This is a genomic window from Streptomyces sp. NPDC002403 (genome assembly GCF_053593015.1).
Genome location: NZ_JBSFBQ010000008.1, coordinates 1 through 57,671 on the forward strand (window position 1 = coordinate 1; position 57,671 = coordinate 57,671).

The window sequence follows — 57,671 nt, forward strand, 5'->3', positions numbered from 1 at the left end:
GCGCGACCGGCTCGCCCGCCAGGAGCCGCAGGAAGTGCGACTTCCCCGAACCGTTCGAGCCGAGCACGGCGACCCGTTCCCCGTAGACCTCGCCGTACGTGAGGACCCGTCAGTCCCGGTCGCCGAGCATCGACTCGACGCCGGCCCGGATCTCGTCCGTCGCCAGCCCCCGGATCGTCAGGGTGGTACGGCGGCGCAGCACGTCGTCCGCCGTCTCGGCCCACTCGTGGTCCCGGGCGTAGGCGACCTGCGCCCAGATCTCCGGCGCGTCCGGGTGGATGCGCTCGGCCAGGGCCGGGTTCTCGTTCGCCATCCGGGCGATGTCGAAGGAGAGCGAGCCGTAGTGGGTGGCGAGGTGCCGGGCGGTGTCGGCCGCCATCCGCGGGCCGGGCGTGCCGCCGTCCACCAGCAGCCGGTGCGCCACCGCGTTCGGGTTGGCGATGCCGGGCAGCGGGAGCTTCTTCGGCAGGTGCGCGATCGGCTCCATGTCCTCGGCGAGCGGGTGCCCGGGGAGCGCGGCCAGCTTGTTCATCACCGTACGGCCGATGTGGCGGAACGTCGTCCACTTGCCGCCCGCGACCGACAGCATCCCGCCGCGGCCCTCGGTCACGACCGTCTCGCGCTTGGCCTTGGAAGTGTCGCCGGGGCCGCCGGGCAGCACCCGCAGACCGGCGAAGGAGTAGGTGATCAGATCGCGCGACAGCTGCTGGTCCCGGATGGAGAACGCCGCCTCGTCGAGGATCTGCGCGGTGTCCTTCTCGTTGACCGCGACGTCCGCGGGATCGCCCTCGTACTCCTCGTCCGTCGTGCCGAGCAGCAGCATGTCCTCCCACGGCAGGGCGAAGGTGATGCGGTACTTGTCGATCGGGGTGGCGAGCGCCGCCTTCCAGGGGCGGGTGCGCTTCAGGACGAGGTGCGCGCCCTTGGACAGACGTATGGACGGCGCCGCGTTCGGGTCCTCCATCTTCCGCAGGTGGTCGACCCACGGTCCGGTGGCGTTCAGCACGAGCCGGGCGGTGACGCCGAACTCCGTGCCGTCCGTGCGGTCCTCCAGCTCGGCGCCGGTCACCCGGCCCTTGGTGAACCGCAGACCGGTCACCGCCGCGTGGTTGAGGACGACCGCGCCCGCGTCGACGGCCGCGCGGACCGTCATCAGTGCCATCCGGGCGTCGTTCATCTGGTCGTCGCCGTACACCGCGACGGCCTTCAGATTGTCCGTACGCAGCTCGGGCACATCGCGCCGTGCCTTCGCCGGGCTGATCACATGGCCGACGCCGTCACCGAACGCGGACAGCGCCGAGTACGCGAACACACCCGCGCCCAGCTTGGCCGCGCCGTGCGGCCCGCCCTTGTAGACGGGCAGGTAGAAGGTGAGCGGGTTGGCGAGGTGCGGGGCCACCTGACGGGACACCGCACGTCGCTCGAAGTGGTTCTCCGCGACCAGCTTCACCGCTCCGGTCTGCAGGTAGCGCAGGCCGCCGTGGAGCAGCTTGGAGGAGGCGGAGGAGGTGGCGCCGGCGAAGTCGCCGGCGTCCACCAGGGCCACCCGCAGCCCGGACTGCGCGGCGTGCCAGGCGGTGGAGATGCCCAGGATGCCGCCACCGATCACCAGGAGGTCGTACGTCGCCTTGGAGAGCTGCTCCCGAGTCTCGGCGCGGCTCGGAAGGGAGCCGGAGGCCGGGTGCGTCCCGAGGGCCGGGACGCTCTGCAGGGTGGTCATGTCGATTACTCCTCGTCTTCGATCCAGCCCATGGTCCGTTCCACGGCCTTGAGCCAGCTCTTGTACTCGCGGTCGCGGGTGTCCGCGTCCATGCGGGGGGTCCACTCGGCGGCCCGGCGCCAGTTGGCGCGCAGCGCGTCGGTGTCCGGCCAGAAACCGACGGCGAGACCGGCGGCGTAGGCGGCGCCGAGGCAGGTCGTCTCGGCGACCATCGGCCGCACCACGGGTGCGTCCAGGAAGTCGGCGAGCGTCTGCATCAGCAGGTTGTTGGAGGTCATGCCGCCGTCGACCTTGAGGGCGGTCAGCTCGACCCCCGAGTCCTTGGTCATGGCGTCGGTGATCTCGCGGGTCTGCCAGGCGGTGGCCTCCAGGACGGCACGGGCGATGTGCGCCTTGGTGACGTACCGGGTCAGACCGGCGATGACGCCGCGGGCGTCGGAGCGCCAGTACGGGGCGAACAGGCCGGAGAACGCGGGCACGAAGTACGCGCCGCCGTTGTCCTCGACCGACAGGGCCAGGGTCTCGATCTCGGCCGCCGACTTGATCAGGCCCATCTGGTCACGCATCCACTGCACCAGCGAACCGGTGACGGCGATGGAGCCCTCCAGGGCGTAGACCGGCTTCTGGTCGCCGATCCGGTACCCGACGGTCGTCAGCAGTCCGTTGTACGAGTTGACGGGCGTCTCACCGGTGTTCATCAGCATGAAGGTGCCGGTGCCGTACGTGGACTTGGCCTCGCCCTCGGAGAAGCAGGTCTGGCCGAAGAGGGCCGCCTGCTGGTCACCGAGCGCGGACGCCACGGGGACCCCGTCGAGCACGCCGCCCTTGGCGGTCCCGTACACCTCGGCGGAGGAACGGATCTCGGGGAGCACGGCGGCCGGGATCTCCATCGACTGGAGGATCCGCTCGTCCCACTGCATCTCGTGCAGGTTCATCAGGAGCGTGCGCGAGGCGTTGGTGACGTCGGTGACATGGACGCCGCCGTCGGTGCCGCCGGTCAGGTTCCAGATGACCCAGGAGTCCATGGTGCCGAAGAGGATGTCGCCGCGCTCGGCGCGCTCGCGCAGCCCCTCGACGTTGTCGAGCAGCCAGCGGACCTTGGGGCCGGCGAAGTACGAGGCGAGCGGCAGACCGGTCTCGCGGCGGAAGCGGTCCTGGCCGACGTTGCGGCCGAGCTCCTTGCAGAGCGCGTCCGTCCGGGTGTCCTGCCAGACGAGGGCGTTGTGGACGGGCTCACCGGTGTTCTTGTCCCAGAGCAGTGTGGTCTCGCGCTGGTTGGTGATGCCGATCGCCTTCACGTCGGCGGCGGTGATGCCGGCCTTGACGATGGCGCCGGCCACGACCTCCTGGACGTTCTCCCAGATCTCGGTCGCGTCGTGCTCGACCCAGCCCGGCTTCGGGAAGATCTGTTCGTGCTCCTTCTGGTCGACGGAGACGATCCGGCCGTCCTTGTCGAAGACGATGCAGCGGCTGGAGGTGGTGCCCTGGTCGATGGCCGCGATGAACGGGCCGGTGGTGTGTGCGTCGGTCACGGTGTGCTCCCGGAGGTCTGTGTGGTCGTGAGGGTTACGGCTCTGGGCGCCGCGGCTCAGGCGAAGGCGACGTTGTAGAGCCCGCCCGCGATCGCGCCGCCGATGAGCGGTCCGGCGACCGGGATCCAGGCGTAGCCCCAGTCGGAACCGCCCTTGTTCGGCAACGGCAGCAGCGCGTGCACGATACGCGGGCCGAGGTCGCGGACCGGGTTGATCGCGTAGCCCGTCGGACCGCCGAGCGAGAGACCGATACCGACGACCACCAGAGCGGTGACCAGCGCGCCGAGCGTGCCCAGGCCGTTGCCCTCGTTGTTGAGGCCCTGGGTGAGGATCGCGAGGACGAGCACGACGGTGGCGATGATCTCCGTGACCAGGTTCTGCACGGCGTGGCGGATCTCGGGGCCGGTGGAGAAGATGCCCAGCACCGGGCCGGCCTTCGGGGCGGACGCCTCGTCGACCATGCCCTCGTCACCCGTGTGGGCGGCCAGGATCTCCGGATCGGTGAGATGCGCCCGGAACTGTCCGTAGTAGGTCAGCCAGACCAGCACCGCGCCGATCATCGCGCCGAACAGCTGGGAAACGAGGTACAGCGGTACGTCGCTCCACTTGGTGCCGCCCTCGATCGCGAGGCCGATCGTGACCGCCGGATTGAGATGCGCGCCCGAAACGCCGCCGGCCAGATACGCGCCGGTCAGCACGGCGAAACCCCACCCGAAGGTGATGGCCAGCCAGCCGGCGTTCTGCGCCTTGGAGCGCTTGAGAGTGACGGCGGCACAGACACCGCCGCCGAGCAGGATGAGTACGGCGGTACCTATGGTCTCGCCGATGAAGATGTCGGAGCTGGACACCCGCGACTCCTTTGTCCTTCGTCCAGGGAAGCCGAACCCCGGGTCACTCCGGTGGTCCGCGCCCTCGTGCGAGGGCGTTTCCGGCCCTTGACGCTGTCACACCCTAACGCTTGTTTCCGTTTGGTGTTCGACAATGCCGACCGATGAACGGCAATGCTTCCCCCAGGTGAATCAGGCGTCAAGGGTTGTGTGGCCTATAACTCGATCGTTACCGGCACCGGTCCGCCGCGGCGGTCAGAACCGTCCGGCGCCCAGGTCCCTGGAGACCGCCCGGGCGCAGTCGCGCACCGCGGCGATCAGCTCGGGGCGCAGCTCCCCGTCCGCGCAGACCCGCTCCACGGCGCCGGTCACGGCCACCGCGCCGACCGGCATCCGCCGCCGGTCGTGGATCGGGGCGGCCACCGCGGCCACGCCCTCCCAGGTCTCCTCCACGTCGGCCGCCCAGCCGCGCGCCCGGATCAGGTCGAGCATCGTCTCGAACTCCTCCGCGTCGGTGACGGTGCGCGGGGTGAAGGGCTGCCGCTCGGCCTCCATGGCCTCGGTGTGCGCCACCGGGTCGTACGCCGAGAGCACCTTGCCCAGGGCCGTGGAGTGCAGCGGCTGCATGGCCCCGACCTCCAGGACCTGGCGGCTGTCGTCGGGGCGGAAGACGTGGTGGACGATGAGGACGCCCTGCTGGTGCAGCACGCCGAGATGGGTGCTCTCGCCGCTGGAGCGGGCCAGGTCGTCCGTCCAGACCAGCGCGCGGGCCCGCAGCTCGTGGACGTCCAGATAGCTGTTGCCCAGGCGGAGCAGCTCGGCGCCCAGCTGATAGCGGCCGGACGCGGCGTCCTGCTCGACGAAACCCTCGTGCTGGAGCGTGCGCAGGATGCCGTGTGCGGTGCCCTTGGCCAGGCCCAGTGAAGAGGCGATGTCGGACAGTCCCAGCCGACGCTCGCCACCTGCCAGCAGACGCAGCATCGCCGCCGCCCGCTCCAGCGACTGGATGTTCTTGGCCATCGCGCCGTACTCCTCCACCTCGGTTCGACAATGCTGAACACTATCGGTCGATGCCGACCCCCGCTCGATCGCGCGGCAAAACCGCGACACCGCTGCGAACCGGACATCCCCCCGCACAGCATGCAGTCCGCTCCGTGGGACGGAGTGACGGCCCCGGGCGTCGCCCGGCTAGGCTGGCCTGGTGCGCCTTCCACCGAAGACGCAAAGCCGACAGCCGTCGCATCCCAGGGAGTACATCCATGGCCTCGTCGCCGACCCCTTCCGCCGACAGCCGGAACCGAGCCGAAGCCCTCCGCGAGGCGCTCGCCACCCGGGTGGTGGTGGCCGACGGTGCCATGGGCACCATGCTCCAGGCGCAGGACCCGAGCCTCGAGGACTTCCAGGACCTCGAGGGCTGCAACGAGATCCTGAACGTCACCCGCCCCGACATCGTGCGCTCGGTGCACGAGGAGTACTTCGCCGTCGGCGTGGACTGCGTCGAGACGAACACCTTCGGCGCCAACCTGGCGGCCCTGGGCGAGTACGACATTCCCGAGCGGGTCTTCGAGCTCTCCGAGTCCGGCGCGCGCATCGCCCGCGAGGTCGCCGACGAGTTCACCGCCTCCACCGGACAGCAGCGCTGGGTGCTCGGCTCGATGGGCCCGGGCACGAAGCTGCCGACGCTGGGCCACGCCCCGTACACCAAGCTCCGCGACGCCTACCAGCAGAACGCCGAGGGCATGATCGCCGGCGGCGCCGACGCCCTCCTGGTCGAGACCACCCAGGACCTGCTCCAGACCAAGGCCTCCGTCATCGGCGCCCGCCGCGCCCTGGAGGCCACCGGGGCCAACCTCCCGGTGATCTGCTCCGTCACCGTCGAGACGACCGGCACCATGCTGCTCGGCTCCGAGATCGGCGCGGCGCTCACCGCCCTGGAGCCCCTGGGCATCGACCTCATCGGCCTGAACTGTGCCACCGGCCCGGCCGAGATGAGCGAGCACCTGCGCTACCTCGCCCGGCACTCCCGCATCCCGCTCTCCTGCATGCCCAACGCCGGCCTCCCCGTGCTCGGCAAGGACGGCGCGCACTACCCGCTGTCCCCGGCCGAGCTCGCCGACGCCCAGGAGACCTTCGTCCAGGAGTACGGCCTCTCGCTGGTCGGCGGCTGCTGCGGCACGACCCCGGAGCACCTGCGCCAGGTCGTCGAGCGGGTCCGCGGCGCGGCCGTCACCCCCCGTACCCCGCGCCCCGAGCCGGGTGCCGCCTCCCTCTACCAGACCGTCCCGTTCCGCCAGGACACCTCGTACCTCGCGATCGGTGAGCGTACGAACGCCAACGGGTCCAAGAAGTTCCGCGAGGCCATGCTCGAAGCCCGCTGGGACGACTGCGTGGAGATGGCCCGCGACCAGATCCGCGAGGGCGCGCACATGCTCGACCTCTGCGTCGACTACGTGGGCCGCGACGGCGTGGCGGACATGGAGGAGCTGGCCGGCCGGTTCGCCACCGCGTCCACCCTGCCCATCGTGCTGGACTCGACGGAGCTGCCCGTACTGCGGGCCGGTCTGGAGAAGCTGGGCGGCCGTGCCGTCCTGAACTCGGTCAACTACGAGGACGGCGACGGTCCCGAGTCCCGGTTCGCCAAGGTCACCGCGCTGGCCGTGGAGCACGGCGCCGCGCTGATCGCGCTGACCATCGACGAGGAGGGCCAGGCCCGTACCGTCGAACACAAGGTCGCCGTGGCCGAGCGGCTGATCGCGGACCTGACCGGCAACTGGGGCATCCAGGAGTCGGACATCCTCATCGACACCCTGACCTTCACCATCTGCACCGGCCAGGAGGAGTCCCGGGGCGACGGCATCGCCACCATCGAGGCGATCCGCGAGCTGAAGAAGCGCCACCCCGAGGTGCAGACCACGCTCGGCCTGTCCAACATCTCCTTCGGCCTCAACCCGGCCGCCCGTGTCGTGCTGAACTCCGTCTTCCTCGACGAGTGCGTCAAGGCCGGCCTCGACTCCGCGATCGTGCACGCCTCCAAGATCCTGCCGATCGCCCGCCTGGAGGAGGAGCAGGTCAAGGTCGCCCTCGACCTGATCCACGACCGCCGCGCCGAGGGCTACGACCCGCTCCAGAAGCTCATGGAGCTCTTCGAGGGCGTCAGCACGAAGTCCATGAAGGCGGGCAAGGCCGAGGAACTCCTCGCGCTGCCCCTCGAGGAGCGACTCCGGCGCCGCATCATCGACGGTGAGAAGAACGGCCTGGAGAACGACCTCGACGAGGCACTGCGGACCCGCCCGGCCCTCGACATCGTCAACGACACCCTCCTGGAGGGCATGAAGGTCGTCGGCGAGCTCTTCGGCTCCGGCCAGATGCAGCTGCCCTTCGTCCTCCAGTCCGCCGAGGTCATGAAGACCGCGGTGGCGTACCTCGAACCGCACATGGAGAAGTCCGACGCCGAGGGCAAGGGCACCATCGTCCTGGCCACGGTCCGCGGCGACGTCCACGACATCGGCAAGAACCTCGTCGACATCATCCTGTCCAACAACGGCTACAACGTCGTCAACCTCGGCATCAAGCAGCCCGTCTCCGCCATCCTGGAGGCCGCCGAGGAACACCGGGCCGACGTCATCGGGATGTCCGGACTCCTGGTCAAGTCCACCGTGATCATGAAGGAGAACCTGGAGGAGCTGAACCAGCGCAAGCTGGCCGCCGACTTCCCCGTCATCCTCGGCGGCGCCGCCCTCACCCGGGCCTACGTCGAGCAGGACCTCCACGAGATCTACGAGGGCGAGGTCCGCTACGCCCGCGACGCGTTCGAGGGGCTGCGCCTGATGGACGCGCTGATCGCGGTCAAGCGCGGTGTCCCGGGTGCGGTCCTGCCCGAGCTGAAGCAGCGCCGGGTGCCCAAGCGGGACACCGCGGTCCTGGAGGTCGACGAGCCGCAGGAGGGCGTCCGCTCCGACGTCGCCGTCGACAACCCGGTCCCCGAGCCGCCCTTCTGGGGCACCCGGGTCGTCAAGGGCATCCAGCTCAAGGAGTACGCGTCCTGGCTCGACGAGGGCGCCCTCTTCAAGGGCCAGTGGGGGCTGAAGCAGGCCCGCGCCGGCGACGGACCGACGTACGAGGAGCTGGTGGAGACCGAGGGCCGCCCGCACCTGCGCGGCTGGCTCGACAAGCTCCACACCGAGAACCTCCTGGAAGCCGCCGTCGTCTACGGCTACTTCCCGTGCGTGTCCAAGGGCGACGACCTGATCCTGCTCCACGAGGACGGCTCCGAGCGGACCCGCTTCACCTTCCCGCGCCAGCGCCGCGGCCGCCGTCTCTGCCTCGCGGACTTCTTCCGCCCCGAGGAGTCCGGCGAGAAGGACGTGATCGGTCTCCAGGTCGTCACCGTCGGCTCGAAGATCGGCGGCGAGACCGCGAAGCTCTTCGAGGCCAACTCCTACCGCGACTACCTGGAGCTGCACGGCCTGTCCGTACAGCTGGCCGAGGCCCTCGCCGAGTACTGGCACGCCCGGGTCCGCTCGGAGCTGGGATTCGGCGGCGAGGACCCGGCCGATGTCGAGGACATGTTCGCGCTGAAGTACCGGGGGGCGCGGTTCTCCCTCGGCTACGGCGCCTGCCCCGACCTGGAGGACCGGGCGAAGATCGCCGAGCTGCTCCAGCCGGAGCGGATCGGGGTGCACCTCTCGGAGGAATTCCAGCTGCACCCGGAGCAGTCCACCGACGCGATCGTCATCCACCACCCGGAGGCGAAGTACTTCAACGCGCGGTAAGACGCCGTTCAACGCGTGGTAGCAGCACAAGTCGTACACTTGTCGGTCCAGTGCAGGCCGGTCGCCCCTTCCCACGGGAATTGGCGGCCGGCCTTCTCGTCCCTTACGGAAGGTGTGCCGGATGACCAGCACGGTATCCGCGTCCTTGACCCGCACGGCCGAAGGCGCCGCGCTCCAGGCCGTCCTGCTCGACATGGACGGCACCCTCGTCGACACCGAGGGCTTCTGGTGGGACGCGGAGGTGGAGGTCTTCGCCGAGCTCGGGCACCGGCTCGACGAGGCATGGCGGGACGTGGTGGTCGGCGGGCCGATGACCCGCAGCGCGGGCTACCTGATGGACGTCACCGGCGCGGACATCACCCTCGACGAACTCACCGTCCTGCTCAACGACCGCTTCGAGAAGCGCATCGGCCGCGGTGTACCGCTGATGCCGGGCGCGGAACGGCTGCTGGCCGAGCTGGCCAGGCACGAGATTCCCACGGCCCTGGTCTCCGCCTCGCACCGGCGGATCATCGACCGGGTGCTGGACTCGGTGGGCCGTCACCACTTCGCCCTCACCGTCGCGGGCGACGAGGTCACCCGCACGAAGCCGCACCCGGAGCCCTATCTCACCGCCGCCTCCGGCTTCGGCGCGGCCCCCGAGTGCTGCGCGGTGATCGAGGACACCGCGACCGGTGTCGCGGCCGCGGAGGCGGCGGGCTGCCGGGTGGTCGCCGTACCGTCCGTCGCCCCCATCGCCCCCGCGTCCGGCCGGGTGGTCGTGCGTTCCCTCGAAGAAGTCGATCTCGCCTTTCTCCGGCGCCTGGTCACGGGAAAGCGGTGATCCGGGTACCGAGAGTGTTTCTGTGAATAAACAGAAAAGCTCCCGGTGGTGGATGGTGTATTTCCTGTCGCGCGCACGTGTGGGCGGGTCGGGTGAGAGGTAAAGGATTCGAACAGGCCGTTGCGTGAGCTTTCTCACCCGAATGTGCCTCGGATTGCTTTCGAGATCGCCCGACATGTCCGTTCCAAGGTGTCGATGCGTCCTGTTTCATGTGGATATCGGCGAATCCCTTTCGGCGGGTGAAAACGGCGCGCCGCTCATTCCGATCACCATCCGATTACGCACCGGAAGTTCTTCGGTCCGGCATTCCCTGCGGCGCCCACTAATGTCGCTTTCTCCATGCCCGGATGAGGGAGAGCGTTCAGGATGAACCGCAAGACTCTGGTGCTGCCGGCCGTCGTCGGCCTGCTCGCACCCGTACTCGCCGCCTGCGGCGCGTCGGGTGACGGGAGCGATGGCCGGGCCGCCATCGTTGTCGGCACCACGGACCAGTTCGTCGCCTCGAAGGGCAACCCCGCGCCGCTCGATCCCGCCATCGGCTACGAAGCCGGTGTGTGGAACGTCCTCCGGCAGACCGTACAGACCCTGGTGCACGTACCGCGCGGCGGCGGCGAGCCGGTTCCCGAGGCCGCCGAGAGCTGCACCTTCACGGACACGCAGAACGAGAGCTACCGCTGCAAGCTGCGCAGCGGTCTGAAGTTCTCCGACGGCAAGGCCGTCACCGCCGACGACGTGAAGTACTCCATCGACCGCGTCATCCGCATCCATGCCCCCAACGGGCCCGTCGCCCTGCTCGACAACATCGACACGGTCGAGACACAGGGCGAGAGGGAGATCATCTTCCATCTGCGCGCGCCGGACGCCACGTTCCCGTACAAGCTCGCCACCCCGGTCGCCGGGATCGTGCCGCGGAGCCGGTACGCGGCGAAGTCCGCGCGTACCGGATTCCAGGTGGACGGCTCCGGCCCGTACACCATGAAGCCGGAGGTCGAGCACGACCAGGTCGTCAAGGTGGTCTTCACCAGGAACCCTCATTACAAGGGGGATCTCAAGGTGCGGAACGAGAAGGTCGAGCTGGACGTCTTCCCGGACCCGAAGGCCATGGGCAAGGCCCTCGACAGCCAGAGGATCGACATGATGACCCGCAGCATGTCGCCCGAGCAGTCCCAGCAGATGCTCGAACATCCCGAGGACGGGATCAAGCTCACCGAGATGCCCGGCCTCGCCATCCACTTCCTGGGCTTCAATACCGACGACCCGGCCGTCAAGAACAAGGCCGTCCGCCAGGCCATGGCCCAGATCATCGACCGCGGCGAAATCGCGAGCAAGGTGTACGGCACCACCGCCGAGCCGCTGTACTCACTGATCCCGTCCGGAATCACCGCGCACGCCAACTCGTTCTACAACAAGTACAGCGAACCCAGCGCCAGGAAGGCCGCGGCGATCCTGGACGCCGCGGGCGTCGACACCCCGGTGAGACTCACACTCCACTACCCGACCGACCGCGTAGGCGCCGGCACCGCCGCCGAGTTCAATACCCTCAAGAAGCAGTTCGACGACACCGGACTGTTCGACGTCTCCGTCCAGGGGACCCCGTGGGCCGAATACCGCCCGGCACAGCTGCGCGGCGACTACGCCGTCTACGGCATGGGCTGGTTCCCCGACTTCCCGGACCCCGACAACTTCATGGCGCCGTTCCTCGACCGGAACAACTTCCTCAACTCGCCCTACACGTCGGCCCCGGCGCAGAAGACACTCATCCCGCAGTCCCGCCGCGAGACCGATCGCAGCGCCGCGGCCAAGACCTTCCAGCGGCTCCAGGACATCGTCGCCACGGACGTGCCCGTACTGCCGATCTGGCAGGGCAAGCAGTACGCCGCCTCGCGCGACGGCCTCACCGGCGTCGAATGGGCGGTCAACTCCTCCGCCGACCTCCACCTGTGGGAGCTGGCGAAGGACGCCCGCTGAGCCCGGACGGCACCCGGGTACGGGCGAGGAACCCCCGCCCGTACCGAGCCGGGTCACTGGGCGCCGGGGCGCACCAGGCCGCTCTCGTACGCGTAGACGGCGGCCTGCACGCGGTCGCGCAGACCGAGCTTGGTCAGCACATGGCCGACATGCGTCTTGACCGTCGTCTCGCTGACGAACAGATCCGCGGCGATCTCTGCGTTCGACAGACCGCGGGCCACCAGCTTCAGCACCTCGACCTCGCGGTCGGTCAGCGTGTGCAGGGTGTCGGGCACCGGCTCCTCGCCGGACGGCAGATGGTCCGCGTACTTGTCGAGCAGCCTGCGGGTGATGCTCGGCGCGAGCATCGCCTCGCCCGCCGCGACCACCCGGATGGCCTGCACCAGCTCATTGGCCGGAGCGTCCTTCAGCAGGAAGCCGCTGGCACCGGCGCGCAAGGCCTCCACCACGTACTCGTCGAGGTCGAACGTGGTCAGCACCAGCACCTTCGCGGGGCCGTCGCGGCCCGGCCCGGTGATCTGGCGCGTCGCCTCGACGCCGTCCATCCGCGGCATGCGGATGTCCATCAGCACCACATCGGGCTGCAGCGCCCGTACCTGGTCGAGAGCCTGGAGACCGTCACCGGCCTCGCCCACCACCGCCAGGTCGCCCTCCGCCTCCAGAATCATCCGGAAGCCGGTGCGCAGCAGCGGTTGGTCGTCGACCAGTAGGACGCGGATAGCCACAGGGTCTCCTTCACGGTCCTTCGGGGGCCACAGGCCGGCCGGCCTCAGCATGGACCGGATCCATTCTGCCCTGCGCATCCTGCCCCGGATCCGCCGGGCGGACCGTCAACGGATAGACCGGGGGAGTACCACCGAATTCGGGACAGACCGACTGGTGGTCGCACCAGCCGCAGAGCTTCGTCGGCCGGGGCCGCCACTCGCCCGTCTCCGTGGCCAGCCGGATCGCGTCCCACAGCGCCAGCAGCTTGCGCTCGACCCGCTCCAGGTCCGCCACCACCGGGTCGTACGTCAGGATGTCCCCGCTGCCGAGGTAGACCAGCTGGAGCCGGCGCGGCACCACGCCCTTCAGCCGCCAGATCACCAGGGCGTAGAACTTCATCTGGAAGAGCGCGCCCTCCGCGTACTCCGGGCGCGGTGCCTTCCCCGTCTTGTAGTCGACGATCCGGACCTCGCCCGTCGGCGCCACGTCGATCCGGTCGATCACCCCGCGCAGGCGCAGCCCCGACTCCAGCTCCGTCTCGACGAAGAGCTCCCGCTCCGCGGGTTCGAGGCGCGTCGGATCCTCCAGCGAGAACCACCGCTCCACCAGGCCCGCCGCCTCCGAGAGCCAGCGCGCGAGCCGCTCGCCCCCGGCATCCTCGGCGAACAGCTCCGACAGCTCCGGCTTCGACTCCAGCAGCCGGTCCCACTGGGCGGGGACCAGCGCCGTGGCCCGGCCCGCCGTGCGCTCCACCGCGGGGTTGTCGAAGAGCCGCTCCAGCACCGCATGCACCAGCGTGCCCCGGGTAGCCGCCTCACTGGGCTTCTCCGGCAGTCTGTCGATGACCCGGAAGCGGTACAGCAGCGGACACTGCATGAAATCGCTCGCCCGCGACGGCGACAGGGACGAAGGCGGCTGAGCGGGCCGCGGCAGGGTGGTCATGTCGAAGACCCTACGGCCCGCCACCGACAGCGGGCGGCATACCATCGACCACACAGCCTCGAACACTGCATGATCGTGCCGTACGGCACCGACCGAAGGGACCCCGTGGACGAGAGCGGCGACAGCGGGCGGCCGCAGCCGGGCGCAGGGGGAACGCCCCCCGGCACCGGCCCCGGCAAGGGCGAACCGCAGCGCCCCGAAGAGCCCGGAGGCGGCCTTCTCATGGGCCGTCCGTTCGGTGTGCCTGTGTATGTCGCGCCCAGCTGGTTCCTGGTGGCCGCGCTGATCACCTGGGTCTTCGGCGGCCAGCTCAACCAAGTGCTGCCCGAGCTCGGCACGGCGCGCTATCTGGTCTCCCTCTTCTTCGCGATCGCCTTCTACGCCTCCGTGCTCGTCCACGAACTCGCCCACACCGTCGTGGCGCTGCGCTACAAGCTGCCGGTGCGCCGCATCCAGCTCCAGTTCTTCGGCGGCGTCTCCGAGATCGAGAAGGAGTCCGAGACCCCGGGCCGCGAATTCATGCTCGCGTTCGTGGGACCGCTGCTCTCCCTGGTGCTCGCGGGCGTGTTCTACGTCGGGATGAAGTTCGTCGCCCCCGGCACCGTGCCCGGTGTCCTGCTCGCCGGACTGATGATCTCCAACCTGCTGGTGGCCGCCTTCAACCTCCTCCCCGGCCTCCCGCTGGACGGCGGGCGGATGCTCCGCGCCGTCGTCTGGAAGATCACCGGGCGCCCGATGAGCGGCACCGTCGCCGCCGCCTGGGTCGGCCGCGCCCTCGCCGTCATCACCCTGATCGGTCTGCCGCTGCTCACCCACACCGGGACCTTCGGCAACGACCCCGGCGAGCTCAGCGGCATGGACACCATCACCGACGCGCTGCTCGCCGCCATCCTCGCCGCGATCATCTGGACCGGAGCGGGCAACAGCCTGCGCATGGCCCGCCTGCGCGAACACCTCCCCGAGCTGCGCGCCCGCACCCTCACCCGGCGCGCCGTCCCGGTGGAGTCCGCCACCCCCCTCTCCGAGGCCCTGCGCCGGGCCAACGAGGCGGGGGCCCGCGCCCTCGTCGTCGTCGACGGACACGGCGAGCCCAAGGGCATCGTCCGGGAGGCGGCCATCGTCGGGGTGCCGGAGCACCGCCGCCCCTGGGTGGCCGTCAGCGGCCTCGCCCAGGACCTCACCGAGGGCATGAAGGTCTCCGCCGAGCTGTCCGGCGAGGCGCTCCTGGACCGGCTCAAGGCCAGCCCGGCCACCGAGTACCTCGTCCTGGAGGAGACCGGCGAGATCTACGGCGTCCTCTCCACCGCCGACGTCGAACGGGCGTTCGTCGCCGCCCTGGCCAGGCCGGCCGCCTGACCGCCGGGGCCCGCCCAGGGCTCGCGGTCGGCGCCCCGGGAATCACCGGTACGCTGGTCACATGTCTGAACCGACCGGTGCCGCCCGCCGACGCGGGCCCTTCAAGGTCGGGGACCAGGTCCAGCTCACCGATCCCAAGGGACGCCACTACACCTTCACGCTCGAAGCCGGAAAGAACTTCCACACCCACAAGGGTTCTTTCCCGCACGACGAGCTGATCGGTGCTCCCGAGGGCAGTGTTGTCCGGACCACGGGAAACGTCGCCTATCTCGCGCTGCGCCCGCTGCTCCCCGACTATGTCCTGTCCATGCCCCGCGGCGCCGCCGTGGTCTACCCCAAGGACGCGGGGCAGATCCTGGCCTTCGCCGACATCTTCCCCGGCGCCCGCGTCGTGGAGGCCGGTGTCGGCTCCGGCTCGCTCTCCACCTTCCTGCTGCGCGCCATCGGCGACCAGGGCATGCTGCACTCCTACGAGCGCCGCGAGGACTTCGCCGAGATCGCCCAGCAGAACGTGGAGCGCTACTTCGGCGAGCCGCACCCGGCCTGGCAGCTCACCGTCGGCGACCTCCAGGACAACCTCTCGGACACCGACGTCGACCGCGTCATCCTGGACATGCTCGCCCCCTGGGAGTGCCTGGAGGCCGTCTCCAAGGCCCTGGTGCCCGGCGGCATCCTCTGCGCGTACGTCGCCACCACCACCCAGCTCGCCCGGACCGTCGAGTCCATCCGCGAGATCGGCTGCTTCGCCGAGCCGCAGCCCTGGGAATCGATGATCCGCAACTGGCACGTCGAGGGCCTGGCCGTCCGCCCGGATCACCGCATGATCGGCCACACCGGCTTCCTCGTGACCGCCCGCCGCCTGGCCGACGGTGTGGAACCCCCGCTGCGCCGCCGCCGCCCCGCCAAGGGCGCCTACGGCGAGGACTACGACGGTCCCGGCAGCCAGAGCGGCTCCTCCCGCGGCTGACCCGCGCAACGCACCGGCGCCGCCGTGGAGTTCCCGGACCGACCCGGGAACTCCACGGCGGCGCCCTTTCGTTGCCGGTACGAGGACACCGTCCCCACCGGCCGGGTCATCCGTTCCCACCCCACCGTTCCGCTGTTCCGTGAGGTGTGGCACGATGCTGGCCACCCCGCGCCACCGCAGCGGTCCCACCGGCGCCGCCGCCCATCCCGGCATCCTCGAACCACAGGAACCACAGGAGACATCCCGCGTGCAGACCTCCGAGCTTCCGGACCTCGCGCACACCGACACCAAGCCGCTGCACTGGCTCGCCACCGCGACCGCCATGGCCGCCGTCGTCGCGGCGGCCGGCCTGCTCCAGCCGGACCCCGCGGCCTCGGCCTCCGCCCCCCGTCGCACCACGGCGCAGCACGGCACCACGGCCGTCACCGCCCCCGACCCGGCACGGGCGGACTTCCCCCTGGAGTGCGGCGGATTCGGGACCACCGTGGCCAAGCGGGCCACCGGTGACCTGGACGGCGACGACCGCCCCGAGACCGTCGCGGTGGTCCACTGCGCGGCCGGCTCGGGTTCCCCGCCCAGCGGTGTCTACGTCCTCACACACGGAAGCGGGGCCGCACCGCGGGTCGTGGCGACCCTGGTGGACCCCGCCCAGCAGATGAGCATCGGCGATTTCACGGTGCGTGACGGAATTATTTCGGCCACTCTGTTCGGCTACTCCTCGGACACCGTGGCACGGTGCTGCCCCGACCAGCAGGAGCAGGTCACCTGGGAGTGGAAGGGCGGCGCATTCGTCCGCGCCACCCACGCCGCCCCACGTAGCGCCTGAGCGGTCACCGGGCGTGAGCGGAGGCCCGCGACCGCCGGATCAGGCGGCCTCGGGCCCGTAGACCTCGACACTGTCCGACACGCGGCGTACATGGATGCAGTCGCCCGGGCACTCCTTGGCCGAATCGACGACATCCTGGAGCAGGGGCAGCGGAACGGGCGTGGTCGCGCCCTTGTCCTGCAGGAGTTCGTCGTCCGCGCTCTTCACGTACGCCAGGCCGTCGATGTCCAGCTCGAACACCTCGGGGGCGTACTGGACGCAGATGCCGTCCCCCGTGCAGAGGTCCTGGTCGATCCAGACCTCCAGCTCCTGCGCGTCGCCACCGTTGGGAGCGTCCTGCTGCACGGTCATTTCTCCTGCCGTTCCCTGCGTATCCGAACCAAAAGAAGCCAGCCCTGACGGGTGTTGAACGGTTCGACGATACAACCGGCCGCTTTCCGATGTTGAAGGGTGGGTATTCCCCTGTCACGAGGGGGAACGCAAGGGTGAAGATCGGACACGCCCCGCAGTCTTTGTGATCTAGGGGTTTCAATCATCACCCACCCAGGTAGGGTCAGGAAGCGTCCAGCTCCCCTTGGAGGAGGTGAGGACCGTGGCAGCCCACGACGACGACATCAACCGCGGCATCCGGCCCGGGCGGGGGTCCGATGACCCAGCCGGCCAGGTCGCCTATCTCGAGCAGGAAATCGCCGTCCTGCGACGTAAGCTCGCCGACTCTCCGCGCCATACGAGGATTCTCGAAGAGCGGATCGTCGAGTTGCAGACCAACTTGGCAGGCGTGTCCGCACAGAATGAGCGGCTCGCCAACACATTGCGCGAGGCCCGGGACCAGATCGTGGCCCTCAAGGAAGAAGTCGACCGGCTCGCGCAGCCGCCGGCCGGTTTCGGTGTGTTTCTGCAGGGCAATGAGGACGGCACCTGCGACATCTTCACCGGGGGCCGGAAGCTCCGGGTGAACGTCAGTCCCAGTGTCGAGCTCGACGACCTCCGGCGCGGCCAGGAAGTCATGCTCAACGAAGCGCTCAACGTGGTCGACGCCATGGAATTCGAGCGGGCCGGGGACATCGTCACCCTCAAGGAAATCCTTGAGGACGGCGAGCGGGCCCTGGTCATCGGGCACACCGACGAGGAACGGGTGGTGCGGCTCGCCGAGCCGCTGCTGAACATCGCCATCCGCCCCGGCGACGCCCTCCTGCTCGAACCCAGGTCCGGCTACGTCTACGAAGTGGTGCCCAAGAGCGAGGTCGAGGAGCTCGTCCTCGAAGAGGTACCGGACATCGACTACGACAAGATCGGCGGCCTGGGCGACCAGATCGAGCTGATCCGGGACGCGGTCGAGCTCCCCTACCTCCACCCCGATCTCTTCAAGGAACACGAGCTGCGTCCGCCGAAGGGCATCCTGCTCTACGGTCCGCCCGGCTGCGGCAAGACACTCATCGCCAAGGCCGTCGCCAACTCCCTTGCCAAGAAGGTCGCCGAGGTCACCGGCCAGCCGGCGGGCAAGAGCTACTTCCTCAACATCAAGGGTCCGGAGCTTCTCAACAAGTACGTCGGCGAGACCGAGCGGCACATCCGCCTGGTCTTCCAGCGCGCCCGTGAGAAGGCCGGCGAGGGCACCCCCGTCATCGTCTTCTTCGACGAGATGGAGTCCCTCTTCCGTACCCGGGGATCCGGCGTCAGCTCGGACGTGGAGAACACCATCGTCCCGCAGCTGCTCGCCGAGATCGACGGTGTCGAGGGCCTGGAGAACGTCATCGTCATCGGCGCCTCCAACCGCGAGGACATGATCGACCCCGCGATCCTGCGACCCGGCCGCCTCGATGTGAAGATCAAGATCGAGCGTCCGGACGCGGAGGCCGCGAAGGACATCTTCGCGAAGTACCTCACGCCTTCGCTGCCGCTGCACTCGGACGACCTCGCGGAGCACACCGGCTCCAAGGAAGCCGCGGCGCACGCCATGATCCAGTCCGTCGTCGAGCGGATGTACACCGAGTCCGAGGAGAACCGCTTCCTCGAAGTCACGTACGCCAACGGGGACAAGGAAGTCCTGTACTTCAAGGACTTCAACTCCGGAGCGATGATCCAGAACATCGTCGACCGGGCCAAGAAGATGGCCATCAAGGCCTTCCTCGACCAGGGCCAGAAGGGCCTTCGCGTCTCCCACCTCCTCCAGGCCTGCGTGGACGAGTTCAAGGAGAACGAGGACCTGCCGAACACCACCAACCCGGACGACTGGGCCAGGATCTCCGGCAAGAAGGGCGAGCGGATCGTCTTCATCCGCACGCTCGTCACCGGAAAGCAGGGCGCGGACACCGGCCGCTCCATCGACACGGTGGCGAACACCGGGCAGTACCTGTAGAACACGGACAGGCTGCGGATGCCCGGCCGGGCATCCGCAGCCGATTGCTTTCGGTCCAGCTCACGCGACACCGCAGCAATGACGTAATTGATCTCCCCACCAGCACAGAGGCGCTCTAGGCTCTTGCGTACCGCCCGGTCGCGCAGTGCGTGGACGGGCAGTGCACGCGCACCGACAAGCAGCGGTACTTGAGCGCCGCCCCTCAAGGGAGCGCCGCCGGGCAAGGAGGGCCGCATGACCGTACGGCGAGTAATGGGCATCGAGACGGAGTACGGGATCTCCGTCCCCGGCCACCCCAACGCCAATGCCATGCTCACCTCGTCCCAGATCGTCAACGCCTACGCAGCGGCGATGCACCGGGCGCGCCGCGCCCGCTGGGACTTCGAGGAGGAGAACCCGCTGCGGGACGCGCGAGGTTTCGACCTCGCCCGCGAGACCGCGGACTCCAGCCAGCTCACCGACGAGGACATCGGCCTCGCCAATGTCATCCTCACCAATGGGGCCCGCCTCTACGTCGACCACGCACACCCGGAGTACAGCTCCCCGGAGGTCACCAATCCGCGGGACGCGGTCCTCTGGGACAAGGCCGGTGAACGCATCATGGCCGAGGCCGCCGAGCGCGCGGCCCAGCTTCCCGGTGCCCAGCCGATCCACCTCTACAAGAACAACACCGACAACAAGGGCGCCTCGTACGGCACGCACGAGAACTACCTGATGAAGCGGGACACCCCGTTCTCCGACATCGTGCGCCATCTGACCCCGTTCTTCGTCTCACGCCAGGTGGTCACCGGGGCGGGGCGCGTGGGAATCGGCCAGGACGGCCACGAGCACGGCTTCCAGATCAGCCAGCGCGCCGATTACTTCGAGGTCGAGGTCGGGCTGGAGACCACGCTCAAGCGCCCCATCATCAACACCCGCGACGAGCCCCACTCCGACGCGGAGAAGTACCGCCGGCTCCATGTGATCATCGGGGACGCGAACCTCTCGGAGATCTCCACCTATCTCAAGCTCGGCACCACCGCCCTGGTCCTGTCCATGATCGAGGACGGCTTCATCAACGTCGATCTCGCGGTCGACCAGCCGGTGCGCACCCTGCACCACGTCTCCCACGACCCGACCCTGAAGCACCTCGTCACGCTGCGCAGCGGCCGCACCCTCACCGCCGTACAACTGCAGATGGAGTACTTCGAGCTGGGCCGCAAGTACGTCGAGGAGCGGTACGGGGCCGATGCCGACGAGCAGACCAAGGACATCCTGATCCGCTGGGAGGACACCCTCAACCGGCTGGAGAACGATCCGATGAGCCTGTCCGGCGAGCTCGACTGGATTGCCAAGCGGGAGCTCATGGAAGGCTACCGCCGCCGCGACAGCCTGGACTGGGACGCGGCACGGCTGCACCTGGTGGATCTCCAGTACGCCGACGTACGGGCCGAGAAGGGCCTGTACAACCGTCTGGCGGCCCGCGGGAAGATGAAGCGGCTGCTGGACGAGGGCGAGGTCGAGCGGGCCCGTACGGGGCCTCCGGAGGACACCAGGGCCTATTTCCGCGGCCGCTGCCTGGAGCAGTACGCCGACGACGTGGCGGCGGCCTCCTGGGACTCGGTCATCTTCGACCTGCCGGGTCATGACTCGCTGCAACGGGTACCCACCCTGGAACCGCTGCGTGGCACCCGCGACCACGTCAAGGAGCTCCTGGACCGCTGCCGCACGGCGGAGGAGCTGGTCCAGGTCCTGTCGGGCGGCTGAAAGGGCGGGGATCGGGGAATCATCGGGATGTCCCCCGGACGTTGAGGGAAGTACCGGGCCGATGTCGGAGCCCGTGGGTAGGGTCTGATCAAGTGCTTCGAACCGAGCGGGGTGAGCTAGATGGCGACCAAGGACACCGGCGGCGGACAGCAGAAGGCGACGCGTTCCACCGAGGAGGTCGAGGAGCAGGCGCAGGACGCCCAGGTCTCCGAGGACCTCAAGGACCGCCAGGAGAAGCTGAGCGACGACGTCGACTCGGTTCTGGACGAGATCGATGACGTGCTGGAAGAGAACGCGGAGGACTTCGTGCGGTCCTTCGTCCAAAAGGGCGGACAGTAGTTCACAGGTGTGAACGCGGGGGAGCGGAGAGCGGTGCGCGCGGTACGGGCCGGGTCGGCCCGTACCGCGCGGGCACAAGCGGCACCGCGAGCCGTGCAGCTGCCCCCGCCGTTCATGTGGATCACCGCCGCTGGACGGGTAGGGTCCGTGGCGTAACCGCATCTGCAATTCGGCCATCGGCAGGTTGGGAGACGATCCTGACGCCTTGCTCAGGGCCGTCGTTTACCTGGAGGGAAACGCGTGGAAGCCAACACTCGTAGCACCGGGCGTCTACCAGCTGCCTTCCTGACGCCGGGATCCTCTTCGTTCATGGATTTCCTGTCCGACCACTCGCCCGGGATGCTTCCGGGCAACCGGAACCTGCCTCCGCTCCAGGGGGCCGTCGAGGCACCGCACGGGACGACCATCGTCGCGGCGACGTTCGACGGCGGCGTGGTCCTGGCCGGTGACCGGCGCGCGACCATGGGCAATGTGATCGCACAGCGCGACATCGAGAAGGTCTTCCCGGCCGACGAGTACTCGGCGGTGGGCATCGCCGGCACGGCCGGGCTGGCCGTGGAGATGGTCAAGCTCTTCCAGCTGGAGCTGGAGCACTTCGAGAAGGTCGAGGGAGCGCAGCTCTCCCTGGAGGGCAAGGCGAACCGGCTCTCCACGATGATCCGCAGCAATCTGGGCATGGCGATGCAGGGCCTCGCGGTCGTGCCGCTCTTCGCCGGTTTCGACATCGACCGCGAGAAGGGCCGCATCTTCTCGTACGACGTCACCGGCGGCCGTTCCGAGGAGCACGGCTACGCGGCCACCGGTTCCGGGTCGGTCTTCGCCCGCAGTTCGATGAAGAAGCTCTACCGCCAGGACCTGACGGAGCAGGAGGCGCTCACCCTGGTCGTCCAGGCGCTGTACGACGCCGCGGACGACGATTCGGCGACCGGCGGCCCGGATGTGGCCCGGCGGATCTACCCGATCGTCACCGTCATCACCGACGAGGGCTTCCGGAAGCTGGACGAGGCGGAATCCTCCGAGATCGCCCGCTCCATCCTGGAACGCCGGCTGGAGCAGCCCGACGGCCCGCGCGCCGCGCTGCTCTGACCTCCGTTCCGCTGCTTCTCCGATGCTCTCGTCACTGACAGAAAGGGACGGATAACCGGTGTCGACGCCGTTCTATGTCTCACCTCAGCAGGCCATGGCCGACCGGGCGGAATACGCCCGGAAAGGCATCGCCCGTGGTCGCAGCCTGGTTGTGCTGCAGTATGCCGACGGCATTGTGTTCGTCGGCGAGAACCCGTCCCGTGCGCTGCACAAGTTCAGCGAGATCTACGACCGGATCGGCTTCGCCGCCGCCGGCAAGTACAACGAGTACGAGAATCTCCGCATCGGCGGCGTGCGCTACGCCGATCTGCGTGGATACACCTACGACCGTGACGACGTGACGGCCCGTGGGCTGGCCAACGTCTACGCCCAGACGCTGGGCACCATCTTCTCCAGTGCGGCCGAGAAGCCGTACGAGGTGGAGCTGGTGGTCGCAGAGGTGGGCACCGAGCCCGAGGGCGACCAGATCTACCGGCTGCCGCACGACGGCTCGATCGTCGACGAGCACGGCTCGGTCGCGGTGGGCGGCAACGCCGAGCAGATCAGCACCTTCCTGGACCAGCGGCACCGCGACGGGATGACGCTCGCCGAGGCGCTGAAGCTGGCGGTGCAGGCGCTGTCGCGCGATCCCAACGGCAGCGAGCGGGAGATCCCCGCGGAGCGGCTGGAGGTCGCGGTCCTGGACCGTACGCGGCCGCAGCAGCGGAAGTTCAAGCGGATCGTCGGCAGGCAGCTGGCGCGGCTGCTGGAGGCGGACGGCGGTTCCGCGCCGACGGACGCCCCCTCCGACACCGAAGAGGCCGAGGGCGGCGAGTCCGCCGCCGCGGCGGAGGCCCCCAAGTCCACCGACTCCGGCGGGGACGTGGAGTAGTCCTGCGGGGGACGGCCCGTCGCCGTTCCCGTGCCCCGGTCCGCCGCGATCGGCGGGCCGGGGCACTGTCATGCGCGCGGGGCGTCCGCGGGCGGGGCCGCCGACGATCCCCGGGCCACCAGATGCACGGGAAGGCTGCCGGGCTCGGCCGGCCGGTCGTCCAGGACCGCCAGCAGCGCCGACATGCCGCGCTCCCCGACCTGCTCGGCGGGCAGTTGCACGGTGGTGAGCTCCGGCTCGACGGCCGTGGCCAGGGCCAGATCGTCGAAGCCGGTGACGGACAGGTCGTCGGGCACGCGGAGACCGAGCCTGCGGGCGGCCTTGCAGGCACCCGCGGCGAGGATGTCGTCGTCGCAGACGATGGCGGTGGGCCGGGGGCCCGGGGCGGCGAGCGCGTGCTCCGCCGCGATGCGGCCCGCGTGGACGTCGAGCGCCGCCGGAACGGTCCGTACAAAGGTGCCGGGAACCGCCCGCAGGGCGTCCCGGAGCGCCCGGCCGCGCACCGCGAAGGTCCAGGAGTCGACCGCCGAGGCCAGGTGGACGAAGCGGCGGTGGCCGAGCGCCAGCAGATGGTCCGCCACCTGCCGCATTCCGTCGGCGATGTCCAGATTGACGCGGGCCGCGACCCCGGTGTCCGCCGGGTCGCTGTCGAGCATGACCAGCGGCAGGCCCGCGCCGCGCAGCTCGTCGAGCGCGCCGGCGGCCATGGAGGAGGCGATCACGCCGTCCAGGGAGGCGCTCGCCGAGTCGAAGGGGTCCCGGGCCGGGCCGGTGCCGTCGGGCGACGGGTAGAGGACGACGCCGAAGCCGTGCTCGGCGGCGACCGCCGCGGCGCCGGTGTAGACGCGTGCGAAGAACTCGTTGGTGAGCGCCGGGACGACCAGCAGCGCGGTCCTGGTGCGGCCCAGGCGCAGATTGCGGGCGGCGAGATTGGGCCGGTATCCGAGCTCGTGGGCGGCACCGCGCACGCGCTCGGCGGTGGCCTCGGAGACCCGGCCGCGCCATTTGCCGCCGAGCACGAGGGAGACGCTGGCCTGCGAGACACCCGCGGCCCGGGCGACGTCGCGGCTGGTGGGCCGGGTCGGGACGGGCTGTGCTGCGCTGGTCACTCGGACCTCCGGGCCGGTCGGGGCAGGCGCTGTGAGGTGGACCTGCGGACTGGGCACATGGTACGTATGAGCCTCGACGTTATACGTAAAACCTCGGGGTCGTCGGACCGTCGGGGGAGAGGGGCTACGGGACATGGCCGCGGGATATCTGGACATCCTCCGGGCGCGGCACGCCGCCCGGCTGCTGGCGGGAACCCTGGTGGGCCGCCTGCCGAACGGCACCGCCCCCGTCGCGATCGTGCTGTTCACCCGCGCCGAGGGCGGCAGCTACGCCCTCGCCGGAGCGCTCGCGGCCGTGTACGGGCTGGCCACCGCGGTCGGCCAGCCGCTGCTGGGCCGTGCCGTGGACCTGTACGGCCAGCCACGCGTCCAGCTCCCGGCCGCCGTGGTGTCGGCGCTCGGCATGGCCCTGCTGGCCCTGACGGGCCTGGGATCGCTGCCGCTGGCCTACGCGGCGGTGACGGTGGCCGGCGTCTTCACGCCGCCGCTGGAGGGCGGCCTGCGGGCCCTGTGGCCGAGTGTCCTGGGCGGTGAGGACCGGGTGCACCGGGCGTACGCCCTGGACGCCGTCGCCCAGGAGGTCATGTTCACCGTGGGCCCGCTGCTGGTGACGGTGCTGGTCTCCCTCTGGTCGCCCGCCGCGGCCCTGCTCGTCATCAACGCGACGGGAGTCCTGGGGGCCCTCTCCGTTGTCCTCTCCGAGCCCTCCCGGGCCTGGCGCTCCGCACCCCGCGAGGCGCACTGGCTGGGCGCGCTGCGCTCGCCGGGGCTGCTGGCGCTGCTCGGGTCGTTCTTCTTCGTCGGCCTCGCGCTGGGCTCGATCACGGTGGCCGGTGTGGCCTACGCCGACGACCACGGCCGGGAGTCGGTGTACGGCTGGCTGATGGCCGCGCTCGGGCTGGGCGCGCTGATCGGCGGCGCGGTCTACGGGGCGCGGCAGTGGGCCGGGGCGCCGGAGCGCCGGCTGCGGGTGATCGTCGCGCTGCTGGCACTGGGCTATCTGCCGCTGATGCTGACCCCCGGAGTGGTCGCCATGACCGCACTGGCGGCAGTGGCCGGAGTCTTTCTTGCACCCGCCATCGCGTGCTCCTTCATCGTGGTCGACCGGCATGCCCCGCGGGGCACCGTGACCGAGGCGTTCTCCTGGCTGGTGACGACCTTCGGGGTCGGTGCGGCGGTGGGAACGGCCGTGGCGGGCCCGGCCGTCGAGCTGGGAGGCACCTCGTGGAGTTTCGCCGTGGCGGCCGCCGGTGGGGTGGCGGCCCTGCTCGTCCTGCTGGCGACGGGAAAGGTACTGGCAGTTCCCGGGCGTACGGCCGTTGCCGTGCGGGGATCGGAAAATGATCGAAACGGTGCTGTCGAACCCGGTTTCAGCTCAGGCCATCAGGCGTAATGTTCAGTCATGGACCGCCGCATTTTCGGGCTGGAGAACGAGTACGGCGTCACGTGCACGTTCAGGGGACAGCGCCGACTGTCCCCTGATGAAGTGGCGCGCTACCTCTTCCGCCGTGTTGTGTCATGGGGCCGCAGCAGCAATGTCTTTCTGCGGAACGGCGCCCGCCTCTACCTCGACGTGGGATCGCATCCGGAATATGCAACCCCCGAATGCGACAACCTGACCGAACTGGTCACCCACGACAAGGCCGGCGAGCGCATTCTCGAAGGCCTGCTCGTCGACGCCGAACGCCGCCTGCACGAGGAGGGAATCGCGGGCGACGTCTATCTCTTCAAGAACAACACCGACTCGGCGGGAAACTCCTACGGATGTCATGAGAACTACCTCGTGGCCCGGCACGGAGAATTCTCCCGGCTCGCGGACATCCTCATTCCCTTCCTCGTCACGAGGCAACTGATCTGCGGTGCGGGCAAGGTGCTGCAGACCCCCCGGGGCGCGGTCTACTGCGTCAGCCAGCGTGCCGAGCACATCTGGGAGGGCGTCAGTTCCGCGACCACGCGTTCCCGCCCGATCATCAATACGCGTGACGAACCGCACGCGGACGCGGAGCGGTACCGCCGCCTCCACGTCATCGTCGGTGACTCCAACATGTCCGAGACGACCATGCTGCTCAAGGTCGGCGCGACCGACCTGGTGCTCCGCATGATCGAGGCGGGCACGGTGATGCGGGACCTGACGCTGGAGAACCCGATCCGGGCGATCCGGGAGGTCAGCCACGACACCACGGGCCAGCGCAAGGTGCGCCTGGCCAGTGGCCGTGAGGCGTCCGCCATCGAGGTGCAGCGCGAGTACTACGAGAAGGCCGTCGACTTCGTCGACCGCCGTGGCATCCGCACCGGAACCGTCGCCCGGGTCCTGGAGCTCTGGGGCCGCACCCTCGACGCGGTCGAGGCCGAGGACCTCGACCGGATCGAGACCGAGATCGACTGGGTGATGAAGTACAAGCTCATCGAGCGGTACCGGGCCAAGCACAACATGACCATGTCGCATCCGCGGGTCGCCCAGATAGACCTCGCGTACCACGACATCCACCGCCGTCGCGGCCTGTACTACCTGCTGGAGCGCAAGGGACAGGCCGCCCGTGTCTGCAACGACCTGAAGATCTTCGAGGGCAAGTCCGTGCCCCCGCAGACGACCAGGGCGCGGCTGCGCGGCGACTTCATCCGCAGGGCGCAGGAACAGCGGCGGGACTTCACCGTCGACTGGGTCCACCTCAAGCTCAACGACCAGGCGCAGCGCACCGTGTTGTGCAAGGACCCGTTCCGTTCGGTCGACGACCGTGTGGAGAAATTGATCGCGGGTATGTGAGCCGGCGCAGGACGATCCCGGCCACCGGCGCGACGCGGGCCCCGTACGTTCCTCGTACGGGGCCCTGCGTACGCCCTAGAGTGTCGGGGACTCAACCAACTGTGCCGTCTGAGATCTGAGGAACAAGTGCGCCGACTTGCCGGCCTTCTCGTCGTCCCCCTGTTGCTGCTGACAGCGGCCTGTGGCGACGAGAAGGGCTCCGATTCCGTTTCCGCTTCCGCTTCCGCCGCGTCGAAGGACGGGTTCCCCGCGATCACCGCGGGCGCGAAATTCGGTGAGAAGCCGACCCTTGCCAAGGGCACGGGGAACCCGCCCAAGGAGCTGAAGACGAGAGTCGTCAGCCAGGGGGACGGCGCCACGCTCAAGAACGGCGACGCGATCCAGGTCAACTACCTCGGACAGTCCTGGGACTCGGACAAGCCCTTCGACAACAGCTTCGACCGCAAGCAGCCGTTCGACCTGACCCTCGGCGCCGGCATGGTCATCCAGGGCTGGGACAAGGGCCTGGTCGGCCAGAAGGTCGGCAGCAGGGTCCAGCTGGTCATTCCGCCGGACCTCGGTTACGGCGCCCAGGGCCAGGGCGACATCAAGCCCAACGCCACGCTCGTCTTCGTCGTCGACGTCCTGAAGGCGACGCAGATCCCGGCCTCGGCCAAGGGCACCGAGGTCGCCCAGGACAACATCGACCTGCCGAAGGTCGGCACCAACACGGACGGCAAGGCGCCCAAGGTCACCATCCCGACCAAGAGCGCCCCGCCGACGAAGCTCGTCTCCAACTACATCCTGGAGTCCAAGGGCGACGTCGTGAAGGACACCGACAGCGTCGTCGTGAACTACGTCGGACTGACGTGGAAGGACGGCAAGACCTTCGACAGCACCTACGCCACGGGCAAGACGCAGACCTTCCCGCTCGCCCAGGTGACCCTGAAGGGGCTGAAGAACGGGCTGGTCGGCAAGAAGATCGGCAGCCGGGTGCTGCTCGTCATCCCGCCGGACCAGGGCTTCGGCGACAAGGCGCAGCAGACCATCCCCGCCAAGTCCACGCTGGTCTTCGCCGTGGACCTCCTGGCGAAGATGTAAGACTGTCCCGGTTGCCCAGCAGTTCATCAGTAAGAGGAGCAAGTCAGTGAGCATCGAGAAGCCCGAGATCGACTTCCCGGGTGGCGAGCCGCCGGCCGACCTGGAGATCAAGGACATCTGGGAGGGCGACGGCCCGGTCGCCAACGCAGGCGCCACCGTCTCCGTCCACTACGTGGGTGTGGCCTTCTCCACCGGCGAGGAGTTCGACGCCTCCTGGAACCGCGGCACCCCGCTGCAGTTCCAGCTCGGTGCCGGCCAGGTCATCGCCGGCTGGGACAAGGGTGTCCAGGGCATGAAGGTCGGCGGCCGTCGCCAGCTGACCATTCCCGCGCACCTCGCGTACGGCGACCGCGGCGCCGGTGGCGGCCGCATCGCGCCCGGCGAGACGCTGATCTTCGTCTGCGACCTGGTCGCCGTCTGATCCCCGCCTCCGTGCGATACGAGGGCCCGTGCCGCGAGGCACGGGCCCTCGCTTTTGTCCGGACACCGCGTAGCGGTACGGTCGGGCGTCGTAGAGCGAAACAGAAAGGGCATCGATGGCGATTGCCAAGGCCGAGCGGCTGATGAACCTGGCGCTGTGCCTGCTGGGGACCCGCCGTCCGCTCAGCAAGCGGGAGCTGCGCGGATCCATCGAGGCCTATCTGGAAGCGGGCTCCGACGACGCCTTCAACCGGATGTTCGAGCGCGACAAGGACGACCTGCGCGAGCTCGGCCTGATCATCGAGACCGTGGAGAACCTGGACGGCGAGACGGGGTACCTCGCCCGTCGCGACAGCAACCGGCTGCCCCCGATCACGCTGGACGCCGAGGAGGCCGCCGCGCTCGGGCTGGCCGCCAAGGTCTGGCAGCAGGCGCGGCTGGCCGGCGCGGCCAGCGGCGCGCTGCAGAAGCTGCGGGCCGCCGGGATGCCGGAGGCCGAGGACGCGTACGAGGTGCACAGCGCCCTCGAACCGCGCATCCCCGTTCACGAGGCGGCGTTCGAGCCGCTGATGCTGGCCTGCCGCGACCGCCGCCCGGTGACCTTCGACTACCGCAAGGGCAACGCCGCCAAGCCCGAACAGCGCCAGGTCGAGCCGTGGACCCTGGAGTGCTGGCGCGGACACTGGTACCTGGCCGGCTGGGACCGGGACCGCGGCGCCGAGCGGGTGTTCCGGCTCTCCCGGATCACCGGCCGGGTCCGCTCCCGGGCGGGGGCGTTCACGGCCGGGGTGCCGGACGTCGTGACCGTGCGCGAGACGGTCGAGAGCTGGGCGGGGGAGACGGCCACCAGGACCGCGCTGATCAGGCTGCGCACCGGTGCCGGCTACCCGCTGCGCTCGCGCGCCGTGGCGGTCCGGGAACTCGGGAACGGGTGGGACGAGTTGGAGATTCCTTACGGACACGGCCTGGACGCCTGGCTCGTCGAGTTCGGTCCGGACGTCGTCGTACAGGAACCCGCCGATCTGCGGGCCGATGTGGTGGACCGGCTGCGCGCCGTGGCCAAGGACTGAGAGAGAAACGGCACCCATGGCCACGAACGCGATCGACCAGACCCGCCGGATGCTCTCCCTGGTGACGTATCTGCGCGAGCGCCCCGGCGCCCACGTCCAGGACGTCGCCCGCGCCTTCGGGATCACCGAGGACGAGCTGATCTCGGACCTCGACGTACTGCCCATGTGCGGTACGAGCTTCCGCGGCGGGGACCTGCTGGACATCGACACCGACGGGGACCGCATCTGGTGGCACAACCCGGACGACGTCGCGGAGCCGCTGCGGCTCGCGGCCGACGAGGCGACGGCCCTGCTGGTCGCCGCCCGCGCCGTGGCCACGCTGCCGGGGCTGCGCGAGAGCGACCGGCAGGCGCTGCTGCGGGCCACCGCGAAGCTGGAGACCGCGGCCGGCGAGGTGGGGGCGGCGAGCTCGCGGCTCTCGGTCACCTTCGAGTCCGAGGGCGGCGTCTTCGCCGATGTGGACCGGGCGATCTCCGAGCGGCGCCGGCTCTGGCTGCGCTACTACTCTCCCGCGCGCGACGAGCTCACCGAGCGCGAGGTGGACCCGATCCGGCTGTTCGCCGTGGGGCACACCTACATGGAGGCCTGGTGCAGGTCGTCCGAGGACCGGCGCACGTTCCGGCTCGACCGGGTCGCCGAGATCCGGCTGCTGGACGAGCCGGCCGCACCGCCCGAGCTGGAACTGCGGGATCTGTCCGAGGGGCTCGTCCAGCCGGCCGCCGAGGACCCGGAGGTCGTCGTCGAGGTGGGCCCCGGCGGACGCTGGGTCGCCGAGTACTACCCGCACGACAGCGCGGAGGAACTGCCCGACGGCGGACTGCGGATCGCCCTGCGCACCCCCGACCCGGCCTCGCTGCGCCGGCTCGCACTGCGACTGGGCGGCGAGGGCCGTATCGTCTCCCCGCCGGAGCTGGCGCGGAGCGCACGGCAGGCGGCCCGTGCGGCGCTGGCCGCGTACGACGTACAGGTCTGAGCGGAAACCTGAGGAAGATATGAGCAATATGTCTGTGGTGTCAGGTGTTCCGACCGTGGTGGTGCCCGAGTCCGTACGCTTCAAGGCGGCCTGCCCGGACTGCCGCGAGCGGTTCGAGCTGGCCGCGGCGGCCATCCGTCTCGCCGTGGGCGCGAGCCGCCGGACGACGTTCTACTCCTTCACCTGCCCGCGGTGCGGCACGGCCGTCCGCAAGCCGGCGGGAGAGCGGATAGTCGAGCTCCTCAGCCGGGGCGGGGTGCGGACGCTGCGCCTCCACACCGGCAACCAGACCCCTTCCACGCCGTCGGCCCCCTAGACACATCGAGGCTCTGCGCATGTTCTGGCCCATGCTCGCCATCGCCCTGGGATTTCTCGGGATCGCCGTGCTCGGCGTGCTGGCCGTCAAGGTCTTCATCGAGGCCCAGCGGCTCGGGCACCAGGTGGCGCGGACCACCCGGCGCATCAACCGCGCGGCGGAGGACCTCGAGAGGGCGGCGACGGACCTTGCCGCGACCGGCGAGACGCTGCGCTAGACCTCGCCGCCGCATCCGCCCGTCAACCCCTGTGAGCAGGGCCGATCGATCGGGGCGGGCGCGGCCTCCTGTTTCGCGGGTTCGGAGGGTACGCTGCTGAAGGCGGCCCTGAGAGCGAGGCATGGGCCGTAATCGCAAGGATGCATGGGTATTGCCCTGCGTTTACTCCTGCGGGATACGATCGCTGACGGTAAGAAGATCGGACGTCTGTCCGAGGTTCCATCCGCCCCACCCCTGCTGCCTCGGTGAGAAGGTACACGCATATGTTCGGAAGGCTCGGCGCTCCCGAGATCATCCTGATCCTCGTCGTCATTGTTCTGCTGTTCGGCGCGAAGAAGCTTCCTGACATGGCTCGTTCGCTCGGCAAGTCGGCCCGCATCCTCAAGAGCGAGGCCAAGGCCATGAAGTCCGAGAGCGGCCCGTCGGCGACCCCGGCCGAGCCGGCCGCCAACGACACCGCCCAGGACCAGGCCGCCCAGCGCACCATCAAGGCCGCCCCCGGCGACGTGACCAGCGCGCGTCCGGTCGCGGAGCCGACCGACTCGACCAAGCGCTGACCAGAAACGGGCCGACGCAGGCGCCGCGATCGGTGACGGCCTGCTGCACGAGATGAGGACGTGGGTTGCTCAAGTCTGCCCGCAAGCAGGAGACGGACCCAGAGGGCCGCATGCCCTTGGTGGAGCACCTGCGTGAGCTGCGTAACCGGCTGGCCAAGGGGCTGCTGGGAATCGTCGTCGTCACGATTGTGGCCGCGTTTTTCTACAAGGAGATCATCGAGTTCTTCACCAATCCGGTGCTGAAGTCGGTCGGGTGCGAGTACAGCTTCGCCGAACTCGCCAAGCAGAGGGACGGTACCTGCGCGCGTATCGTCCTGAACGGTCTACTCACCCCCTTCACGCTCGCCCTCAAGGTCTCCCTGACGGCCGGTGTCGTCCTCTCCTCGCCGATCTGGCTCTACCAGCTCTGGGCCTTCGTGGCACCGGGGCTGCACAAGCACGAGAAGAAGTACTCGCTCGCCTTCGTCGGCGCCGGGTTCCCGCTCTTCCTCGCCGGTGGCTTCTTCGCGTACGAGACCCTGCCCACGATGGCGCGGGTGCTCCTGGAGTTCTCTCCGGCCGACCTCGACAACCAGCTGCCGCTGGACGAGCTGCTCGACCTGATCACACGCATGGTGGTGGTCTTCGGGCTCTCCTTCGAGCTGCCGCTGCTGCTCGTCATGCTGAACTTCGGCGGGGTCCTCACCGGCAAGCGGATGCTCGGCTGGTGGCGGGGCATGATCATGGGCATCACCGTCTTCGCGGCGGTGGCCACGCCCAGCACCGACCCGGTGAGCATGCTGGGGCTCGCCGGACCGATCTGGGTGCTGTACTTCGTGGCGACGTTGATCTCGCTCCTCAACGACCGACGCAAGGAACGGGCCGCGGCGGCCGGACCCGACGACGACGAGGCCTCCGAGCTGGATCTCACCCCCGAGGACATCGGAGAGGTCGAATCGGTCTCCTCCAGCAGGGCGTTGCCCACGCAGGCGAGTTCGGACCGGGACCGTGTGAACGGTTACGACGACATCACCTGACCTTGTAGGGTCCCCGGGTGACCAGCGAGATCACCCTTTTCGTCAATCCCACCGCAGGACGCGGCCGGGGCGCGCACGCCGCGCAGCCGGCCGCTTCCGCGTTGCGGGACGCCGGTTTCTCCGTGCGCACGGTGCTCGGTGAGGACGCCGGTGACGCCCTGCGGCGGGCCCGTGAGGCCGTTGCGGCCGGGACCGGTGCCCTGATAGCCGTCGGCGGGGACGGCATGATGTCGCTCGCCCTGCAGGCGGTCGCGGGAACGACGACCCCGCTCGGGGTCGTGGCCGTCGGCACCGGGAACGACTTCGCCCGCGCGCTCGGGCTGCCGATACGGGACCCCGCCGCCGCCGGACGGCTGGCCGCCGAGGCGCTCAAGGGCGGTGCCGTGCGCGAGATCGACCTCGGCCGGGTCGGTGAGCGGTGGTTCGGGTCGGTGCTCGCCTCCGGCTTCGACTCCCGGGTCAACGACCGCGGCAACCGGATGCGGTGGGTCGGCGGACGGTTCAAGTACGACCTCGCGATCCTCGCCGAACTCGCCGCGTTCAAGCCCATCCCGTACCGCGTCAGGCTGGACGGCGGACCGGTGCGGGAGATCGAGGCGACGCTCATCGCCGTCGGCAACGGAACGACGTACGGCGGCGGCATGCGGATCTGCGCCGACGCCGTCATGGACGACGGGCTCTTCGACGTGACCGTCGTCGGGGACTGCAGCCGCACCACCCTGCTCAAGGTGTTTCCCCGCGTCTACAAGGGGACCCACCTCGGTCACCCCAAGGTCACCGTGCACCGGGTCTCCTCGATCGAACTGGCCGCGGCGGGTGTCACCGCGTACGCGGACGGTGAACAACTCGGGGCGCTGCCGCTGACCGCGCACTGTGTGCCGGGTGCGGTCGGGGTGCTCGCGCCGGGTTCTCCCACCGGGATTTAAAGATCGCGTCACTGTCAGAGGCGGCGGGTAGGCTCATAAGCAAGATGACAGAGGACCTCTCACCAGCTGAGCGATACCAGGCTTCTCGGATCCGCGCCGCCGAGCAGGCCACCGCACTCGCGCCCTTCCGCGAGCTGTACGAATTCGATCTGGACCCGTATCAGATCGAGGCCTGCGAGGCCCTGGAGGCCGGCAAGGGGGTGCTCGTCGCGGCCCCGACCGGTTCGGGCAAGACGATCGTCGGCGAATTCGCCGTGCACCTCGCGCTCGAACAGGGCCGCAAGTGTTTCTACACCACCCCCATCAAGGCCCTGTCCAACCAGAAGTTCACCGACCTGGTCAAGCGCTACGGACCGGAGAAGGTCGGCCTGCTGACCGGCGACAACAGCGTCAACGCCGATGCCCCGGTGGTCGTCATGACCACCGAGGTGCTGCGGAACATGCTGTACGCGGGCTCCCAGGCGCTGCGCGGCCTCGGCCATGTGGTGATGGACGAGGTGCACTACCTCTCCGACCGCTTCCGGGGCGCCGTCTGGGAGGAAGTGATCATTCACCTCCCGGACTCCGTCACGCTGGTGTCACTGTCGGCGACCGTGTCCAACGCCGAGGAGTTCGGCGACTGGCTGGACACCGTCCGCGGTGACACGGAAGTGATCGTCTCCGAGAGCCGGCCCGTGCCGCTCTGGCAGCATGTGCTGGCAGGCCGCCGGATGTACGACCTCTTCGAGGAGGAGACCGACCACGGCGGCCGCGGCGCCGGACGCCGTGAGGTCAACCCCGACCTCGTCCGGCTCGCCCGGATGGAGAATCAGCGCGGGTACAACCCGCGTGAGCGCCGCCGCGGCAAGATGGTCCGCGAGGCCGACCGCGAGCGCGAGAGGCGCCAGCGCAGCCGGATCTGGACCCCGGCCAGGCCCGAGGTCATCGACCGGCTGGATGCCGAAGGGCTGCTCCCCGCCATCACGTTCATCTTCAGCCGGGCCGGCTGCGAGGCCGCCGTGCAGCAGTGTCTGCACGCCGGACTGCGGCTCAACGACGAGGACAAGCGACGCCTGGTCCGCGAGATCGTCGAGGAGCGGACCGCGTCCATTCCCGGCGAGGACCTCCATGTCCTGGGCTACTACGAATGGCTCGAAGGACTGGAGCGGGGCATCGCCGCGCACCACGCGGGCATGCTGCCGACGTTCAAGGAAGTCGTCGAGGAACTGTTCGTACGCGGGCTCGTCAAGGCCGTCTTCGCCACCGAGACCCTCGCCCTCGGCATCAACATGCCCGCGCGTTCCGTGGTGTTGGAGAAGCTCGTCAAGTGGAACGGCGAGCAGCACGCCGACATCACCCCCGGTGAGTACACCCAGTTGACGGGGCGGGCCGGGCGGCGCGGCATCGACGTCGAGGGCCATGCGGTGGTGCTGTGGCAGCGCGGCATGGACCCGGGGGCGCTGGCCGGCCTCGCGGGTACGCGCACCTATCCGCTGCGCTCCAGCTTCCGGCCCTCCTACAACATGGCCGTCAACCTGGTGCAGCAGTTCGGGTGGCACCGCTCGCGCGAGCTGCTGGAGACCTCCTTCGCACAGTTCCAGGCGGACCGGTCGGTGGTCGGCATCTCCCGGCAGGTCCAGAAGAACGAAGAGGGGCTGGAGGGCTACCGGGAGGGCATGACCTGCCACCTCGGCGACTTCGAGGAGTACGCGCGGCTGCGCCGCGACCTCAAGGACCGGGAGACCGAACTCGCCAAGCGGGGCGCCACGCAGCGGCGGGCCGAGGCCGCGGCGTCCCTGGAGCGGCTCAAGCCCGGCGACGTCATCCATGTGCCCACCGGCAAGTTCGCCGGACTTGCCCTGGTCCTCGACCCCGGTCTGCCCGCCGGGCGGACCAATGGGCACGGCCACCGCGGGCTCGAATACCACGACGGGCCGCGGCCGTTGGTGCTCACGGCCGAGCGTCAGGTCAAGCGGCTCGCCTCGATCGACTTCCCCGTCCCGGTGGAGGCGCTGGAGCGCATGAGGGTGCCGAAGTCGTTCAACCCGCGTTCCCCGCAGTCGCGCCGCGACCTGGCCTCCGCGCTGCGGACCAAGGCCGGGCACATAGTTCCCGAGCGGCACCGCAAGGGGCGGTCCGCCGCGGCCGACGACCGGGAGATCGCCCGCTACCGGGCGGAGCTGCGCGCGCATCCCTGCCACGGGTGCGCCGAGCGCGAGGACCATGCGCGCTGGGCCGAGCGGTATCACCGCCTGCAGCGCGACACCAGGCAGCTGGAGCGGCGGATCGAGGGGCGGACGAACACCATCGCCCGCACCTTCGACCGGATCGTGGCGCTGCTCACCGAGCTCGACTATCTGCGGGGCAACGAGGTCACCGAGCACGGGCGCCGGCTGGCGCGGCTCTACGGCGAGCTCGATCTGCTGGCGAGCGAGTGCCTGCGGGCCGGTGTGTGGGAGGGGCTGAACCCCGCCGAACTCGCGGCGTGCGTCTCGGCGTTGGTGTACGAGGCGCGGCAGGCCGACGACGCGGTGGCGCCGAAGCTGCCGTCGGGACCGGCGAAGACGGCGATGGGCGAGATGGTCCGGATCTGGGGCCGGCTCGACGCGCTGGAGGAGGACTTCAAGATCAACCAGGCGGAGGGCGTCGGGCAGCGCGAACCCGACCTCGGCTTCGCGTGGGCGGTCTACATGTGGGCCTCGGGGCGGACACTGGACGAGGTGCTGGGCGAGGCGGAGATGCCGGCCGGGGACTTCGTACGGTGGTGCAAGCAGGTGATCGACGTGCTGGGGCAGATCGCGGCCGCGGCGCCTCGGGACGGGAGTTCTGTGGCGCGGAGTGCGCACAAGGCGGTGGATGCGGTCTTGCGGGGGGTCGTGGCGTACAGCTCTGTGGGGTGAGGTGGCCGCACGGTGCGGGTTTCCGGGGCGGGTGCGGGGGTGCGCCTGCGGTGGGCCTGTCCCCTGCCCGCCCCTTCCCGTGACCGTGGGCTCCGCCCCCGGACCCCGCTCCTCGAACGCCGGAGAGGCCGGATGTGCCGGCCTCTCCGGCGCCGTGGCCGTTACGCGGCCGAGTGGGCCGTGTCCCGCTTGGCTACTTCCTCCCGGACTATCGGGATGACGTGGCGGCCGAAGTCGATCGCGTCGTCCAGCAGGTCGTAGCCGCGGGCCGAGAGGATTTCCACGCCCAGGTCGTAGTAGTCCAGCAGGGCCTGCGCCACCGTTTCGGGGGTTCCCACCAGGGCCGTCGAGTTGCCGGCGCCGCCCGTCTCCGCCGCGGTCGGTGTCCACAGGGCGCGGTCGTGGCGCTCGCCCTCGGCCGCCACCGCCAGAAGCCGTCGGGAGCCGGTGTTCTCGGGGTTCCTCAGCGGGTGACGGCGGCTCAGCGGTGTGCCGGCCCGGCGGGCCTTGATCCGGGCCAGGGTGCGGTGCGCCTTCTCCCAGGCCAGTTCCTCGGTCGGCGCGATGATCGGGCGGAAGGCGACCTGGATCCTCGGCACGTCCGTACGGCCCGCCGCCTTCGCGGCCTCCTTCACCGAGGCGATCTGCTCCGCGGTCTGTGCCAGCGGCTCGCCCCACAGGCAGTAGATGTCGGCCTCGGCGCCCCCGGCCGCGTACGCCGCAGGTGAGGAACCCCCGAACGAGACCTGCGGATGCGGCTGCTGTACGGGGAAGGTGTCGCTCACGAAGTCGTTGAAGCGGTAGTGCGTGCCCTCGTGGTCGAAGGGTTCGTGCGAGGTCCAGGCCTTCTTGATGATCCGGATGGCCTCGCGGGTGCGCGCGTACCGCTCGTCCTTGGTCAGGAAGTCGCCCTCGCGCTGCTGCTCGTGGTCATTGCCCCCGGTGATGAAGTGGACGGCGAGACGGCCGTCGCTGATCCGGTCCAGGGTCGCGAAGGTCTTGGCCGCGAACGTCGGATACGAGACGTTGGAGCGGTGTGCCACCAGGATCTGGAGCTTCTCGGTGCGGGCCGCGACGTAGGCGGCGGCCGGTGACGGGTCGGGGGAGCCGGAGCCGTACGCGAACAGCACCCGGTCCCAGCCGTGGTCCTCGTGCGCGCGGGCCAGTGCGAGGGTGTACTCCTTGTCGAAGGACGCCCCGGAGCGGGGGGTCACCTCGGAACCTTCGTTCGTCGCTGCGATGCCGAGAAACTCGACGGGCATGGCGAAGCCTCATCTCGTGCTGCGGGAAACCGGTCGTGGGAAGCGCTGACGTGGAAACGGTCAGCGGCAACACGAGGCGGACCACACTCGACCGAAGTCGATGTGGTCACGGGTGACCAGCCGCAGCTGAGGGCGCATCTGCCCAGTGGAACAGGTGTGTTGGTGGCCAGTCAACCGTTACCGGGGGCAATGGCCGGGACCCGGTCCAGCAGGGCCGCGATCCGGGCCTGTTGTGCGTCGGTGTGCGCCGGGCCGACCAGCATCACGCCGAACGGCAGGCCGTCCACCTCACCGGCGGGGGCCGCCACCGCGCACAGGCCGAGCAGGTTGGTGGAGCTGGTGAACCGGCCGAGGCGGGCATTGCTGCCCACCGGGTCCGCGGCGACCTCAGCGAGGGTGGGATGCCCCGGCGCGGTGGGCAGCAGAAGGGCGTCCGCGTCGCCGAGCGCGGCCGTCGCGGCGGTGCGCAGGACGGCCAGCCGGGCCTGGTCGGCGAAGAGCCGGTGCGCCGGGATGTCGCGGGCCGCGGTGATGATCCCGGCCACCACCGGGTCGAGGCCGGGGGCGTCGGGCGCGCCGTCGATGAAGGCGCCCACCGCTGTATAGCGCTCGGCGACGAACGCGCCGCCGTACAGCATCGCCCCGGCCTCGGTGAACGGCGTCAGGTCGACCGGCCGGAGCAGCGCGCCCGCCGCTCGGAGCCGGGCGGCCGTCGACTCGTGCGCCGCCGCCCGGCCCGGGTCGAGCTCGCCGAGCTGTCCGGTGGGCGGGACCGCGATCCGCCAGGGGCCCGGCGCGCGGGCAGGGCAGGGCCGCGGGGCCGGGCCGGTCATCACGGCCATCGCCCGTTCGGCCTCGGGGAGCGTACGGGCGAGGACGGTGACGCAGTCCAGGCTCGCGCAGGCGGGGACCACGCCGTCCGTCGGGACGAGACCACGGGTCGGCTTCAGCCCGAAGACGCCGTTGAACGCGGCGGGGACACGGCCGGAGCCCGCGGTGTCCGTGCCCAGCGCGAGATCCACGATGCCCAGGGCCACCGCGACCGCCGAACCGGAGCTGGAGCCGCCGCCGACCCGGTCCGGATCCCGCGCGCAGGCCACCGCGCCGTACGGGGATCGGGTGCCGGTCAGGCCCGTGGCGAACTGGTCCAGATTGGTCGTGCCCAGTACCAGGGCCCCGGCGGCCCGCAGCCGGGCCACCACCGGGGCGTCGCGCTCCGGCTCGTAGGCGTACGACGGGCAGCCCGCGGTGGTGGGGAGCCCGGCCACGTCGATGTTGCCCTTGACGGCCAGCAGGCGGCCCGCGAGGGGGAGGGACTCGCCCGCTGCCAGGCGGGCTTCGAGCCGTACTGCCTCCGCCTCCACCTCGCCCCGGGGCCGCAGACCGATCCAGAGCTCGGGGCGTTCGACCGCTTCGATCCGGGCGTGGGCGGCCCGGACGCGGGTGAGGACGGGGGAGGTCGTCGGCGGCACGTTCACTCCTCAGGGCCGGTTCGCCGGGGCGGTGGACAGGCCCGCGCGGCAGGCCAGCTGGAGGGCGAGGCGGACGTCCGGCTCGTTCAGATCGGCGCCCGTCAGCTGGACGATCTTGCGGATCCGGGCGCCCACCGCGTTCCGGTGCAGGTGCAGTGCCTCCGCGGCGCGGGCGGGAGAGTTGTTGTGGTCCAGATAGCCCTGCAGCGTACGCAGCAGCGGCTCGGCGCGCTCGGGGCCCAACGCCAGTACCGGGGCGAGGAGTTCGCTGACCGCCTCGCGCGCGGTGTCGGAGGCGTACCACTCCAGCAGCATCCGGTCCAGGCCCACCGCGTCGTGCGCCGCCACCGCGGGCCCCGCACCGCGCGGCACCGCGGCCCGGGCCTCGCGGGCGGAGGTGCGGATGCCCAGCGGGCCCCGGTGCGACGAGCCCACGCCGCACCGCAGCCCGGCCTCCGGGCGCAGTCCGGCCAGCCGGTCCACCACCCGGCGGGCGCGGGCCAGGGTGGCGCGCCGCCCGTCCGGACCCGGGTCGGCCGGCCAGGTGCTGAGCAGGACGAGGGCGTCGTCGACCAGCGCGGCGTTCCACTGGACGGTGTCGGCGGCCTGTGGCGTGGTGGTGCCGGGGAGCACCGCCGCGCCGTCCCAGGCGCGCAGCAGGGTCAGGGCCTGCGACATCACCGCGTCCAGGGCCTTCGGCCGGTTCGAGGCGTCCAGGCCGCCCGCCTCCACCCGCAGCGCGATGTGCCAGCCGTCCACCGGCAGCGCGAGCGCCCGGCCCCGGGCGGCCAGCCGGGCGGCCTGGTCCTGCGGGGCCACGAGCAACTCGGCGAGCAGCCGCCCCCGGGAGCGCACGGGAACGTCCCCGTGCCCGCCGCCCGCGGCGGCCAGGGCCGCCAGCGCGAGGACGGAGCGCACCGCCGCCCCCGCGTGACCGGGGCGGGCCGGGGCCGCGAGCCGGATCTCACCGTCCGGGCCCGCGGCGGAAGCGCCCTCCTCGCCCGGTCCCGCGGCGCGCAGCTCCACCGGCACGCCCAGGGCACGGCCCGCCGCCGAGGCCACCCGGCCGGGGTCGCCCGCGACGGCCGTCACCTCCCGCGCCGCCTCCGCGACCCGGGCCAGCGCGTCCGCCGCGGACCCGGCCACCGCCCGCTCCACGGCCACCGCGAGGGCCGCGAGGTCCCCGTCGGCGTACAGCACCGCGACCCGGCCCCGCTCGGCGAGCGCCCGCGCCGTCGCCGTCACCTCCGCGGGCAGCCCGTGCGGTGCCTCCGTCACGCCCGTCAGGACCAGCGCGGCGGCTCCCGCCGCGGCCGCGTCCCGCACCGCCACGTCCAGCAGATGGCCCGGCACCGGGGCCAGCAGCACGGCGACCGTCCCGGTGGGGATGGCCGCGAGCCGGTCCGCGCGCGGCTCCAGACGCACCCCCGTGACCTCCACCGCGTCGAGCGGGCCCACCAGCGGACGGACCGCGCCGAGTCCGGGGGAGGAGAGGAGTTCCAGGATCTTCGCCATCCATCCAGTGTGCTGCAAGCACACCGGGCCGCGGAAGCGCGGGCCCATGGCCCATGGGGAGCGTGTTCTGTCTCCGTACGCTGGGATTCATGCACGTGGACGCCGGAGCACTCGCCGACTTCGCGCGGGGCTGTGCCGTCCTGGGATCAGGGGGCGGCGGACCCGCCGCTGTGACCCTTCCCGTCGCCGGACAGGCGATCGAGGAGTGCGGTCCGGTGCCCGTCGTCGACCCGGCCGTGCTCCGGGCCGACGCGCTCGTCATGCCCGTGGGGCTCGTGGGATCGCCCGCCGTCGCCGCCGAGCGGATCGGCGGCCGGGAGGAACCGGCACGGCTGCGCGCCCGCTTCGAGGCCCTGCACGGCGCCCCGGTCGCCGCGGTGATGAGCAGCGAGATCGGCGGGCTCAACGGCTGCGTCGCCGTCGCCTGGGCGGCCCGGCTGGGGCTGCCGCTGCTCGACGCCGACTCGATGGGCCGGGCCTTTCCCCGCATGGACCAGAACGTCCTGGAACTGGCCGGGCTGCGCCCGGGACCGGCCGTGCTCGCCGACGAGCACGGCCACACCGTCGTGGTCGACGACGTCGACGGCGCGCACCTGGAACAGTTCGCCCGCGCCGCCGTCGTCGCCTTCGGCGGGCGCGCCGCGTCCACCGACTACCCCCTGACCGCCGGGCAGGCGGCCCGGCACGCCGTCGCCGGATCGGTCACCCGTGCCCTGGCCCTCGGCCGCGGCGAAGGTCCCGCGCCGCTGCTGACCGGCAAGGTCTCGTCCGTCCGGAGGTACGCCACCGAGGACGCCGACGGCGCCGACGCCACCGGCGTCCTGCTGGAGGGCGGCGGCCCCGACGCGGGCCGACTGGTGCTCGTCGAGGCCCGCAGCGAATTCGTCGCGGCCCTGGAGGACGGCACCCCGCTCGCCGTCGTACCGGACGTCATCGCCCTGGTCGACGTGGCGACCGGCTGGGCCGTCCCGGTCGAGGAGGTCCGTTACGGACTGCGCGTCCACCTCGTCACGCTCCCCTCGGACCCCGCCTGGTACACGCCCGAGGGCCTGCGGCTGGCGGGCCCGTCCGCCTTCGGTCTCGCCGGTCTTCCGGACGCCACGGGCGGACGCCGGGCCCCGGGAGGCACACCATGATCCTCGGAGTGGACGTCGGGCCCACCAACACCGACGCCGTGCTGCTCGACGGCGACCGGGCGGTGCGGGCCGTGAAGGTGCCCTCGCTGACCGGTGACGCCGTCGGATCGCTCGCCGCCGCCGTCCGCGCGCTCCCCGCCGAACTGCGCGGCCGGGCCGGCCAGCTCGCCGTGGGCCTGCGGGTCGCCGCCCGCGCGGTCAGGGAGCGGGACGGGCTCGCCCGGGTCGGGGTGCTGCGGGTCGGGGGCGCCGCCGCCGACGCCGTGCGGCCGCTCTTCGGCTGGCCCCGGGCGCTGCGCGACGCCGTGTGCGCGGGTACCGCGAACGTCGGGGGCGGCGGCGGACTGGCCCCCCGTGACCTCGTACCGCTCGACCGGGACGCCGTCGCCCGGTTCGGCGCCTCGCTCGCCGGCCGCGCCGAGGCGTTCGCCGTCACCGCCGTGTTCTCGCCCGTCGACGGCGGCCAGGAACGGGAGGCCGCCGAGATCCTGCGCGCCGAGACCGGTCCCGACACGACCGTCCTGCTCTCCAGCGACGTCGGCACCCTCGACCTGCTGGCCCGCGAGAACGCCACGGTCCTCGACGCCGCCCTGTCCGTGCTGGTGTCCCGGGTCGCCGACGAGCTGACCGCCACCCTGCCCCGGCTCGGACTCGCCCCCGGCGCCGCCGTCCTGGTCACCCGCAGCGACGGCACGCTGATGAGCCTGGAGTACCTGCGCAGGCAGCCCGGACTCAGCCTGGGCAGCGGACCCGCCTGCACCATCCGGGGCGCCGGACTCCTGGCCGGACTCCGGGACGCCGTGGTCGCCGACATCGGGGAACGCCGCGCCCGGGTGGGCGCGCTGACCGGCGGCTACCCGCAGGAGGCGGGGCCCGGCGAACGCATCGGCGGCGTCCCGGTCAGCCTGCGCTTCCCCGACCTGATCACCGTGCGCGCCGACGCCCACCGCGAACTCGCCGAGGCCGCCGACCGGATGCGTCCCGCCGCCGGACTCCTCCCGCTGATCCTGGTCGGCGGCGGGGCGGGCGGCGTACCCGGCGGGGTGCTGACCGGATTCGACGTCGTACGCCCCGAACACGGCGGCGTGGCCGGGGCGTTCGGGGCGGCGGCCAGCCCGGTCGGCGGCCACTGCGACCGCATCGTCAGCCGGGCCCCCGGCCGCCGGCTCGACGCCGTACGCGACGAAGTACGCGACCTGGCCCGCGCCGGTGCCGTACGGGCAGGGGCCGACCCCAGGCGCGTACGCACCCACGCGGAACCGGACCTCCCGGTGCCGTATCTGCCCGGCGCGGTGCTCCTGCGGGCCCGCGCCGTCGGGCCACCCCTCCCGCTCTGAACCCCGCTCCCCGCCCCTTTCCCCTCCCCTTCGGAGCAGCCCGGTGCCGTGCTGCTGCGCCCTCCTGCCCGCCCGCTCACCCGAGGAACCGTCCCCATGACCCAGAAGTTCGATGTGCATCACGAGCCACCCGCACGGACACCGGCGCGGACGGAGCCGCCGCAGCAGGACGAGGACTACCCGCTGGAGCGGGTGCCCCGCGCGGCCCGCTACTCGTGGTTCAACGTCGCGGTGCAGCGTTTCGGCCAGCTCTCCGACCTGACGCAGTTCCTGCTGGGTGCCGCGCTCGGCGCCGGGCTCTCCTTCTGGGGCGCCTTCTGGGCGTTCACGCTCGGCTCGGTGATCCTGGAGATCGTCTGCATATTCGTCGGCATCGCCGGAATGCGGGAGGGCCTGTCCACCTCGATGCTGGTCCGCTGGACCGGCTTCGGCCGTTACGGCTCGACCCTCATCGGACTCGTCATCGCGGTCAGCCTGTTCGGCTGGTTCGGTGTGCAGACGGCGGTGTTCGCGGCCGGGCTGCACTCCATCGTGCCCGCACTGCCGGTCTGGGCCTGGTGCCTGGTCTGCGGGCTCGGTGTCACCGCGCTCGTACTGCGCGGCTTCCGTGCCATGGGCTGGACCGCGTTCGTCACCGTGCCCGCCTTCCTCGGCCTCGCGGGCTGGGCGATGATGGTCGAGTTCTCCCGGCACAACATCGGTGACCTGGTGGCCTCGGCTCCGTTCGGCGCCCACATGTCCATCGCCACCGGCGCGACCATCGTCGCCGGCTCGTACATCGTCGGCGCGGTCACCACCCCCGACATGACCCGCTTCAACCGCAACACCGGCGACGTCGTCAAGCAGACGGTGGTGGGCATCAGCCTCGGCGAGTACGTCCTGGGCCTCGGCGGAGTGCTGCTCGCCTACGCGGTGAAGTCCTCCGACCTGATCGCCATCATCACCTCCTCCTCCGGTGTCATCGGCGTCATCGTCCTGGTCTCCGCCACCGTGAAGATCAACAACTGGAACCTCTACTCGTCCTCGCTCGGCCTGATCGGCGCGGTCGAGGCACTGTTCAAGGTCCGGCTGAACCGGGTCGGCACGACCGTCACGATCGGTGTCCTCGGCAGCCTCGCCGCGGCCGCCGGAATCCTGGACCGGTTCACCGACTTCCTCACGGTGCTCGGTGTCCTCACCCCGCCCGTCGCCGGAATCATGGTCGCCGAGTACTTCGTGGTGAAGAAGTGGCGGCCGCAGCTGGACGCCTCGCGCTCCCTCGGACGGCTGCCCGAGACCGAACCCAGCTGGGTGCCCGCCACGATCGCCCTGTGGGCCGCCGCCTCCCTGTTCGGCTGGCTCGGCGACCACTACCAGTGGTGGGGCATCCCGGCGCTCAACTCACTGCTGCTGGCCGGGCTCGGCTACGTCGTCCTCGGCAAGCTCGGCCTGGTGCGCGGCGCCCGTGACCTGCCCTTCGAACAGCCCGTCCGCCCCGCGGCGGCGATCGAGGCGGAAACGGGCACGGCCTGGTCGCCGAAGGCCGCCGTCTGACCCGTACGCCACCCGAGAACCCCACCCCCTACGAAAGACAGACACACCATGCGCATCGGAATCGACGTCGGAGGAACCAACACCGACGCCGCCCTCCTGGGGGACGACGACCGGATCATCGCGACCGCGAAGACCCCCACCACCTCCGACGTCACCTCCGGCGTGACCTCGGCGATCCGGGCCCTGGACCCGCCGATGGAATCGGTCACCGCCGTGATGATCGGCACGACCCACTTCCTCAACGCGCTGATCGAGGGCGCCAGGCTCGCCCCCGTCGCCGCGGTACGCCTCGGCCTGCCCGCCACGGCGGCGCTGCCGCCGATGACCGACTGGCCGGAGCGCCAGCGGGTGGCCGTCGGAGGACACGGCTATCTCTGCCACGGCGGGCGGGAGTTCGACGGACGGCCGCTGTCGCCGCTCGACCCCGAGGAGCTGAAGCGGACCGCCGCCGACATCGCCGCGCGCGGTCTGACCTCGGTGGCCGTCTCGTCGGTGTTCTCCCCGGTCGCCGAGGAGGACGAGCGCCGGGCCGCCGAGATCCTCGGCGCCGAACTCGGCCCCGGGGTGCACTTCTCGCTCTCGCACGAGCTCGGCCGGGTCGGGCTGCTGGCCCGCGAGAACGCCACGATCATCAACGCGGCCCTGCGCGACCTGGCGACCGTGATCGTGGAGTCGTTCGCCAAGTCGCTCGCCGAGGTGTCGCTGACCGCCCCGTTCTTCCTGTCGCAGAACGACGGCACGCTCATGGACGTGGACTTCGCCCGCGCCTACCCGGTGGCCACCTTCGCGTCGGGGCCCACCAACTCGATGCGTGGCGCCGCCTTCCTGTCCGGGCTCGGCGACTGCGCGGTCGTCGATGTCGGCGGCACCACCGCGGACGTCGGCATCCTGGCCGGCGGCTTCCCGCGCGAGGCGGCGGGGGAGAGCGAGGCCGCGGGCATCCGTACCAACTTCCGTATCCCCGACGTCCTCTCCCTCGGGATCGGCGGCGGCTCCCTGGTGTCGCCGGACGGCGAGACCGGTCCCCGCTCGGTCGGATTCCGGCTCACCGAGGAGGCGCTGGTCTTCGGCGGCTCCACCCTGACCGCCACCGACCTCGCGGTCGCCGCGGGCCGCGCCGACATCGGCGACCGCTCCCGCGTCGCCCACCTGGACCCGGAGTTCACCGCCCGTGCGCTCGACCGGATCGCCGAGCGGCTGGCCGAGACCGTCGACCGCATGCGCACCTCGGCGGGGGCGCTGCCGGTCGTCGCGGTGGGCGGCGGCAGCGTACTGGTGCCCGCGGCCCTGCCCGGTTTCGACGATGTGCGCCGCCCCGGCCACTTCGACGTCGCCAACGCGGTGGGCGCCGCCATCGCCCAGGTCGGCGGAGAGGTGGACCGGGTCTTCCAGGTCCCGGAGGGGCGCCGGGACGCGGTGCTCGCCGAGGCCCGTGAGGAGGCCGTGGGCCGGGCCGAGAGCGCGGGCGCCAGGCCCGGCACGGTCCGCGTCGTCGACGTGGAGGAGGTCCCGCTGGCCTACCTGCCGGGCGGCGCGACCCGTATCCGCGTCAAGGCGGTCGGCGACCTCGACCTGAACGGCATCGGCAGCACCCGTGCCCCGGCCGGGGCACGCGACACCCATGGAGCAGCGTCACATGCGTGAGATCAACCTCGACAACCTGGACGACATCGCGCGCGGCGCGGGCATCCTCGGCACCGGCGGGGGCGGCGACCCGTACATCGGCAAGCTGCTGGCCCGCGAGGCCATCCGCAAGTACGGCCCGGTCCGGCTCGTCGCCTTCGACGAGGTGCCGGCCGACGCGACCGTGGTGCCCGTCTCGGGGATGGGGGCGCCGACGGTGCTGCTGGAACGCGTCCCCGCCGGCGGCGAGGAAGTGGCCGCCCTGCGCGCCCTGGAGAAGCACATCGGCCGGGCCGCCACCCACATCGCGCCGATCGAGGTGGGCGGCGTCAACTCCATGCTGCCCATCGCCTGCGCCGCCGAGGCGGGGCTGCCGCTGGTCGACGGCGATGCCATGGGCCGTGCCTTCCCCGAGGCGCAGATGGTGCTGCCCGGCCTGATCGGGGTGGCCAACACCCCGATGGCGCTCGCCGACGACAAGGGCAACAGCATCATCGTCGACGCCGTCTCCAACCATGCCGCCGAGCGCATCGCGCGGGCCGTCTGCGTGGAGCTCGGCTGCCAGATCTCCAGCGCCGACACCGTGATGCGGGGCGACCAGCTCGCCGCCGGCCTCGTCCCCGACACGCTGACGCTCGCCGAGCGGCTCGGCACCGCCGTGCGCGAGGCGCGCGCCGCGCACACCGACCCGGTGCTTGCGGCCCGGGCGATGCTGTCCGGCACGCATCTGCTGACCGGCAAGGTGATCGACGTGAGCCGCCGCACCCAGGGCGGCTTCGCCCGGGGCAGTGCCCGGATCGAGGGCATCGGCGAGGAAGCGGGCCGGGTGCTGGAGCTCGGCTTCCAGAACGAGCATCTGCTGGCCACCCGCGACGGCGAGACGGTCGCCACCACGCCGGACCTCATCTGTGTGCTGGACACCGACACCGGCGACCCGGTGACCACCGAGGGCCTGCGCTACGGCCTGCGCGTCAGTGTCCTCGCGGCCCCCTGCGACCCGCGCTGGACCAGCCCGGGCGGCCTGGCGCTCGCCGGGCCGCGGTACTTCGGGTACGACGTGGACTATCTGCCGTTCCGGCAGAGCTGACCCGCGGGCCCGACCACACGGGTGCCCGGCCGGTCCGCGCGGAGCGGACCGGCCGGGCACCCCTTGTGCCGAGCGATCCCTTGTCTCAGGCCGCGCGCTTGCCGCTCTTCATGGACACGGCCACGCAGGCCAGTCCCAGCAGCACGGTCAGACCGCCGATGATGACGTTGTTCAGGACGATGCCGAGGCCGGGGCTGCTGCCGACGATCCACGTCGAGAGGATCGTCCAGATTCCCATCGCGCAGATGGCCCAGCTCAGGCCGTACATGCGCTCCGGCATGACGGTGAACCCGAGGCCCAGCGCGGCGATCGCGATACCCATGATCAGGTTGTGCGTCGTGAGTGCGGGCTGACTCGCGGTGAAGTGCAGCACCCACGGCGAGATGGCGCAGTAGAGACCGACGAGGAACACCGGTGCGTCCACAAGGGCCACATCGCGGCCACCGAGCATGCGGTCGTAGCGATCGCGCATTTCGGAAACATCCGGGTGACTGGCCATGTCACGGCCGGTGTGCGAGAGATTTGACATGGGGTTCGTCTCCTTCCCTCCTGCAGCCCGGCCCGTCACTTCCGTGCGATGCGCGGCCTGCAATGTCATTCTGCGCTTATATCGCCCTTATGTGTAGATTCCGGGCCCGCAAAATCCGAGGGAACCGCGTGGGATCACGTGAGGACCCTGTGATCCGGGCCGGCGTCCAGCCGCCCCGCCAGGGCCACCAGGCCGGGCGTCCGCAGCACCCGGTCCCCGTGGCCCGGCAGCGGCACGTGCAGCGGCTCCGTCCAGCGCGGGGGGATCGCGCCGAAGCCGTACACCGCGCCCGCCAGACCGCCGGTCACGGCGGCCACCGTGTCGGTGTCCCCGCCCGTGTCGACGGCCGCCGCCAGGGCGCTCTCGAACGTGTCCGCGGTGCGCAGCGCCCACAGCGCGGTGCCCAGGCACGGCCAGACCGCACCGTTGAACTCCGTAGCCGCCCCGGGGTGCCAGTCCGGCGCGAGGACGGTGGCCCAGCGGCCGCGGTGTTCCTCGTGCACACGGTCCAGGGCGCCCGGGACGGCGCCGAGCGGATCGCCGCCGTCCAGCGCCACCCGGATCAGCTCGTGGAGCACCGCGGTGCCCTCCCAGGCGGCCCGGTCACCATGGGTCAGCGCGGCGATACGGCGGGCCGCGTCCATGGTCGCCGTCCGGCCCCGCGCCGCGAAGTACACGGCGGAGGTGGCCGCCCGCATCAGGGAACCGTTGCCCGCCGCGCGCCCGTTGACCTGGAAGTGCAGCGCCGCCGCGAGGTCCCACGGCTCGCCGCTCGTCAGGACGTCCTCGGTCTGGAGCCCGATGTCCTTCGGGTCGCCCGCCGCCCACCTGCGAAACCGGCCGAACATGTCGGGAAGGTCGAGGCCGCCCCGCTCCAGCAGCGACTCCGCGACCAGCACGGCCATCTGCGTGTCGTCCGTGGCCTCGCCCGGATCCCAGCCGCCGCCCCCGCACATCGTGCCGACGCCGTCCGGGAAGCGTGCCGTGTACACACCGGCGGGGCCGAACTCGAAGGGCGCGCCCAGCGCGTCGCCCACCGCCGAACCGACGACGGCGCCCGCCACCCGGTCCTGCCGTCCCACGCGGCCTGGAGGATTCATCCGGTCAGCGTACGCACGACGCTCCCCCGTCCGTGCGCGGGTTCAGGACACGTCGACCACCACCGAGTGCCAGCCGGTCGCGCCGTCGGGCACGGTGCCCGTGCGCGTGCCGGTCTGGGTGGCGCCGGTTCCGTCGGTGGCGCGGACCTGGAGGGTGTGACGGCCGGGAGTCGCGGGCCACTCCCACACCCACTGGCGCCAGGTGTCCCGGCTGTCCGCGGCGGCGAGCCGGGCCATGTGCCACTTTCCGTCGTCCACCCGGACCTCGACCCGGGAGATGCCGCGGTGCTGGGCCCAGGCCACCCCGGCCACCGGCACGAGGCCGGCCTTCGGGGAGGCGAGCGGGCGGGGGGTGTCGATCCGTGACTCGGTCTTGACCGGTGCCTGCTGGGCCCAGTCCCGCCTGACCCAGTAGGCGTCGTAGGCGGCGAACGTCGTCAGCTCGATGTCCTCGATCCACTTGCAGGCGGAGACGTATCCGTACAGGCCGGGTACGACCATCCGGACCGGGAAGCCGTGCTCGAAGGGCAGCGGTTCGCCGTTCATTCCGAAGGCCAGCATCGCCTCGCGCCCGTCCATGACCGTCCCGACCGGGGTGCCGATCGTCATGCCGTCGACGGAACGCGCCACGAGCTGGTCGGCGGGGCCGCCCTCGGACGGGGGGCGTACTCCGGCGTCGCGCAGGAGATCGGCCAGCCGCACGCCGAGCCACCTGGCGTTGCCGACGTAGGGTCCGCCGACCTCGTTGGACACGCAGGCCAGGGTGATGTCGCGTTCGACGACCTCCCTGCGCAGCAGGTCGTCGAGGCCGACGGTGACGGGCCGCGCCACACCCCTGCCATGGATCCTCAGCCGCCATGTGGCGGCGTCGACGCGTGGCACGACCAGAGCCGTGTCCACCCGGTAGAAGTCCTTGTTCGGGGTGATGAACGGGCTCAGCCCCGGGATCCTCAGATCGGCACCGGCCGGGATCTCCGGTGCGGGGGACCGCGGCGCCGGGAGGACCAGGTCATGACGGGAGGCATAGGCCCCGGCCTGGACGGAGGAGGTGAGCCGCCGGCCCAGGAGTCCCGCGCCCGCCGAGGCCGCCGCTGTGGCGGTGGCCGCGACCACGAAGCCCCGGCGGTCGAAGCCGCCGTCCGCCCCTCTGCCCCGTTCCCCGGCTGCGGGAGGAGGCACCGGTGCCAGCCGTCCGACCAGGAGGTACAGCACCGCGACGGCCACCGCGGCACCCACCACCGAGGGCAGTGCGTCGGCCGGCGCGCCCTCCGGACGCCCTGTCGCCGCCACGGCCCCGACCAGGCCGAAGACCAGGACGGCGGCGGACCCCATCCGCCGGTGCCGCAGCGCCAGCACCCCGATCACCATGGCGAAGAGCGCCAGAAGGATCAGGATCCCGAGCTGGAGCGCCAGCTTGTCGGCGGTGCCGAAGTTCCGTACGGCGAACTCCCGCACGGCCGGGGGAGCGCGGTCGATCACCGCACCGCCCACCGCCGTGACCGGGCCCGCCTCGGGACGTACCAGAGCCGCGGCCAGCTCGGCGACCGCCAGGGCGCAGAACCCGGCGATCAGACCGCTGAGCGCGGCGAGGGCGGTGCGCGTCCCGCCCGGCCGCGGGGGCCGGGCGGACCCGGTCCGCGGTGCGTCGTCTCGATCTCCACTCACGACGGGGATTCGTCGCCCGGGTCCGGGCGGATTGCTCCCTCACCCGATCGATCGCGGGTCAGTCCAGGCCGCGTGCACGTTCGAACCGGGCCCGTGCCTCCGCGAGGCCGACGAGCGGATCCGGGTAGTCGATCGCGGCCCGGCGCGGCCCGGTGATCTTCCACGGCTCGTGGATCTCGCCGCGCGCCAGTTCCGCGAGTTCGGGCACCCAGCGGCGCACATAGGCGCCGTGCGGATCGAACCGCTTGCCCTGGACCACCGGGTTGAGGACCCGGTTGGGGCGGGTGTCGGTGCCGGTGCCCGCCATCCACTGCCAGTTGAGCTGATTGTTCGCCACGTCGCCGTCGACCAGCAGGTCCAGGAAGTGCCGGGCGCCCACCCGCCAGTCCGCGTACAAGGTCTTGGTGAGGAAGCCGGCCACGAGCATCCGGCCCCGGTTGTGCATCCAGCCCTCGTACGCCAGCTGTCGCATCGCCGCGTCGACCAGCGGGTAGCCGGTGCGCCCCGCACGCCAGGCCTCGATCTCGTCCGCGTCGGACCGCCACCGGTCGTGCCGTGTGCGGTAGTCCTCCCGGGCGGCGTCCGGCCGTGCGGCGAGCACCTGGTGGTGGAAGTCCCGCCACGCGAGCTGCCGGACGAACGCGTCGGCGCCCGGTCCGCCGCGTTCCCTCGCCCGGTTGATCACTTCGGCCGCCGAGAGGCAGCCGAAGTGGAGGTGGGGGGAGAGCCGGGAGGTCGCGTCACCGGCCAGATCGTCGTGACCGTGCTCGTAGTCGGCCAGCGGGCCGTGCAGCCAGGACGACAGCAGCCGGCGTCCGGCCGACTCGCCGCCTGCGGCGAGCCCGGGGGAGACGCCGGTGACCTCCGTCCGCCCGGGCGGCGTCCCCGGCTCCACGCCGTCCGGCAGCCGCACCGCGCGGGGCGCGGCCAGTGTTCCCCGTACGCCCGCCTCCTCCCAACGGCGCAGGTACGGCGTGAACACCGCGTAGTGATCACGGCCCGCCGGGACGACCCGGCCCGGGGCGACCGCGGTGACCACCGCGTCGTGGACGTGCAGGGCGCAGCCGGCCTCCGCGAGAGCCGTGCGCAGCCCGCTCTCGCGGTGCGTCGCGTACCCGCTCACCCCGCCGGCGACGTGCAGACTCCGCGCACCGGTCTCCACGGCCACGGCACGGGCGGCGGCCACCACGTCGCCGTCCCGGACGACGAGCCGCCCGCCGCGGCGGCGCAGGGCCGCGTCGAGGTCGGTGAGGCAGTCGGCGAGGAACGCCCGCCGGTTCGGCGCGTCGAAGCCGGCCCGGTGGATGCCCCGGTCGCGTACGAACAGCGGAACGACGGCATCCGCGTCCCGTACCGCGGCCCGCAGCACCGGGTTGTCGTGCACCCGCAGGTCGGAGGTGAACAGTGCGACGGAGACGGTCATGCAGATGTGTCCTTCCCGATGGAGGTCGTGCCGGCGTCGTTCATGTCTGGTCCCCGAGGCAGTCGCGCAGCCGGATCAGCCCGTCGCGCAGCCGTGTCTTGACCGTCCCGAGCGGTACGGACAGCAGCTCCGACACCTCGCGTTGGGTCAGCCCCTGGTAGTAGGCGAGGGTCACGGACTGGCGCTGCACCTCGGAGAGCGTCCGCACACAGCCGCGGACCTGTTCGCGCTCCAGCCGGGTCTCCACCTCTTCGGTGACCTGGTCGAAGGCGGGCGTACGGTCCAGCAGCGCCGCCCTGTGCTCACGGGCCGCCGAAGCCTCGGCCGAGCGCACCCGGTCCACGGCCCGGCGGTGGGCGACGGTCAGCACCCAGTTCATCGCGCTGCCCCGGGAAGCCCGGAAACGAGCGGCCGACCGCCAGACCTCGACCAGGACCTCCTGCGCGACCTCCTCGGACTGGGCGCGATCGCGCAGCACGCTCCGCACGAGCCCGAGGACGGGCCCGCTCACCGTCTCGTACACCGTGGCGAAGGCTTCCTGGTCGCCCCGGGCCACCAGCCCCAGCAGTTCCTGGAGATCGGGCCCCGCCGACGGCGCTCCGCTGCGGTGCAGGGCTTCTTTCACGCGGGCTCCTCCCTGATCGCGCATCGGCTCCCCGAAGTGATCCGGGACCGACGGAAGCGCGGATTGGTCAGTGCGCGAGATCCTTCCACGCCTCCCGAAATTCGCGATACATCGTGGTTGACGCGTCTGGGTGAACGCGATATGTTCGCCCACGAGTATTCGATGACGAGGTAAAAAGGGTGGTGGGGTCGGTGGCCAAGCGGCGCAAGCTCAGCAATCCGCTGGCGCTGACGGTCATGGTGCTGCTCGCCGAGCGCTCCATGCACCCGTACGAGATCGCCCAGACGCTTCGGCGGCGCGGCAAGGAACACAGCGTCAAGATCAATTTCGGCTCGCTCTACACCGTCGTCCAGAACCTGGAGAAGCACGGGTACGTGGAGGTGGCCGGCGTCCAGCGGCAGGGCAACCGCCCCGAGCGCACGCTCTACGGCATCACCGGGGCCGGGCGTGCGGAGATGCTGGACTGGCTCTCCGATCTGCTCGCCGTGCCCGCCGCCGAGTACCCGGTCTTCGAGACGGCGCTGTCGCTGCTGCCGGTGCTGCCGCCGCAGGACGTGGCGGAGCTGATGGAGACCCGGGGGGCGGCGCTGGCGATCCAGGCGGCGGCCCTGCGGGGCGTCCTCGGTCAGCTGGGGGAGAAGCTGCCCCGCGTCTTCGTCATCGAGACCGAATACCAGCTGCACATGATCGACGCACAGCTGGAGTGGATCAACGACTTCCGCACCGAACTGACCGACGAGACCATCAGCGGCATCGAGGAGTGGAAGTCCTTCCACGAGACAGGTGCAGTCCCGCAGGACTGGCAGGACCTGGACGAGCAGGAGATCGTCCTGGACCCGCAGCGGAACGGCTGAGGCCGGGGCCGGCGCTGATCCGCCGGACCGAGACCTGGACGCAGGAAACAGACAGGGAAAGACCCCGGTGGGAGCTGTTGGAGCAGCGACCGCCGGGGTCTCGAACCCCGAACCGGTCACGCCGTGGAGGCGAGCCGGGCGATCGAGGTGCGGCACACCAAGGATAGCCCGGCGCTCTTCGCGCGGACCGGCTCGGCATACCCGAGTGCTCGGTGCACCCGAGCACCCCGCCGACCACAGGAGAGCTCTGCCATGAGCACCCGTGCGCCCGCAGTAGTGGCGCGAGACCTGATCAAGACCTATCCCGGCGATGTCACCGCCCTGGGCGGCATGGACCTCGCCATCGAGACCGGCACGGTCTTCGGACTGCTCGGCCCCAACGGCGCCGGCAAGTCCACCACCGTCAAGATCCTCACCACCCTGGCCCGTCCCGACTCCGGCACCGCGACCGTCGCCGGACACGACGTGCTGCGTCACCCCGACCGGGTCCGCCGCGCCATCGGTGTCGTGGCCCAGAAGTCCGGCGCCGACCCGGTCGCCACCGGCCGGGAGAACCTCCTGCTCCAGGGCAGGCTGTACGGGATGCGGGGCGCGGCCGTCCGGCACCGCGCCGATGAGCTGCTGGACCGCTTCGACCTCGCCGACGCGGGGAACCGCCAGGTCAAGGGGTACTCCGGAGGGATGCAGCGCCGCCTCGACGTGGCGCTCGGCCTGGTCCACCGCCCCGAGGTGCTCTTTCTCGACGAACCCACCACCGGGCTCGACCCCGAGGCCCGTACGGCGATGTGGGACGAGATCGCCCGGCTGGCCGGGGACGAGGGGCTGACCATCGTCCTCACCACGCACTACCTGGAGGAGGCCGACCGGCTCGCCGAGCGGATCGCGATCGTCGACCGCGGCCGGGTCGTCGTCGAAGGCACCCCCGACGAGCTCAAGGGCGAACTCCGGGGCGACGCCGTCCACATGGAGCTGCGCGCCGAGGGCGACGCCGGGATGATCACCGCCGCGCTCGGCGGACTGCCCGGTGTGCACGAGGCGCTGGTCGACGGCCGTCGGGTGAGCGTGCGCGCCGGGGACGGCGCCGCGGCCGTCCCCGTCCTGCTCGCCGCCCTGGAGCGGGCCGGCGCGGCGGTCGCCGCTGCCACCGTGGCCCGCCCCTCTCTCGACGACGTCTATCTGCGCTACGCCGGACGCCGCTTCGCCGACGCCGAAGCCGCGTCCGCCCGGCAGACCCCCGTCCTCAGCGCCGCCGGAGGCGACCGATGAGCAGCCGCGCACTCGCCCAGACCTGGTACATGACCCAGCGTCAGCTCATGCAGATCGTCCGGCAGCCGATCTTCCTGGCGATCTCCCTGATCCAGCCGGTGATCTGGCTGTTCCTGTTCGGCAATCTCTTCAGGAAGGTCGTCGAGCTCGGTGGCTTCGGCACCACGTCCTATCTGGACTACCTGATCCCCGGCATCGTGGTGATGAGCGCGCTCGGATCGAGCATGTGGGCCGGGATGGGCACCCTGGAGGAGATCGAGCGGGGCACCCTGAACCGCTTCCTGACCACGCCGGTCAGCCGCAACGCGCTGATGAACGCCAACGTCGTGCAGAACGGCATCAGCACGGCCGTGCAGTCCGTCGTCATCGTGCTGCTCGGCCGGGCCGCCGGAGCCGCCTACCCGGGCGGTGCGGGCGGACTGCTGATCCTGGTCGTCGCCTCGGTGCTGCTCGGAACGGTCTTCGGCGCGCTCTCCAACGCCCTGGGGATGCTGGTCCGCCGGCGCGAGTCGATCATCGGCATCAACACCTTCCTGCTGCTGCCGCTGACCTTCCTCTCCTCCTCCTTCATGGCCCCGGGCCAGATGCCGTCCTGGATGCGGCACATCGCCGACTTCAACCCCGTCAACTGGGCGATGGTGGCCGGACGTTCGGCTCTGAACGGTGACCCGGACTGGGGTGTGGTGCTCGGTCGCGGGGGAGCCCTTCTGGTCCTCGCGGTGGTGGCGGTCGGGCTGTCGACCCGTACGTTCCGCTCGTACCAGAAGTCCGTCTGACGCGCGCCTACGGAAACGTCGCGCCATCGACCCGGTCCGGGACCGGATCCCCGGGCCGGGTCCTCGGTTTCCGTACCGCCCTCAGCGCGAGGAAGACCAGCAGCCCGAACGGCGAGAGCAGGATCGTCAGCACCAGCAACGGCCCCATCACCAGCGGGGAGATCCCCAGCCGGCGCCCTTCCAGGAACATCCACTGGCCCAGCAGCAGATCCCAGGCGATCACCTGCGCCCAGATCGCCGCACGGCCATGACCAGGTAGAGCACCAGCACCGGCAGAACGGTGAGCGGCGAGGCGGCGCGCGGCGCCGAGGGGTGATTCCGCGCCCCGGACGCGCGTACGCCCCGGCGACCACCAGGGCCTCTCGTCTGGGTCAGGCCAAACGGAAGACCCTGGAACCCGAGGCCGGCCGGGGCGTACGGGTGTGATTCCGGTGTTACGCGGCGCTCTCCTGCTCGCGCTCCACCTGCGCGTTCCACTCGCGCTTGACCGAGCGCCAGGCGTCGTCGTTCTGGCCGAGCCGCCAGTAGCCCGAGATGGACAGCCGGTCGAGCGGGATCTCGCGGTCCAGACGCAGATGGCGGCGGATCTCCTTCACGAAGCCCGCCTCGCCGTGCACGAACGCCTGGACCTCGCCCGCGGGGAACTCCAGCTCCTTGACGGCGGCGGTCAGCGCCTCGCCGACGGGCCGGTCGCCGCGGTGCAGCCAGGTCACGGCCACCCCGTCGGGCGTCACGATCTTCTGCTCCTCCGAGGCGTCCGGCACCTCGACGAAGGCGTGCACCAGTGCGCCCGCCGGCATCTGCTCCAGCGCCGCCGCGATCGCCGGCAGCGCGCTCTCGTCGCCGGCCAGCAGGTGCCAGTCGGCCGAGGCCTGCGGCCCGTAACCGCCGCCGGGGCCGAGGAAGGTCACCTGCTCGCCCACCCGTGCCCGCTGGGCCCATGGTCCCGCGAGGCCCTCGTCGCCGTGCACGACGAAGTCGACGGCCATCTCCCGGGTGACCGGGTCCCACGAGCGCACGGTGTACGTACGGGTGGTGGGCCACAGCTCGCGCGGGTAGGCCTCCCGGATGGCGGCCATGTCGAACGGGTGGGCGTAGTCCGCGCCCTCGGGCGCGAAGCACAGCTTGATGTAGTGGTCGGTGAAGCCGGAGAGGGTGAAGTCCGCGAGCCCTTCGCCGCCGAGGACCACCCGCACCATGTGCGGGGTGATCTGCTCGGTGCGCACGACCTGCGCCCCCTGGGCCTTGGGTCCCTGCCGGGCCGGCCGCTCTGCCACGAGGTACTCCCTGATTCGAAGACTTAGGTATACCTAAGTTAGCACCTCAGTGCTCAAGGACGGTCAGCAGCCGCCGCATCGCCCCGCCCAGCCCCCACCGCGCCGCCAGCGCCTCCAGGGCGGCCGGGTCGCGCGGCTCGCGCGGCAGCGCCGGATCGAAGTCGGGCAGGGGGACGTCCCCGGCCACCCGGACCACCTTCGGCGCGACGGCCACATAGGCGCGCGACTCGTCCAGCCGCTTGCGCTGCGACGGGGTCAGCTTCGCCTTCGGGTCGTCCACCGCCGCCATGATCCCGTCGAGATCGCCGTACGCGTCCAGCAGCTTCGCCGCCGTCTTCTCGCCGATGCCGGGGACGCCCGGGAGCCCGTCGCTCGGGTCGCCGCGCAACAGCGCCAGATCGACGTAGCCCGCGCCGTCCACGCCGTACTTCTCGCGCAGCCACGCCTCGTCGGTCACCTGGAGCGTGCCGACGCCCTTGAGCGGGTAGAGCACGCGCACCTGACGGGCGTCGTCGACCAGCTGATACAGGTCGCGGTCGCCGGTGACGATGTCCACCGGGCCGGTCGCCCGCGCCGTGAGGGTGCCGATGACGTCGTCCGCCTCGTACGGCGTGACGCCGACCCGGGCGATCCCGAGGGCCGCCAGCACGTCCTCGATGATCGGGACCTGCGGGGACAGCGTGTCGGGGATCTCCTCCTCGTCCGTCTGCCCGGCGGGCGTCTCCTCGGCGACCCGGTGCGCCTTGTACGTCGGGATCAGGTCGACCCGCCACTGGGGACGCCAGTCGTTGTCCCAGCAGGCGACCAGATCGTCCGGCCGGTGGTCCTGCACCAGGCGGCCGATGAAGTCGAGGAGCCCGCGCACGGCGTTCACGGGCGTCCCGTCCGGCGCGCGCACCGAGTCGGGCACCCCGAAATAGGCGCGGAAGTACAGGGAGGCGGTGTCGAGGAGCATCAGGCGTCGCGTCACACCCCGATGATGCCGCACACCACCGACACCGGCCGTCGCGGACGCCGGCCGAGGG

Annotated in this window: 48 protein-coding genes and 4 pseudogenes; 32 read left to right on the plus strand and 20 right to left on the minus strand. The window is 71.1% G+C overall.

Annotation, left to right across the window (positions count from 1 at the left end):
- The 5 genes and pseudogenes from ACWCPY_RS11960 to ACWCPY_RS11980 all read right to left on the minus strand — a co-directional run.
- Window positions 1-85: pseudogene (locus tag ACWCPY_RS11960) on the minus strand (ATP-binding cassette domain-containing protein); the annotation flags it as partial.
- A gap of 24 nt (window positions 86-109) precedes the next feature.
- Entirely contained in the window at window positions 110-1,720 is a 1,611-nt protein-coding gene (locus tag ACWCPY_RS11965) for an FAD-dependent oxidoreductase (RefSeq protein WP_451264190.1), read from the minus strand.
- 5 nt (window positions 1,721-1,725) lie between these two features.
- Window positions 1,726-3,252 (minus strand): glycerol kinase GlpK, encoded by a 1,527-nt coding sequence (glpK, locus tag ACWCPY_RS11970; protein WP_451264191.1) that lies wholly within the window; start codon window positions 3,250-3,252, stop codon window positions 1,726-1,728.
- Window positions 3,253-3,308: 56 nt separating this feature from the next.
- Window positions 3,309-4,100, minus strand: coding sequence for an MIP/aquaporin family protein (locus tag ACWCPY_RS11975; protein ID WP_451264192.1), 792 nt, complete (start codon window positions 4,098-4,100; stop codon window positions 3,309-3,311).
- 234 nt (window positions 4,101-4,334) lie between these two features.
- Window positions 4,335-5,099 (minus strand): IclR family transcriptional regulator, encoded by a 765-nt coding sequence (locus ACWCPY_RS11980; protein ID WP_451264193.1) that lies wholly within the window; start codon window positions 5,097-5,099, stop codon window positions 4,335-4,337.
- Window positions 5,100-5,338: 239 nt separating this feature from the next.
- On the opposite strand from ACWCPY_RS11980, the gene metH reads away from it, so the two are divergent.
- The 3 genes from metH (at window position 5,339) to ACWCPY_RS11995 (ending at window position 11,642) form a co-directional block, all read left to right on the plus strand.
- Window positions 5,339-8,851 (plus strand): methionine synthase, encoded by a 3,513-nt coding sequence (gene metH / locus ACWCPY_RS11985; protein WP_451264194.1) that lies wholly within the window; start codon window positions 5,339-5,341, stop codon window positions 8,849-8,851.
- A 121-nt stretch (window positions 8,852-8,972) separates the two neighbouring features.
- Window positions 8,973-9,674 (plus strand): HAD family hydrolase, encoded by a 702-nt coding sequence (locus ACWCPY_RS11990; RefSeq protein WP_451264195.1) that lies wholly within the window; start codon window positions 8,973-8,975, stop codon window positions 9,672-9,674.
- A gap of 366 nt (window positions 9,675-10,040) precedes the next feature.
- The gene (locus tag ACWCPY_RS11995; protein WP_451264196.1) at window positions 10,041-11,642 is read left to right on the plus strand and encodes an ABC transporter substrate-binding protein; all 1,602 of its coding nucleotides are present in this window, start codon (window positions 10,041-10,043) and stop codon (window positions 11,640-11,642) included.
- Between the two features lie 53 nt (window positions 11,643-11,695).
- On the opposite strand, the gene ACWCPY_RS12000 is transcribed toward ACWCPY_RS11995, so the two are convergent.
- Window positions 11,696-12,367: a response regulator gene (locus ACWCPY_RS12000; protein WP_093541287.1), complete on the minus strand. Its 672-nt coding sequence runs from the start codon at window positions 12,365-12,367 to the stop codon at window positions 11,696-11,698.
- Window positions 12,368-12,377: 10 nt separating this feature from the next.
- Entirely contained in the window at window positions 12,378-13,223 is an 846-nt protein-coding gene (locus ACWCPY_RS12005; RefSeq protein ID WP_451264352.1) for a RecB family exonuclease, read from the minus strand.
- A gap of 171 nt (window positions 13,224-13,394) precedes the next feature.
- Here ACWCPY_RS12005 and ACWCPY_RS12010 point away from each other — a divergent pair, with 171 nt between their 5' ends.
- From ACWCPY_RS12010 to ACWCPY_RS12020, 3 genes are all read left to right on the plus strand, one after another.
- Window positions 13,395-14,645, plus strand: coding sequence for a site-2 protease family protein (locus ACWCPY_RS12010; protein ID WP_451264353.1), 1,251 nt, complete (start codon window positions 13,395-13,397; stop codon window positions 14,643-14,645).
- 61 nt (window positions 14,646-14,706) lie between these two features.
- Window positions 14,707-15,612 (plus strand): tRNA (adenine-N1)-methyltransferase, encoded by a 906-nt coding sequence (locus ACWCPY_RS12015; RefSeq protein ID WP_072484399.1) that lies wholly within the window; start codon window positions 14,707-14,709, stop codon window positions 15,610-15,612.
- A 247-nt stretch (window positions 15,613-15,859) separates the two neighbouring features.
- Window positions 15,860-16,438 (plus strand): hypothetical protein, encoded by a 579-nt coding sequence (locus ACWCPY_RS12020; RefSeq protein WP_451264354.1) that lies wholly within the window; start codon window positions 15,860-15,862, stop codon window positions 16,436-16,438.
- 39 nt (window positions 16,439-16,477) lie between these two features.
- On the opposite strand, the gene ACWCPY_RS12025 is transcribed toward ACWCPY_RS12020, so the two are convergent.
- A complete protein-coding gene (locus ACWCPY_RS12025) occupies window positions 16,478-16,789 on the minus strand; it encodes a ferredoxin (protein WP_189543606.1) in 312 nt (103 codons plus the stop codon).
- A gap of 241 nt (window positions 16,790-17,030) precedes the next feature.
- Between ACWCPY_RS12025 and arc the strand changes: the two genes are divergently transcribed.
- The 6 genes and pseudogenes from arc to prcA all read left to right on the plus strand — a co-directional run bounded on the left by arc (window position 17,031) and on the right by prcA (window position 22,839).
- Window positions 17,031-18,797 (plus strand): proteasome ATPase, encoded by a 1,767-nt coding sequence (gene arc, locus ACWCPY_RS12030; protein ID WP_451264197.1) that lies wholly within the window; start codon window positions 17,031-17,033, stop codon window positions 18,795-18,797.
- Between the two features lie 234 nt (window positions 18,798-19,031).
- Complete coding sequence (dop, locus tag ACWCPY_RS12035) at window positions 19,032-20,543, plus strand: depupylase/deamidase Dop (RefSeq protein ID WP_451264198.1); 1,512 nt, start codon at window positions 19,032-19,034, stop codon at window positions 20,541-20,543.
- Between the two features lie 120 nt (window positions 20,544-20,663).
- Window positions 20,664-20,882: a ubiquitin-like protein Pup gene (locus ACWCPY_RS12040; RefSeq protein WP_124718707.1), complete on the plus strand. Its 219-nt coding sequence runs from the start codon at window positions 20,664-20,666 to the stop codon at window positions 20,880-20,882.
- A 101-nt stretch (window positions 20,883-20,983) separates the two neighbouring features.
- Window positions 20,984-21,171, plus strand: a pseudogene (locus ACWCPY_RS12045) (endonuclease domain-containing protein); the annotation flags it as partial.
- Window positions 21,123-21,968, plus strand: a complete 846-nt coding sequence (prcB, locus tag ACWCPY_RS12050; protein WP_362442499.1) for a proteasome subunit beta — start codon at window positions 21,123-21,125, stop codon at window positions 21,966-21,968. The pseudogene ACWCPY_RS12045 and the gene prcB, both read left to right, overlap by 49 nt.
- A 58-nt stretch (window positions 21,969-22,026) precedes the next feature.
- On the plus strand, window positions 22,027-22,839 hold the full coding sequence (gene prcA / locus ACWCPY_RS12055; RefSeq protein ID WP_451264199.1) for a proteasome subunit alpha: 813 nt from the start codon (window positions 22,027-22,029) through the stop codon (window positions 22,837-22,839).
- A gap of 68 nt (window positions 22,840-22,907) precedes the next feature.
- Here the strand turns inward: prcA and ACWCPY_RS12060 are convergent, their stop codons facing one another.
- Window positions 22,908-23,948, minus strand: a complete 1,041-nt coding sequence (locus ACWCPY_RS12060) for a LacI family DNA-binding transcriptional regulator (RefSeq protein ID WP_451264200.1) — start codon at window positions 23,946-23,948, stop codon at window positions 22,908-22,910.
- A gap of 133 nt (window positions 23,949-24,081) precedes the next feature.
- On the opposite strand from ACWCPY_RS12060, the gene ACWCPY_RS12065 reads away from it, so the two are divergent.
- From ACWCPY_RS12065 to ACWCPY_RS12120, 12 genes are all read left to right on the plus strand, one after another.
- Window positions 24,082-25,341 carry an MFS transporter gene (locus ACWCPY_RS12065; RefSeq protein WP_451264201.1) on the plus strand — a complete coding sequence of 420 codons (1,260 nt, stop codon included), beginning with the start codon at window positions 24,082-24,084 and terminating at the stop codon, window positions 25,339-25,341.
- A gap of 9 nt (window positions 25,342-25,350) precedes the next feature.
- Window positions 25,351-26,712 carry a Pup--protein ligase gene (gene pafA, locus ACWCPY_RS12070; RefSeq protein ID WP_072484408.1) on the plus strand — a complete coding sequence of 454 codons (1,362 nt, stop codon included), beginning with the start codon at window positions 25,351-25,353 and terminating at the stop codon, window positions 26,710-26,712.
- 126 nt (window positions 26,713-26,838) lie between these two features.
- The gene (locus tag ACWCPY_RS12075; RefSeq protein WP_451264202.1) at window positions 26,839-27,792 is read left to right on the plus strand and encodes an FKBP-type peptidyl-prolyl cis-trans isomerase; all 954 of its coding nucleotides are present in this window, start codon (window positions 26,839-26,841) and stop codon (window positions 27,790-27,792) included.
- Between the two features lie 46 nt (window positions 27,793-27,838).
- The gene (locus ACWCPY_RS12080) at window positions 27,839-28,213 is read left to right on the plus strand and encodes an FKBP-type peptidyl-prolyl cis-trans isomerase (protein ID WP_072484410.1); all 375 of its coding nucleotides are present in this window, start codon (window positions 27,839-27,841) and stop codon (window positions 28,211-28,213) included.
- A gap of 115 nt (window positions 28,214-28,328) precedes the next feature.
- Window positions 28,329-29,282, plus strand: a complete 954-nt coding sequence (locus ACWCPY_RS12085) for a helix-turn-helix transcriptional regulator (protein ID WP_451264203.1) — start codon at window positions 28,329-28,331, stop codon at window positions 29,280-29,282.
- Between the two features lie 16 nt (window positions 29,283-29,298).
- Complete coding sequence (locus ACWCPY_RS12090; protein ID WP_451264204.1) at window positions 29,299-30,255, plus strand: helix-turn-helix transcriptional regulator; 957 nt, start codon at window positions 29,299-29,301, stop codon at window positions 30,253-30,255.
- 19 nt (window positions 30,256-30,274) lie between these two features.
- Entirely contained in the window at window positions 30,275-30,571 is a 297-nt protein-coding gene (locus ACWCPY_RS12095; RefSeq protein ID WP_451264205.1) for a hypothetical protein, read from the plus strand.
- 19 nt (window positions 30,572-30,590) lie between these two features.
- A complete protein-coding gene (locus tag ACWCPY_RS12100; RefSeq protein WP_451264206.1) occupies window positions 30,591-30,788 on the plus strand; it encodes a hypothetical protein in 198 nt (65 codons plus the stop codon).
- Between the two features lie 263 nt (window positions 30,789-31,051).
- Entirely contained in the window at window positions 31,052-31,345 is a 294-nt protein-coding gene (tatA, locus tag ACWCPY_RS12105) for a Sec-independent protein translocase subunit TatA (protein ID WP_451264207.1), read from the plus strand.
- Between the two features lie 65 nt (window positions 31,346-31,410).
- Window positions 31,411-32,361: a twin-arginine translocase subunit TatC gene (gene tatC, locus ACWCPY_RS12110; protein WP_451264208.1), complete on the plus strand. Its 951-nt coding sequence runs from the start codon at window positions 31,411-31,413 to the stop codon at window positions 32,359-32,361.
- A 17-nt stretch (window positions 32,362-32,378) separates the two neighbouring features.
- Entirely contained in the window at window positions 32,379-33,287 is a 909-nt protein-coding gene (locus ACWCPY_RS12115; RefSeq protein WP_451264209.1) for a diacylglycerol kinase, read from the plus strand.
- A 44-nt stretch (window positions 33,288-33,331) separates the two neighbouring features.
- Window positions 33,332-36,166 (plus strand): DEAD/DEAH box helicase, encoded by a 2,835-nt coding sequence (locus tag ACWCPY_RS12120; RefSeq protein WP_451264210.1) that lies wholly within the window; start codon window positions 33,332-33,334, stop codon window positions 36,164-36,166.
- Between the two features lie 161 nt (window positions 36,167-36,327).
- Here ACWCPY_RS12120 and ACWCPY_RS12125 read toward each other — a convergent pair whose 3' ends face one another.
- From ACWCPY_RS12125 to ACWCPY_RS12135, 3 genes and pseudogenes are all read right to left on the minus strand, one after another.
- Complete coding sequence (locus tag ACWCPY_RS12125; protein WP_451264211.1) at window positions 36,328-37,428, minus strand: LLM class flavin-dependent oxidoreductase; 1,101 nt, start codon at window positions 37,426-37,428, stop codon at window positions 36,328-36,330.
- A 206-nt stretch (window positions 37,429-37,634) separates the two neighbouring features.
- Window positions 37,635-38,900 (minus strand): annotated as a pseudogene (locus ACWCPY_RS12130) (allophanate hydrolase); the annotation flags it as partial.
- 9 nt (window positions 38,901-38,909) lie between these two features.
- Window positions 38,910-40,415: a helix-turn-helix domain-containing protein gene (locus tag ACWCPY_RS12135; RefSeq protein WP_451264212.1), complete on the minus strand. Its 1,506-nt coding sequence runs from the start codon at window positions 40,413-40,415 to the stop codon at window positions 38,910-38,912.
- An 89-nt stretch (window positions 40,416-40,504) separates the two neighbouring features.
- On the opposite strand from ACWCPY_RS12135, the gene ACWCPY_RS12140 reads away from it, so the two are divergent.
- The 5 genes from ACWCPY_RS12140 to ACWCPY_RS12160 all read left to right on the plus strand — a co-directional run bounded on the left by ACWCPY_RS12140 (window position 40,505) and on the right by ACWCPY_RS12160 (window position 47,131).
- Complete coding sequence (locus ACWCPY_RS12140; protein ID WP_451264213.1) at window positions 40,505-41,551, plus strand: DUF917 domain-containing protein; 1,047 nt, start codon at window positions 40,505-40,507, stop codon at window positions 41,549-41,551.
- Entirely contained in the window at window positions 41,548-42,888 is a 1,341-nt protein-coding gene (locus ACWCPY_RS12145; RefSeq protein WP_451264214.1) for a hydantoinase/oxoprolinase N-terminal domain-containing protein, read from the plus strand. The genes ACWCPY_RS12140 and ACWCPY_RS12145 overlap by 4 nt, the downstream gene beginning before the upstream one ends.
- Window positions 42,889-42,984: 96 nt before the next feature.
- On the plus strand, window positions 42,985-44,421 hold the full coding sequence (locus ACWCPY_RS12150) for a purine-cytosine permease family protein (RefSeq protein WP_451264215.1): 1,437 nt from the start codon (window positions 42,985-42,987) through the stop codon (window positions 44,419-44,421).
- Window positions 44,422-44,469: 48 nt separating this feature from the next.
- On the plus strand, window positions 44,470-46,065 hold the full coding sequence (locus ACWCPY_RS12155) for a hydantoinase/oxoprolinase N-terminal domain-containing protein (RefSeq protein WP_451264216.1): 1,596 nt from the start codon (window positions 44,470-44,472) through the stop codon (window positions 46,063-46,065).
- Window positions 46,058-47,131 carry a DUF917 domain-containing protein gene (locus ACWCPY_RS12160; RefSeq protein ID WP_451264217.1) on the plus strand — a complete coding sequence of 358 codons (1,074 nt, stop codon included), beginning with the start codon at window positions 46,058-46,060 and terminating at the stop codon, window positions 47,129-47,131. The genes ACWCPY_RS12155 and ACWCPY_RS12160 overlap by 8 nt, the downstream gene beginning before the upstream one ends.
- An 85-nt stretch (window positions 47,132-47,216) precedes the next feature.
- Here the strand turns inward: ACWCPY_RS12160 and ACWCPY_RS12165 are convergent, their stop codons facing one another.
- The 5 genes from ACWCPY_RS12165 to ACWCPY_RS12185 all read right to left on the minus strand — a co-directional run bounded on the left by ACWCPY_RS12165 (window position 47,217) and on the right by ACWCPY_RS12185 (window position 52,473).
- Window positions 47,217-47,660 carry an SPW repeat protein gene (locus tag ACWCPY_RS12165; protein WP_451264355.1) on the minus strand — a complete coding sequence of 148 codons (444 nt, stop codon included), beginning with the start codon at window positions 47,658-47,660 and terminating at the stop codon, window positions 47,217-47,219.
- A 134-nt stretch (window positions 47,661-47,794) separates the two neighbouring features.
- A complete protein-coding gene (locus ACWCPY_RS12170) occupies window positions 47,795-48,760 on the minus strand; it encodes an ADP-ribosylglycohydrolase family protein (protein WP_451264218.1) in 966 nt (321 codons plus the stop codon).
- Window positions 48,761-48,802: 42 nt separating this feature from the next.
- Complete coding sequence (locus tag ACWCPY_RS12175; protein WP_451264356.1) at window positions 48,803-50,332, minus strand: molybdopterin-dependent oxidoreductase; 1,530 nt, start codon at window positions 50,330-50,332, stop codon at window positions 48,803-48,805.
- A gap of 151 nt (window positions 50,333-50,483) precedes the next feature.
- The gene (locus tag ACWCPY_RS12180) at window positions 50,484-51,848 is read right to left on the minus strand and encodes a cryptochrome/photolyase family protein (protein ID WP_451264219.1); all 1,365 of its coding nucleotides are present in this window, start codon (window positions 51,846-51,848) and stop codon (window positions 50,484-50,486) included.
- Window positions 51,849-51,888: 40 nt separating this feature from the next.
- Window positions 51,889-52,473 (minus strand): sigma-70 family RNA polymerase sigma factor, encoded by a 585-nt coding sequence (locus ACWCPY_RS12185; RefSeq protein ID WP_451264220.1) that lies wholly within the window; start codon window positions 52,471-52,473, stop codon window positions 51,889-51,891.
- Between the two features lie 191 nt (window positions 52,474-52,664).
- On the opposite strand from ACWCPY_RS12185, the gene ACWCPY_RS12190 reads away from it, so the two are divergent.
- From ACWCPY_RS12190 to ACWCPY_RS12200, 3 genes are all read left to right on the plus strand, one after another.
- Window positions 52,665-53,327 (plus strand): PadR family transcriptional regulator, encoded by a 663-nt coding sequence (locus tag ACWCPY_RS12190; RefSeq protein ID WP_451264357.1) that lies wholly within the window; start codon window positions 52,665-52,667, stop codon window positions 53,325-53,327.
- Window positions 53,328-53,579: 252 nt separating this feature from the next.
- Entirely contained in the window at window positions 53,580-54,593 is a 1,014-nt protein-coding gene (locus ACWCPY_RS12195; protein WP_451264221.1) for an ATP-binding cassette domain-containing protein, read from the plus strand.
- Entirely contained in the window at window positions 54,590-55,369 is a 780-nt protein-coding gene (locus tag ACWCPY_RS12200) for an ABC transporter permease (protein WP_451264222.1), read from the plus strand. Before ACWCPY_RS12195 ends, ACWCPY_RS12200 begins: the two co-directional genes overlap by 4 nt.
- Window positions 55,370-55,376: 7 nt before the next feature.
- Here the strand turns inward: ACWCPY_RS12200 and ACWCPY_RS12205 are convergent.
- The 3 genes and pseudogenes from ACWCPY_RS12205 to ACWCPY_RS12215 form a co-directional block, all read right to left on the minus strand.
- Window positions 55,377-55,666, minus strand: a pseudogene (locus tag ACWCPY_RS12205) (abscisic acid-deficient protein Aba4 family protein); the annotation flags it as partial.
- Between the two features lie 137 nt (window positions 55,667-55,803).
- Window positions 55,804-56,646, minus strand: coding sequence for a siderophore-interacting protein (locus tag ACWCPY_RS12210; RefSeq protein WP_451264223.1), 843 nt, complete (start codon window positions 56,644-56,646; stop codon window positions 55,804-55,806).
- A 46-nt stretch (window positions 56,647-56,692) separates the two neighbouring features.
- A complete protein-coding gene (locus ACWCPY_RS12215) occupies window positions 56,693-57,601 on the minus strand; it encodes a 5'-3' exonuclease (RefSeq protein WP_451264358.1) in 909 nt (302 codons plus the stop codon).
- Between the last annotated feature and the right edge of the window lie 70 nt (window positions 57,602-57,671).

Bases quoted from the DNA above. Each gene is read 5' to 3' on its own strand.
- ACWCPY_RS11965 (WP_451264190.1), bottom strand. From the start codon at position 1,720: ATGACCACCCTGCAGAGCGTCCCGGCCCTCGGGACGCACCCGGCCTCC.
- ACWCPY_RS11980 (WP_451264193.1), bottom strand. From the start codon at position 5,099: ATGGCCAAGAACATCCAGTCGCTGGAGCGGGCGGCGGCGATGCTGCGT.
- metH (WP_451264194.1), top strand. From the start codon at position 5,339: ATGGCCTCGTCGCCGACCCCTTCCGCCGACAGCCGGAACCGAGCCGAA.
- ACWCPY_RS11990 (WP_451264195.1), top strand. From the start codon at position 8,973: ATGACCAGCACGGTATCCGCGTCCTTGACCCGCACGGCCGAAGGCGCC.
- ACWCPY_RS11995 (WP_451264196.1), top strand. From the start codon at position 10,041: ATGAACCGCAAGACTCTGGTGCTGCCGGCCGTCGTCGGCCTGCTCGCA.
- ACWCPY_RS12005 (WP_451264352.1), bottom strand. From the start codon at position 13,223: ATGCAGTGTCCGCTGCTGTACCGCTTCCGGGTCATCGACAGACTGCCG.
- ACWCPY_RS12015 (WP_072484399.1), top strand. From the start codon at position 14,707: ATGTCTGAACCGACCGGTGCCGCCCGCCGACGCGGGCCCTTCAAGGTC.
- ACWCPY_RS12025 (WP_189543606.1), bottom strand. From the start codon at position 16,789: ATGACCGTGCAGCAGGACGCTCCCAACGGTGGCGACGCGCAGGAGCTG.
- dop (WP_451264198.1), top strand. From the start codon at position 19,032: ATGACCGTACGGCGAGTAATGGGCATCGAGACGGAGTACGGGATCTCC.
- ACWCPY_RS12040 (WP_124718707.1), top strand. From the start codon at position 20,664: ATGGCGACCAAGGACACCGGCGGCGGACAGCAGAAGGCGACGCGTTCC.
- ACWCPY_RS12065 (WP_451264201.1), top strand. From the start codon at position 24,082: ATGGCCGCGGGATATCTGGACATCCTCCGGGCGCGGCACGCCGCCCGG.
- pafA (WP_072484408.1), top strand. From the start codon at position 25,351: ATGGACCGCCGCATTTTCGGGCTGGAGAACGAGTACGGCGTCACGTGC.
- ACWCPY_RS12085 (WP_451264203.1), top strand. From the start codon at position 28,329: ATGGCGATTGCCAAGGCCGAGCGGCTGATGAACCTGGCGCTGTGCCTG.
- ACWCPY_RS12090 (WP_451264204.1), top strand. From the start codon at position 29,299: ATGGCCACGAACGCGATCGACCAGACCCGCCGGATGCTCTCCCTGGTG.
- ACWCPY_RS12095 (WP_451264205.1), top strand. From the start codon at position 30,275: ATGAGCAATATGTCTGTGGTGTCAGGTGTTCCGACCGTGGTGGTGCCC.
- ACWCPY_RS12100 (WP_451264206.1), top strand. From the start codon at position 30,591: ATGTTCTGGCCCATGCTCGCCATCGCCCTGGGATTTCTCGGGATCGCC.
- tatA (WP_451264207.1), top strand. From the start codon at position 31,052: ATGTTCGGAAGGCTCGGCGCTCCCGAGATCATCCTGATCCTCGTCGTC.
- ACWCPY_RS12120 (WP_451264210.1), top strand. From the start codon at position 33,332: ATGACAGAGGACCTCTCACCAGCTGAGCGATACCAGGCTTCTCGGATC.
- ACWCPY_RS12125 (WP_451264211.1), bottom strand. From the start codon at position 37,428: ATGCCCGTCGAGTTTCTCGGCATCGCAGCGACGAACGAAGGTTCCGAG.
- ACWCPY_RS12135 (WP_451264212.1), bottom strand. From the start codon at position 40,415: ATGGCGAAGATCCTGGAACTCCTCTCCTCCCCCGGACTCGGCGCGGTC.
- ACWCPY_RS12140 (WP_451264213.1), top strand. From the start codon at position 40,505: ATGCACGTGGACGCCGGAGCACTCGCCGACTTCGCGCGGGGCTGTGCC.
- ACWCPY_RS12145 (WP_451264214.1), top strand. From the start codon at position 41,548: ATGATCCTCGGAGTGGACGTCGGGCCCACCAACACCGACGCCGTGCTG.
- ACWCPY_RS12150 (WP_451264215.1), top strand. From the start codon at position 42,985: ATGACCCAGAAGTTCGATGTGCATCACGAGCCACCCGCACGGACACCG.
- ACWCPY_RS12155 (WP_451264216.1), top strand. From the start codon at position 44,470: ATGCGCATCGGAATCGACGTCGGAGGAACCAACACCGACGCCGCCCTC.
- ACWCPY_RS12160 (WP_451264217.1), top strand. From the start codon at position 46,058: ATGCGTGAGATCAACCTCGACAACCTGGACGACATCGCGCGCGGCGCG.
- ACWCPY_RS12165 (WP_451264355.1), bottom strand. From the start codon at position 47,660: ATGTCAAATCTCTCGCACACCGGCCGTGACATGGCCAGTCACCCGGAT.
- ACWCPY_RS12170 (WP_451264218.1), bottom strand. From the start codon at position 48,760: ATGAATCCTCCAGGCCGCGTGGGACGGCAGGACCGGGTGGCGGGCGCC.
- ACWCPY_RS12180 (WP_451264219.1), bottom strand. From the start codon at position 51,848: ATGACCGTCTCCGTCGCACTGTTCACCTCCGACCTGCGGGTGCACGAC.
- ACWCPY_RS12195 (WP_451264221.1), top strand. From the start codon at position 53,580: ATGAGCACCCGTGCGCCCGCAGTAGTGGCGCGAGACCTGATCAAGACC.
- ACWCPY_RS12200 (WP_451264222.1), top strand. From the start codon at position 54,590: ATGAGCAGCCGCGCACTCGCCCAGACCTGGTACATGACCCAGCGTCAG.
- ACWCPY_RS12215 (WP_451264358.1), bottom strand. From the start codon at position 57,601: ATGCTCCTCGACACCGCCTCCCTGTACTTCCGCGCCTATTTCGGGGTG.